Here is a 44,503-nt window from a genome sequence, read left to right on the forward strand (position 1 = left end):
AAGGCTTTCTCAACAATCTGAAGAGAGCTTCATGCTCTCTTTTTCTTCTTTTAAAAATGTTTTAAGCGTGTTAAAATTAGAAAAAATTTTTAAGGGGGTTTATTGATCAAATGTTCAAACAAAAGAAAACAGTAAAAATGATGAAGAGTTTTTTATTTCCCTTGTTGCTTTTGTCCGTCACCGCGTGTGGACAGCAAAGCGCCACTCCGGCTAACAACCAAAGCACGACACCTGCAGCAAGCACGCAGGAAGCTCCTGCTGCCGACAAGCAGCTGACAATTGGGATCTCCCAATTCGTTGAGCATCCAGCGTTGGACGCAGCACGTGAAGGCTTTGTGGCACAGCTCGCGAAAAACGGCTACGAGGATGGCAAGCAAATCAAAATCGATCTGAAATCTGCGCAAGCAAGCATGGATACAGCGATCTCCATCGCACAAAAATTCGAAGCTGACAAAGTAGACCTGGTGCTGGCAATCGCAACACCAACGGCGCAAGCGGCAGCGCAAACAAGCAAAGAAATTCCGATCCTTTTCACAGCGGTTACGGATCCAGTAGAAGCAGGGCTCGTAAAATCCATGGAAAAACCAGAAGGCAACGTAACAGGTACTTCTGACATGAACCCAGTGGAAGAGCAGCTGAAGCTGATCAAGGAAATGAAAGCTGATGCAAAAACAGTAGGAATTATCTACAGCTCCGGAGAAGTAAACTCCAAGGTACAAGTAGACGCAGCCAAAGCGGTTGCAGACAAGCTGGGCTTGACAATCCAAGAAGCTGCTATCACTAGCGCTACAGAAGTGAAGCAGGCTGCTGAGTCTATGGTTGGCAAAGTAGATGCTTACTACATTCCGACAGACAACATGGTCGTTTCCTCCATCGCTGCTGTACTGGGTGTTGCCGAATCTCAAAAAATTCCAGTGATTGCTGGTGAAGAAAACTCCGTGAAGAGCGGAGCGATCGCTACTTACGGTATCGACTACACCAAGCTGGGTGCACAAACGGCTGACATGGCTGTGAAAATCCTGAAAGGCGAAGCAAAGCCAGGCGATATGCCAGTGGAAATGCAAGCCGATATGAAATTGGTATTGAATAAGAAAGCTGCGGAAAAAATGGGAGTGACCATTCCGCAAGCGATGCTCGACCGCGCAGGAGAAGTGGTAGAGTAATACATGCAGTAACGGGAGGACTTCTTCTATGAATCTGGCAATAATGGGAGCAATCGAACAGGGCTTGCTATTCGGAATATTGGCCCTGGGCGTCTATTTAACTTTTCGCATTCTGAACGTACCTGATTTGACCGTAGACGGTAGCTTTGCCTTGGGCGGCGCGATCGCAGCGAAGTTTATCATTGATGGAACCAATCCTTACCTTGCTACTTTGCTGGCTTTTGTAGTCGGCGGTGTGGCAGGTGCCTTTACCGGCGTCCTGCATACGAAAGGGAAGGTAAATGCCCTCTTGGCTGGGATCCTGACCATGATCGCGCTGTATTCGATCAATCTGCGCATCATGGGGAAAGCCAACCTGCCGCTGTTGCGCGAAGACACCTTGTTCACCTATGTGAAGGATCTGAGCGTTCCAAACCTGGCTGTTGGCGGAGTGACGATCCTCACCGGTGTGGCTATCGTGTTCCTGGTAGGAGTGTTGGTTCTGAAGCTGGCAATCGACTGGTTCCTGCATACGGATCTGGGTCTGGATCTGCGAGCAACGGGTGACAATCCGAAAATGATCCGCAGCTTCGGGGTGAACACCGATACGACAACGATCGTCGGTCTGGCGCTCTCTAACGGTCTGGTCGCGGTTTCCGGTGCGTGGGTAGCCCAGTATCAGGGCTTTGCCGACGTCGGAATGGGGATCGGGATGATTGTGATTGGTCTTGCTTCTGTTATTGTCGGGGAAGTCTTGTTTGGAAGTTCCTCGATCTTTAGAGTGACACTCGCTGTCATTTTAGGTTCGATCGTCTATCGTCTCGTGATCGCATTGGCTCTGCAGGCGGGTCTGAATCCGTCCGATATGAAGCTGATTACTGCCTTGATCGTTATCATCGCTTTGACCGTACCGACGATTGCCAAAGCTGTTTGGAAGAAACCGGTACGTGCGATGAAGGGAGGATCTGGCGATGCTTAAAATTTCAGGCGTAAATAAAGTTTTTAACGCGGGCACCGTCAATGAAAAAATTGCCCTGCGCAATGTCAATCTGGATGTGAAACGTGGCGAATTCATTACGGTCATCGGGAGTAACGGGGCCGGGAAATCGACAATGATGAATATGATTTCCGGTGGCATGCTGCCGGATGAAGGTACCATCACCATCGATGGGAAAAATGTAACGAAGCTGGGTGAGCATCAACGTGCCAGCCTAATCGGTCGCGTGTTCCAGGACCCGATGGCAGGGACAGCGCCAAACATGACAATCGAAGAAAACTTGGCGATTGCTCTGGCACGCGGTCAAGGACGTAAGCTTTCTTTCGGGGTGAATAACCACAAGCGGGAGCTGTTCCGCGAGCAGCTGAAGCAGCTGGATCAAGGTCTGGAGAACCGCTTGAAAACAAAGGTAGGCTTTCTGTCCGGCGGTCAACGTCAGGCACTCAGTCTCTTGATGGCGACGTTCACAGAGCCAAAGATCCTTCTCCTCGATGAGCATACGGCGGCGCTCGACCCGAAACGGGCACAGCTGATTGTCGATCTGACGGAGAAGATCGTCGAACGCTATTCACTGACGACGATCATGGTGACACACAATATGGAGCAGGCGCTCAACATGGGGAATCGTTTGCTCATGCTGCATGATGGCGGGATTATTCTCGACATCCCAGATGAGAAAAAACGTACCATGAAGCCGCAAGATCTGCTCCGAGCTTTTGAAACCGCTCGTGGCGGAGAAAGCTTCAACGAAGACCGCTTCTTGCTTACCTAAAAGCCAAACATCCCGATTCCATGAAAGTGTGGATCGGGATGTTTTTTTTATGCTGGAAGCTGTCCAACCGCAGAATCGTCTACGAGTGGACGAGCTTCTTTTCTATTTTGCGAAAGTAGGCATACATCGCGCAGCCGCCGAGGAAGAGAACCATCGCGATGATGAAGAACAGGGTAGGGCCGCCGAAATGAAGCAAGACCAAGCTGCCAAGGTACGGTCCACAGGTGCGGGAAATGTCCCAATGTGTCCCAGTGATCGCAAAGTAGCGGCCTCGCATGGCTGGTGGCGCCATTTTCGAAACGAAGGTTAGCAGCTGCGTGAGACCAACGCTTTCTCCGAGTACCCATACCAGCTGTAGGGCGATGAGGACGGGCAAGGAATCGGTGAACCCATAGCCGAGAGCTACGAGTAGAAAGCAAAGGTAGGAGCCGCCGATTAACAGACGTGTCGGCAAGTGCTGCGTAATTTTGACCAGCCAAAATTCGAGACAGATCAGGAGCACGCCTTTGATTGAAACCAAGGTAGCCAATGTTTGCAAATAATTCGGTATGCTTTGCTTAAAATGAAGCTGCAGATTCGTTTCCATTTGGGCGTAGAACAAGCTGATGGGCACCGACAGCAGCATGATCGCAAAGGCTGGGCGGTACGCGTGCCAAGTGCTTTTCTCATGCGCTGCTGAATGTTCTTCGGACGTAGCGGGAGAAGGCTCTGCATGGGGGACTTTTCTCCACAGGGCTGCCGCATACAGGAACAGTGAAGCAGCAGTAAACAAAAAGGCAAGAGCAGGTTCGTATCGGTAGAGGAGAACACCTGCGAGCGGCCCGAGTACGGCGCCGATGCTGCTTGCAGTGTTGAGTAAGGCAAAGGAGCCAGCCATCTGATCCTCTGGGATGGAATCGGCGAGATGAGCCCGACTGGCTGGAATGAACAAGGAGCGCCCTGCCCCGTTCAAGACGTAGAGCAAGCCAAAGGCGGCCATCGAGTCTGCCCAAGCCATTCCGAGCATAGCTGCTCCTTGTATGAGAAGGGACACGAGCATTACACTCTTTCGGCGGAAGCGGTCTGTCAGCCCACCGGCAAACAGCGTAAGCAGTATTTCGGAAAAAGGCTGCAGCCCAATAATGAGCATGGTCATGGTAATGGACCCGCCAATGTGTTCACTGAGATACAGGACCAAAAATGGAGCAATCATGGCGCTGGACAGAGAAGTCAGTGTTTCTCCAAACAGCCGAACCCATAAGATAGGCGGATAAGTGGCGATCAGGCGTCTGAGGCAAAGAGGAATGTCATTCATGGCGAGTATCCTTTCTTTCTGCTGCGGGAAATGGTTTCGTCCCATTTTACGTTGGTATAATGAGGAGAAAAAGCGTACGATTAGGACGCAAAGTTTTTCATGTTTTTCGGAAAGAATTGGTGGTGATCCTATGCAATTGGTCGAACAATACACACGCTTGTTTGCGGGTTTGTCAAATAAAGAGCTGGGACTGCCGCAGGAAATCGCTTTGGCGGAAGTGGCGGCCATTCTGTTTTGTACACAGCGCAATGCTACGTGGACGTTAAAAAAGATGCAAAATCATGGCTGGCTGCAGTGGCAACCGGGGCGAGGGAGAGGAAAACGCTCCATGCTCACTTGTCATTTGGCTCCACAGGATCTGGTGATGTCGGCAGCCAAGGAGCTCGTTCAAAAAGGCGAGATTCACACTTCTCGACAGCTGATCCAGCAGTATCAAAGGGAGTGGGCAGGATTGGAGGAGGCCTATTCCTTGTGGATGAGCAGTCAGTTTGGGCTTCGCGTTTCCAGGGAAAAGGCAAAGGAAAGGGGACAAGGGGGGCGCATCGATACCTTGCGCTTTTTTGTGGATCGACCGTTTCGCTGTCTCGATCCCATACGGGTCCTGCTGCGTTCACAGACGCATGTGGTCAAACACGTTTTTGATACGTTGGTCCGTTTTGATCCCGTCACGAGAACGGTTGTCGGAGCGCTCGCTTTTTACTGGGAATCGGATGAAAGCGGTGTCGAATGGACTTTTTGTTTGCGCAAAGGGGTTTTGTTTCATCATGGCAGATCGCTCACTGCGGATGATGTGTGCTATTCGTTGGAACGAAGCTCAGGAGCAGAATCGAGACATCGCTGGACGACAGCTTCGATCGAGTCTGTCAAAGCTCTCGACGAGTATACGGTCAAAGTGATCTTGCGGCAGCCCGATCGGTTGTTTTTGCATGCCTTGAGCAAAGAATACGCATCGATTGTGCCGCAGGACTATGCCCTGAAGATGGGAGCGGGCTTTGAGAGCTGGCCGATTGGCACGGGACCTTTTAAAGTCGTGCGCAACGACGACTCCATGCTCGTCCTAGAAGCGTTTCAGCCCTATTTTGCGGGACGCCCGTTTCTCGATCGGGTAGAGCTGTGGTGCGTACCGGAGATGGAGGCTGGATCGGATGCGGATCAGATGCACCTTTTGCGGTCCGTGGCTGGTGCAGGGATCGCCCCGACAAGCAAGGAAGGGGAATGGAGAGGCTTTTCTCGCCATGAGCAAAGCTTTCAATACGTCAGTCTTAATGCCAATAAACCTGGACCGCTGAGCCGGAGGTCTTTTCGTGCAGTACTCGCCGCCATCCTATCTGGAGCCGTGCTTCGAGCGGAGCTGAAAGGGACAAGGCAGCCAGTGGAGGCATGGGGAGATGCCCTTTCCGATTTGCAGGAGGAGACTAGGCTGCCAGACGCTGTGCTGGATGAGCACGGGGCATTCGGGTACACAGGGGAACCGCTTCTGCTCTGCACCTACCCTGATCCGGATCATGTGGAAGACGCATGCTGGATTCAAAACAGATGCGCACAATACGGGATCGCCATTGAAATCGTCTATGTTGACCCGGAGGAGCTGGCACGTTCGGAGAGGATGCGGGAAGCAGACCTGATCGTGGATAGTGCAAATGTGGACGAGCGGTTGGAGCTGTCTCTTTTGGAGTTTCTCTATGCGGACGCTTTGAGCATTCGTCATCATCTAGATGAAGAGGGTCGGGAAGAGGTCGAGCAGCAGGTCAGCCGTATGCGTGCTTTGACATCCGATAGGCAGAGTGCGGACACGATGAGAGCGATCCTGGGAATACTGCTTGGCCGACATACGTTTGTCCCGCTGTATTCCAACCGAATCGAAATGCGGGCACATACGCAACTGTCCGGAATTTGTCTGGATGCGTATGGCTGGGTTGACTTTTCCCGAGTGTTCGTTCAGCCATAGCTGAAAATTTGTCACATTTTAGTGTGAAACCGCTTTCGTTTTTCAACGTATAATTAGACGTAGAGTGATTACCGTTATTAAGAACAAAATCTTATCAGTCAGACAAAACGGTCGAGGGGGAAACGCGTTGTACACGAAGATGGAAAAGGACAAACATATCGTGTTTGCATCCATTCGCTTAATGATCTGCGTAGGTCATGCAGATGGTTATATAGGAAATAAAGAAGTAAGCCGCATTCATGAGCTGGTGAATTCGGAGCACTTCACCCTCAAGGAGAGACAAATCCTGATGGACGACATGGATTATCCGAAACGTCCGGAAGTGATCGCCGAAGATCTGGTGGATTTGCCTTTATCCGAAAAGCTGATGATGATGCGCAAGCTGTATCACATGGCGTTAATTGACCGCAAGCTGTCTCCAAAGGAATCCAAGGAGATCGGGAGGATTGCTTGCTTGATCGGTATCTCGGAAGAAAAGCAGGCACAGGTAGAGGAATGGATCATCGACGGGATCAAATGGCGGGAACGCTGGGATGATATCGTAGCAAATTAGAAAGGGCCCCAAACAAATTGGGGTCCTTTCACCTTTTTTGGTACAATAAGGAGAAGGCTAGCGAAAGAGGAGGACAAATCTATGTTGCGGATCTTGATTACGAACGATGACGGTATTGATGCACTGGGTATCAGACGTCTGACCGAAGCGTTGCTGACACTGGAGGGTGCGGAGATTTACGTCGTTGCACCACAGGAAGAAAAAAGCGGTGTAGGTCATGGGGTTACCTTTCGCAGTGCATTGGAACCGCAAGAGCACGATTTCTACGGTCTTCCTGTAAAAGCTTGGGCTATTAACGGCAATCCCGCCGACTGTGTGAAAGCAGCGTACCACCTATTGTTTGAGGACGATCAAAAACCGGATATTGTTTTTTCCGGCATCAATGTCGGTACGAATCTGGGACGAGACATCTATTATTCAGGGACGTGCAGCGGCGCCCGTGAGGCGGTCATTCTCGGAATACCTGGCATAGCTCTGTCCTACGATAACTGGTTTGATCAGGATAACTATGGTGAAGTGGTGGAAATGATCCAGCCACTGATTCAAGAGTTCAGTGAGAAAGCGAAAAAGGGCGAGCTTCCGCAGCAGGTATTCTGGAATGTGAATATTCCGCACGTGCCGCAAAATGAACTGAAGGGGATCGTGCCGGCTTCCCTGTCGTTGAATCATTATGAAGACAAGTACAATAAGGAAGGTGCCGGCTACTACCTGGTCCGGGAATATCCGGAAGTCATGCCGCTTGCTGAGCCGTACGATTACGACCTGCTCAAACACGGCTACATCGCGATTACGCCAGTGCACATTGACGCTACGGACCGCGACCTGCTCAAACAGCTGGATGAGTGGACTTTCATCAAATCCTGGGGGAAACGCGAGGGATAAAGATGGCAGAGGAGTACGAGCCACAGATTGAGCCAGATGCAAACAGGCTGTCGCCGAGCACTCAGACCATGGGTGAACGGCTGGATCCTGACCGCTTTTCCGATTTGTACAGACTGGCAGGTGACGAAGGGCTTCCCTATTTTGCCCGCCTAAATTCGCAAGGTGTGGTCGAGCTGTACCTTGTCTTCGAATCGGTCGATGCATTTAGCGAGCAGACGCGGGATGCTGTATCGCTGGAATTCAAGACGTACCAGAACAAACTGCTTGCGGTCATCTGGACGCTTCCTGATCCTCTGGAGCCTTTGGGTTTTCCACTCAGCTTTGATATTTTGCAAAGGGAAGAACGCCATATGGCACAGGCGATCCTCAGGCAAGAGGCGACCCCTCTGCATTATCTGGCATACGAGGAAGGGCGCCTGACGCATATTTTTACCGAGTCGATCTCCTTTTCGGCTGAGGAAATCGAGCGTGCGGAGGGAATGATCCGGGCCTTGTTCGAGGGAACGCCAGAAGTGCTGCCTGAAGCTGCCGAGGTGAGGGAGGAAGAGACTCAGACGATGTCTGGGCTTGCTCTCCCCGCCGAAGTGCTTCAAGAAGAGGGCATCGCCTTTGTTCTCGATTACAAAAGTATGCTGGAAGCACACGGCGAAGAGGAAGCGCAGCACTTGTTGATGAGGACGGTTCAGCAGGCAGTGTGGGTCATGCGCAGGCACGCCCGAAGTGAAGTGAGGGACTCGTCCTTCACCGTTTGGGCAGCTGAGCAGGGTGAGCACCTCTCCCTCGTTGTCACGCCCATGCTCACGGATCTTTTTGAAGTCATTCACACGTCAGAGGACGAGTCCAATCCATTTGCCCGTTTTCTCATGACTCTACCTGCCTTTATTCAATGCGAGGACGTGCTCCCCATACGCCTAGGCGCCTTTCCCCTCCTGCGCTATGAAAGAGGCCGTCTCTATCAATTGGAGCTGGATGAAAGTGTACAGGCACGAATGTTCGAACTGTATCAGGAAGCGTTTTCAGGCAGTGCCAATCCTTATCTATAATCATGGCAACATTGTGAAAACGGATTTTCATAGGAATGTTTTCGGCTTCGAGGAAATATGGGTAAATAAGTCAAAATTCAACAAAGGATACGACAAGGAAAACTTCGAAGTAGGTAGGACAGACAATCTGCTGGGGAGAGGTGACAACGATGTACGCTGTTCAACCCGATATACTACAGTACGTTTCCGAATGCGCTCACCGTTTTCAAGAGGAGATTGAACAACTGGCTGAGAGTCATGTACTTACGATCGAAGGCGGGCTGCCGGCCCTGGAGCTGCAGGTCCAGCCCAAATTCCAGGCGTTGTTGGAGTACACGCTGTGGGGCGAGTATGGGGTCGTCGCGATCCACGGTAAGCTGCAGCTGCGAAACGAAGAGCTGACTTCCAAGGATCAATTTTCGATCATGATGAAGTTTTCCCTGTCGCACGATCCAAACATAGATATCGAACACAAGAAACAGCGCATCGAAGAAATTCTCTACGGGGAAGTGGACCTGTTTTGGAACATTCCCCCAGAAGGGCATATCGGGCATGTGGAATTGACGATTCGCTTTTCCTATCAACCGGGTACGGGAAGGCTAGGGGAATATGTACGCTGCGTCTTGGGCATCGTAACAGGTAACATGAAGGCCGCCTGATCACCATAAAATGTAGGACCAAAAAGCTCTCGAACATAGGAGAGCTTTTTTCCTTCTTTAGGGAAGGAAGCGAAAGGCGGGAAGGGAGAAGGATGAGAGTATGCGATTATTTGTTGCACTGGATATACCTGGACATGCTGCAGCGTATATAGCGGATATTCAACAGCGGCTGCAGCAGGAAGTGACTGCTGATCGTTGGCAATCCTTGCACAATCTCCATCTCACCTTGCATTTCTTGGGGGAAGTGCATGAATCACTGCTCCCTGCCATTTGTGAAGACATGGATATCGTCAGCGCCATTATCAATCCGTTTTCGCTGCGGATCGGAGGATTTGGCGCATTCCCTCATGCTGAGCATCCTCGCGTTCTCTGGCTGGGGCTGCGAGGCCAGACGAATCCTTTGAAGCAGCTGCACTTGTTGCTGGGAAAACGCTTTGACCTGCACGAAGGTCTTTCCTATGATCGGAAGCGGTATCGTCCCCATATCACCCTCGCCCGCGGTCCGCATGGTCAGGGAGGCGGGCTGCCCCTGCTGGAGTGGAACGAGCGTTATTTGGCGCTCGAGCCGCCACATTGGCAGGCCAAGCATGTCCATTTGTATCAGTCCGAGCTAAAGCCGGAGGGAGCAGTACATTCGATTATCCACACAAGCACGTTTGATAAAGAACACAGCAAAAAACAAGCGGTGCCTGAATAGACTGGAAGAAGAGACCAGTGGAGATCTTCCAGAAAGCGGTGGAAAACGGATGGGTGAGTTCACGACCGGCATTCTTTATCCACGCAAATACGAACCGAAAGTACTGATAGCCTTGTCCAAGACAGAAAAGCCGTACTTCCATAGAAACGTCAACGGCGACTGGAACGCTTTTTTCCTGCAGGACGAGTGGCTGGAAAGATCGGAAACCCTGCAATTTCTCCTGCAGCTGTCAAAGCATTTTGTGCCGCTGCTATGGTTTCACGACGCAGAAGACAATGGCTGGGGATTTCGGTTGTTCGATGCTGGCTACGAAGTGTCATCGGGGACGATCAGCTACTCGCTGGATGTTGAGATGGCCGAAGAGGAATTTGGTCGACTGTATCCGGAAATCGACCTGCAGGAAGGCATCGGAGAAAGTGACGAAGTGCGGCAAAAGTACGAAGACATCCTGGACCGGGTAGTACGCTCGGAGCTGTATCGGCGAGAAGTAGGCAAAGGAATTACCAGGATTAAGCCACAGTCCTTTCAGCGCATCGTTGGCCCCAAGCAAGTGCAACAGCTTCGTTCGTTGTTCGACTTACAGCTGTTAACGGATGTGGATGAAGATACTGGCGCTTCGTTGTTGTACGATTCAGTCGATCTGTTCAAAGAGATTCTAGGCATCGAAGAGATGGTTTGGGTCAATTACGCTTACCTGGCAAGCGGGGGAAGAGAATAGAAAGAAAAGAAAAGATAAGAGGAGGGCGATGTGGCGACATGCACATTGCCTTCCTCTGTTTTTTTACAGGAAGAGTGTATACGATTCTTAGGCTTGACAGAGCCTTAACCGCGAACGGTATCCCCCTGTTCAATCCGGTCAATGCCTGCAAAACGGATGCGAACGGATCGAGCCAGCAGGAGATCGGAGGAATCCGAAACCTGCATATGTAGATGGGGCTCGCTGGAATTGCCAGAGTTGCCGCATTGCCCGATCAGCTGTCCTTGTAAGACAGAATCGCCCGTCTGAACAGTGACCGAGCCGCATCTGAGATGGGCAAGCAGGCTGTACTCTTTGTTGCCGTGGTCGATCTCCACAAAGTTGCCGGCCGCATACGCTTCATTGACGATGCCAGGCTCGTTGTCCGCTATAGCGTTTGACACCTTGAGGACGGTTCCGGAAGCGGGAGCGAGGATCGGCTGTCCGAAAGCAAAATAGCTTTCATTGTGTTTGGGATCACCGAAGTAGGTTTGCCCGTTTTTCATGACGAGAAAGTCAAACGCATAGCGCTGGCTCGGATAGGCGTAGTGGTAGTTGACCAGTTCGTTTGTGCCGCCCCAATAAATGAACCACTCCCCGGTAAAGGGCAGCCGGTAGGTTCCTTTTGATAAGGCTTCGTCGGTTTCAGGAAAAGAGCTCAGATGGGTGAGGCGTAAACCGAGAATTTCACCGCTTTGACTGATCGCGGTAGATAACCCTTTTTGCCCACTCTCGTCCACCCAGACGATACGAAGCGCGCCGCCCCAGGGGACGATGGAGGCAGGACGTGCTTGATAAGCCTTTACCTCTTGGTGAAATTGGGAAGCAAACGTGCCAAACTCCTCCAGGCTCAATTGCTCTCGAAACGAGACGCTGCAGGCTTCGTAGAGCTGCTGGTACGCCCCCGACAGGAAGGCGGTCGGGATCCAGTCAGCCAGAGCGGCACGATCATGTCGTTCCAAATGAATCACACTCCATTCGGATAAATAGTACGGATGAAGCGAGGTTTCGTTTCTCAAAAACAAAAACCCAGCGTCCGATTAGACTGCACTGGGTTTGATGTGTATTATTTCTTTTTCCACTGTCCGAAAATCTCATCGATATCCAGAAGCATGATCAGCTTGTCGTTCAACCGGGCAATTCCTTGCAAATACTTGCCTTCGACACCGGCGACGAGTGGAGGCGCTGCTTCAATCAGCTTTTGGGGGATATTCATGACCTCGGAGACAGCGTCGACGATGATGCCCACATCGAGCCCTTCCAGCTGGAGATCGACGAAGCGTGTATCGTCTGTTTCTGCGACAGGCTCCAGCCCGAACATGGTGCGGAGATTGATGATTGGCAGGATGCGTCCACGCAAATCGACTACCCCTTCTACGTATGCAGGCGACTTGGGAAAACGCGTCACAGGCAAAGGCTTGATAATTTCCCGCACGAGCGAAATGGAGAGGCCGTAATACTCATTCCCCATCTTGAAAAGGATCGATTGGGCAGTTGCCCCTTCTGTATCCCACTGCGATCCGTGATTTTGCTTCACAAGTTCCATATGACACTTCCTCCCCGAATCTCTTTCCATTCTTTACCCATATTGTAGCATGGACAAACCTGAATAGGGGTGGTTTTTCAATCCGTCCGGCTACCCTACCTATCAAAACAGCGGGAGCCATGGACAAGAAGATAAAGTCATGGACTCCCGCTGTTCGATTATCAATCGATACTACGTCATACCCCACAGCTTTTGCTTCAACGAGCTTGTCTCCCGTATCGCACCAGCACGTGCCAGATCTGCTTCAGGTGTTGCCATGTCTCATTGGGCTCGCCCCAGTCTTTCCAGTCATCCGGGTGATCCGAAAAGTCGGCGGACGCTCTGCCAATCGTCGTGGCATCGAGCAATCCAGAAGATGCGCCGTACCGTTGATCCAATCTTACCGCGAGTGGAGGCATAGCTGGGCCACGGAAATCTGCGGACACGTCGCTCACAGAAAGAACAAAGCCCGGATGCCATACGAGTTCGATGCCGCACTTTTCCGCTAATTGCTGGAGCTTGCTGTCTATGTGCGTGCCCTGGTAGGAAGGATCGGCAAACAACGCTTCGACATCTGTACCAAGATCGATATCCCCGTGGATTTGCGCTTCGATGTAATCGTCCAATGCGCGCCCGATTCGGTGATTCACCTCTTGAAATCCATTTGCCCGTAAAGTTAGCAGCTGTTGGACCACGGCTGGTACATCCATGTTCGGCGAGCCGAGTGCTTCTTTGGTCGTTTCGACGCTGTGCAAAAGAGCTGCAAGGATCGCGTCGAAAGAATCAGCCGTCCCGAAATGCTCCGGTTCGGTATGGCTGTCGCCAAAAGTAAACGTGCAACGCTGCAGCAGATGAGGTCGCAGCTGAATAAAACAGGAGCCAAATCGCGGGGACGCGCCATCCGCATAGTTCATGAGGTTGAGAGCACCGTATTTAGGGCGTTCCTTTTCCTGAACAGTCGATGACTGGTAGGCGCCTCCGAATAATTTCTCTTCCCAGCGATCACGGTCCCCCCCGGGATAGGCAGTACGGCCACCGTTGGTCACGCCGGTTTCAAATTGGCTATGGTAGCTGCCAGTTGCCAAAAGTCCTTCTACCACAGAAATGCCAGCCGGAAGGATTCGATCTGGATGAAAGCTGAGTGTGATACGAGCATGCTGGCGGATGTTGGTCAGCAAATCCTCCACCGTCACAAAGTCTACGCCAGCATTCTGCAGGATGGACGTTGCTTGTTCACGCATTTGCTGTTGCAAAAGCGTGGATTGGTTTTGGACAAACTGCATGGCAAAAGACTGTGCTGCCGTTAACGATTTCTGTGAGCGCAACTGCTGTGACTGATGGGCGAATGGATCCACGTACATCCTCCTGACTCGTCTTCCAAGCGTTTTTATCCATTGTAGTGCATCCCATTTGCCATGAAAATCATTATTTTGGCACATGACAGACAAATGCCCCCCAAATGGAGGGTGCATTTGTCGTAGGGCATTTATTTAATCTTGATCCGATAGGTATAATCATCCGCCATCAGCTTCGTCACCTGTTCTCGGTTAGTCTGAACCGAGTAGGGAAGGCGGATGGAATCCCCGAGAATGAAGTCTTTATAGGTACCTTGCGTCTTTTTCAGGAGCTTGGTCGAGCTCGCCAGTACGGTCTGATCTTTGTTCAACATTTCTACGACGAGAACGGGCTCCCTTGGAAGGTCCTTTTCGATTACATAGACAAAGTCTAGGTTGATGCCTCCCAGAAGCCTGCTGCTATCCAGTGATGTCAGGATGCTATACTTGGGCTCGACTGACACAAATTGAGCGGATTCGTTTAGGATCAAAGGATACTTGGCATTCGTTACAGACAGATGGTAGGTTGCGTTTTTCGCATCCCATTTCACATCGTATCCGAGCGACTGCGCCAAAAGCTGAAGGGATACGTATGGCTGATTGTTATGCATGATCACGGGAGATGAAGTCGTGTCAATCAGTCTGCCTTCTTCCTCGACAGTAATGTTGGGTGCGGGCGCAGGTGCGGTAGAAGTAACAGCGGTGGCTGCAGCAGCAGGGCTAGCCATGGAAACGAGTAGGGCGAGGATTACAGGGATCTTTCCTTTCATGAGGAACCTCCAATATCATTATCAATATTTTCCATATAGAAATTAATGTCTACTTCTATCTGGAAAAACAAGGGAATAAACTCCCGATTTTAGAAGGATGAAACAGAAAGGCAAACAGGCAATCGCCATCTACAAAAGAGTAAAGATGGTAAGAAATGAGACAATTCTTTTCTAAGAAAAAGCCATACTAAAGGAAAGAAGCAAAAAAAGACTGACAAGCCGCGGCGTGTCAGTCTGCTCGTTCTTATCGGGTTTCCTCAGGGTTCCTTCAGCTCGCTGAGCGAAATTCCCTGTTCCAGCGCAAATTCAAAATCATCCACATCATAAAATTGAACGGGTACGATATATTCCAAAATCCGATCCTGATAGTCCGGCTGGTCCGTGATCAGCGGGACTTCAAATCGCATGGACGTGAGCAAAAGCTGTGTCTCGACAGGATCAAAAATTTCTCCCCACATGGCGTTGTCTTCCACTTTGATGATGGTCAGCGTGACACCATTCGGAAAGGTAAAAGGCACCTTGGACCACGGAGCGATCAACCCTTTTTCCAAGCGCTTGCGGTTGAAGGGATCATGGAAGAACTGACTCATCTCCTGCATGATCTTCCGTACGTACTGATCGTCGCCAGAGTAGGGCATGATAGGTTCGGGGCTTTGGATGAACTCGTCCAATTCATAGATTGTCGACGCGGGTATCAGATATTCTACCGGTTGCGATGGGGACATCAGCTCCCCGTAGATAGCCAGCATGATCGCTTCGGTAACGAATTGTTTCGACATTTCGACAACCCTCCTCCTTACAATCATACTGAATTCCCGTACATACAACAACCCCAGACAAGGGGAGAGAGTGCACGGTTTCCCATTTCCTCATCGACCGCAAGAAAGTGAAGTATCGGAGGGATGATCCTTGTTTGATTCCGCATTTGTCTCATCGCTGCTCATCATTATTACCATCAATATTGTGCTGAGTGGAGATAATGCCGTCGTAATTGCGATCGCTTGCCGCAAGCTTGCCCCGCAGCAAAGAAAAAGAGCAATCCTCTGGGGGACTTTCCTGGCTGTGATTGTCCGGGTAATCGCTACTGTGCTGGCGGTTTACCTTCTTAAAATCCCGTTTTTGTACTTGGTGGGTGGGGCTGTCTTGCTATGGATCAGCTACAACCTGCTGCGGGAAGAGGACGAGGACAGTCAGATCGAGTCCAGTGAGGATATGGTGCAGGCGGTCAAGACGATTGTAGTCGCCGATGTGATGATGGGGCTGGACAATGTTCTGGCTATCGCCGGGGCGGCAAATGGCAATCTCGTATTGATCGTGCTCGGGCTCATTATCAGCGTGCCGCTCATGGTGTTTGGAAGCCAGCTGATACTGAAAGCTATGGAGCGGTTTAACTGGCTTGTCTACTTGGGCTCTGCGGTATTAGCCTGGGCAGCAGCCAACATGATTACAAACGAAGAAATCATCGCAGACTGGCTTTCCTCGTACAGTGGCCTGGAAGCTGTTATCAAAATCGTCCTTGTTGCGCTAGTGCTGTTTCTCGGTTACTGGCAGCGAAGCCACCACGACCAGGCACATGCGGAGTAAAAGGAAAAGCTGAGACGCACGAGGTCTCAGCTTATACTGTGTTCTTACATCGTTTGGACGATCGTGACGCTCATCCATTCTTTTTCGTATAGATTGATTTCGTAAGGGGATGCGACATTCGCTCCATCGGGTTCCTGTAAAATGCGGATCGTCGGTCGATTCACCGCCAGCGAATTGACTTGGGACACGACCCCGACTTGCCCGGTATTCAACTTCACCGTAGAGGCGACTGGATAAATGGCGACATGCTGCAAGAACAGCTTTAACAGATCCAAGTCGAAATAGGAGTTGCCTGTCGCAAATAAAAACTCCGTCGCGTCGCTGGGCGAAAAGCTGTTGCGAAAGGGACGAGGGGAAATCAGCGCGTCATATACATCTGCGATGGCAACGATCCGGGCGTACTCATGGATGTTTGTGTCTGTCAGCTGCCGCGGGTATCCGGTACCATCGTAGCGCTCATGATGCTGCAAGGCACAGTGGGCAGACACCACCGAAATATTGTACTGGCCGCGCAAAATGTTGAAGCCTTCCTCCGTATGATACTGAATTCGTTTGCGTTCCTCCGCATTTAGCTCCAGCTTTTGACTCCATAGTTCTTTGGGAACCTGTGTCATGCCAATATCAAAGAGAAGGGCGCCAATCCCCAGATCCATCAGCTGCTGCTGGTTATAGCCTTTTGCCAGTCCTACAACTCCCGCAAGTACAGCTACATTGACTGCGTGATGAAAAAAGTAGCCGTCAAGTACGTGAAGATGGGAGAGATTGACGAGCACATCGCGGCGGCTGCTCAGGTCTGTAATGATTTCTTTGAATACCTTTTGGAAGGTGCTGCCGAAGTCGGGCAAAGAGGTTCGGCGTTTGACCAAGGGCTGGTCCATCAAGCCCGTCATCGTTTTGTAGACCGCATCAACGGCATCTTTTCGGGTTTCATCACGTATCGCTTCATCAGGAATGATATCATCCGTATGTTTATCTTGAATATAAATGGTGTCGATACCCAATTGAACAAGCCGATCGATATAGCGCTGCGTCAGTTCTACTCCAAGTCCCAGCAGAACATTTCCGTTTTCGAGAAACACGCTTTTCGCTACTATATCGCCCGGCTTTACCGAGGAAATATGCAATTTTCTCACAACGATGGTCCCAGTCCTTTTCTTGTTGAAGTGTAAATCGTCCTGATATTCTGGCTATTCCGCTAGTTCCAATATAGCACAAGGAAGGAGAGGAGACTACCGTTTCCCTAGATTCTATTCTGCTGCGCGATCCGATCGGGTAAACCAGCGAAACGGATTCAGTGACCAGCGAGGCTCATGACGAGCGTAGCGCTCTTTGCGGCGTGTCAAGCGTTGCTGCATCAGGTCCATTTCAAAAGTGACACGGCGAATTTCCAAACGCAGCGATTCCTGCATTTCTTCGATGTCCGTAATTTTTTGCAGGATCGTCGATTGCATCGTGTTCAAGGCAGTCAGCTGCGTGAGTTCACGCTGAAACTGGACTAGCGTCTCTTGCACACTGCGCTCCATTTCCTGCATGCCTGCGTCCCGCTTGTTGGAAGCTGCTACAGTAATAGCAGTCTCTTCTACGGAAGACAGCTCGTCCGATAGGAGGAGATCTTCCGGAATCCGACCTTCATCGATCAGCTGTCGCTGGATTTCACGCAGCGAGCTGTTCCCGCTATCTTTTCGTTCCTTTACTTCTTTCAATAAGGCGAAGCCGTTTTCACTGATCAAATAGTGACCCTGCGGATTTTTCAGTCGTTCATGTGCCGGTACGAACAAGTCCAGCCAGTTGCGCAATGTACGAACATGCACGTCAAGGCGATCAGCTACCTCTTTCGAAGCCATCCAAACTTGTACATCCATCCCGAATCACTCCTTTTTTTCCCCCAGATATTCCCGGTGGAGTCATTATAGCACCATTTTTTTCCGGGAAAGAGAGAATCGACAAAGGTTCTAAAAAGTAGTGGGAATTCGTCTGTTTTGGACAGTTCTGCGTTTTTTGTCAAAATGGCGTACATGCTCATAATGACCGGGACAGGCGCGTACAATGAAGGGATGAATCGCCTACCCGCAAAGACGAGGAGAGGACTGCACGATGTCACCTGTCTTCTGGATTATTCTACTATCTGCTGCAGCAGCAAGCAGTATCGGCGGGCTGCTGCTGTGCTTGCGCGCCTGGTCGGAAGAGGCCCTGTTTGCCATGATCAGCGCGGGGGCAGGCCTGCTCTTGGCGATAACGATACTGGATCTGCTTCCGCATGTGCTTGAAGGGGAAAATCACCGGATGATGCCGTTTGTCCTGGTTGGTTTCGGGATGCTCTTTGCGATTGAAATGATCGGGAAGTCGGGAGGAGAGCTCGGCTCCACAGGAATGATTGGCGTGATGTCAGGATTTTTGATGCATGCATTTGTCGAGGGTGTATCGCTCACAGCAAGTATGCGGATGGATACGGAAGTCGGGATGTCTGTTTTGCTCGCGATGCTGCTGCACAAAATCCCGGATGGTGTGACCGTAGCGTCCTTGCTGCTCGCGGCGACCCGCTCTCGCCGAAAAGCATTTTGGGGGGCGACCTCCCTAGGGATTGCCACAATTGTCGGAGCGTGCAGCATGGGGGCCGTGGAGCGTATTTTTCCACCGGACTGGTCTCCGGTAATGCTGGCGATGACAACGGGTATCTTTTTATATGTCTCAGCCAGTCACCTCGTTCCGTACATTCACCATGCGCGAAAAGCACAGCTGGGTGTTTACTTTTTTGGCGCGATTTTGGCGTATATGATGCTGGCAGCGTATTTATCCGGCGGCCATTCGCATGCATAAACGGAGCCTGAACTTGCCAGTCTAAGGAAAGAATGACTGGATGGACTGTGCAAGAAGGGGGCTGGAACAAATGAATGATAAACAGGGCGCGGGAGAGCTGGAGGAATTGATCATGCAGCGGCAGGCCGAGTTCCCGGAAATAGGCACTACCTTGAACCCGTTGGAGGAGCCTTGGTGGGGCTTTGACTTGTACGCAGACAATTCGACAGGGATCTCGTCTGACAGCGAATGATAGTGGAAATCTGTCCCATTTCTCACTCTCGTAACCGTGGACAAGATCGGTTATAATGTGGGATAAGTTGGAAGGGGGCAGATGCGTACTATGAATACATTGTTAGAGGGGAAAAACATCGTAATCATGGGAGTGGCTAACCATCGCAGCATTGCTTGGGGAATCGCCCAATCACTTCACAAGGCTGGTGCCAACCTGATCTTTACTTACCAGGGAGAACGTCTGCGTGAAAACGTGGCCGAGCTGTCTGCCAAGCTGGGCAAGGAGTCGCTGCTGGTCAATTGTGACGTGACAAAGGATGAGGACGTAGAGGCAGCCTTTGGCGTAATTCGCGAACAAGTCGGTGTCATTCATGGACTGGCTCACTGCATCGCCTTTGCCAAAACAGAAGAGCTGGAGGGCGAGTATGTCAATACGTCCCGTGATGGCTACGCGCTTGCACAGGATATCAGTGCCTATTCGCTGGTTGCGGTGGCACGCGCAGCTCGTCCGCTAATGACAGAAGGCGGCAGCATCGTCACCATGACGTATCTGGGAGGAGAGCGTGCAGTTGCGAATTACAACGTGATGGGCGTAGCCAAAGCTGCTCTGGATGCATCTGTTCGTTATTTGGCAAATGATTTGGGCAAGGAAAACATCCGCGTCAACGCGATATCGGCTGGCCCGATCCGTACACTTGCCGCTAAAGGAATCCGTAATTTTAATGCCGTCCTCAAGGAAATTGAAGAAAAAGCTCCTCTTCGGCGCACGATTGATCAATCCGAGGTAGGGGATACGGCGTTGTTTTTGTTCAGTAATCTGTCCCGCGGGATTACGGGAGAGATTCTGCACGTGGATGCAGGCTACAGCATCGTGGCTGGTTAATAACGATACATGCATAACAGGCTCACCTTTCGCGCACACTTTACGTAAATGCGAGGAAGGGAGCCTGTTTTTATGTTTCCATTAATTACAAATATGGAAGAATTTTTAATTTACATGGGTGGCGGCTTTCAGTACCTACCTGCCCATTTCAGCGACGAAGCGGGAGATCCTGGTTTTTCTTCCGAAGCGTTCGCGGGGGATGCCGATGCACAAGCTGTGACGGGCCCGGGTAATCGCGACGTATAGGAGTCTTCGCTCTTCCTCCAGCGCTGCGTTCCCACCTTTTCGCAGCTCGTCCAGCGTGTATTCGTGGGGCAAGGCGCCTTCGACGAGGTCCGGCAAAAAGACATGATCGTACTCCAGCCCTTTTGCCCGGTGAATACTAAGTACATGAACAGCTTCTTCCGGGAGTGGCCGCTGCGTGCGCCACTCTTTTTCCCGTTGAGTCATTTGGTCGATGTAGGTGAGAAAATCAGCGACAGTCGCATGTCGCTTGGAAGCGGCCAGCAATTGCTGCAGCTCGTCTGCCCAGCGATCTTTGCCGTCTTCGCGGTTCTTTGCCCGCTTTTTTAAATAATCGCGAAGCTTGCCATCCTCGTAGATGAGCTCCAGTGCCTGGGCAGCTGAGCCTTCACGGCAGGAGGTCAGGATGTCCATCACGGTTTGCAGATGCTTGCGCTGGTAAGGCTTGAGCTGAGCCTGATTGGGCAGGACGTGAAGAATCGGCACATCCTCCAAAATCGCCTGACTGCGCAGGGCATTCCACATCTCATGAGAAATGTAGAGCGTGGGTAAAACTTCCTTCAGGGCATCCGAATCGTCAGGATTCTGCGCGAGGCGCAAATAGGCAAGTGTCCAGCGCACCGTTTGCCTTTGATAAAAGGAATCCTCTTCTTGAGTGTAGTGAAATGGAATCCCTGCTTCACTCAAACGCTCCAGGATTGGACGCGCGGATTCATTGGTGCGATACAGGATCGCGCATTCACCGAGCAGCGCCCCTTGCTCTTGGCGATGAATGATTTCATCGACGATCCGGGATGCTTGCTCTTCTTCGTCCTCTGGTTCAAATAAATACGCATCACCTTCTTCGTGATGGAAGGAGCGGCATTCCTTTTCCCAGCGTTCCCGGTTGTGGCCAATCAGCGAATAGCCGAGACTGACGATGGACGAGTGCGAGCGGTAATTGACCTCGAGGGTGATCGTTTGCGCTTCGGGAAAATCTTTGGTGAAGCCCAGTATGTACTGCGGATCACTTCCGCGAAAGCCGTAGATGGACTGATCGTCATCGCCAATGACACACAGATTGTTGTGAGGAGCAGCGAGCAGCTTGACCGTCTCGTACTGAATCCGGTTAATATCCTGAAACTCGTCGATCATCACATGGGTAATTCGATCCTGGTAACGCTTCAGCAGCGTAGAATCCTCCCGCAGCATTTCGTAGCAGCCGATCAGCATGTCGTCAAAATCAAACCAGTTATGCTTTCGCTTTGCTTCCTCGTAGAGCGGGTAGAGCTGCTGGGCCTGCTTTTCCGTATCGCTCTCGGGCTCGCGGTAGGCGACATCGTGCGGCAGGAGGTACTCGTTTTTCCAGCGGCTAATCACGCCGAGAGCGTCCAGCGCTTCGTTTTCTTTTAGCGCCAGTAAGTCATCATGTCCCAAAAGCACGCCAGTTTCTCGTAGCAGACGCCATTTTTGCCATTCCTTTTTCAAGAGGCGCTGCTGATCCCAGCGAGCGGGCTGATGATGCAGAAGCATGCGGTAAAAAATGCTGTGGAACGTACCTGCGACAAGCTCGCGGGCTTGGCTTGGCAGCAGCTGCCGTGCGATGCGTTGGCGGATTTCCTCGGCTGCCTTTGTCGTAAAGGTGACCACCAAAATCTGTTTCGGCTCGATTCCTTTATCCTGTATGAGATGAGCTGTACGAGCCGTCATGACTCGAGTCTTGCCACTGCCCGCACCAGCCAAAATGAGCAGAGGACCCTCGGTCGTATGAACGGCTTGTTGCTGTCCGGGGTGCAGGCTTTCGTTACGCTTTTGTTCTGCGAGATGCTGGATGCTCTTTTTTGGCGTCAGCCTTTTCCGAAAGATCGGCGGCTTGGGAGCAGGGGAAGGTACAGTTGCGCTTTTGCCGATACTGCGTTTTTTCGGCATGCGAAAAGAACCGATCATCGGGTCCTCTGTCGTCTCTACTTCTTCCGGCTTGTCCACAACGGCTGTGGCAGCGGCGACCTGCTCCTGCACGAGCAGCCATTCTGGTCCGGACGCTTCTTCCAAAGACAAGCCAGAGCAATCCACATCCTCGGCGTGCGCAAAGTACGGTTCAAACGTAACACCAGCAATCAGACGCAGTGGGAATGCACAGACTGGACAGCGAATTTGATCCTGTCGCGCTGCCATACGCCAAAAGGGGATGCGGTTGTAGGTTTCCGGTTGCAGCAGGATAGGTTTATTGTCGAGAAAGGCATGTTTCATCAAGGACACCTCAGGTTGATAGTAAGAATGAAAGAAGAAGTGCCCCCTGGCCGCAGGGGACACTTGCCAACTTGTTGTGTCATTAGGATTGGGCGTGCAAGAGCACGTTATCTTCGGGATGGGCTGCGGATTCCTCTTCACCAACGTAGGAAATGCCTACACGGGTGATGCGATGGTTTTCCAGCTCGCTGATTGTGAAGCGATAGCCCTGGTACAAAACGGCTTTTCCGTGTCCTACTTCCTCATTCAATTGGCTGTAGAGCCAGCCGGCAATGGTATCAACTTCATCAGACACCACTTCAATCGTAATGTAGTCGTTAAGCTCTGTCAAAAGCGTTTTTCCGGAAACGGACAACTCGTTGTTCGAGCTTTCCTCAATCTCGGGCCGTTCATTGTCATCAAATTCATCTTTAATGTCGCCCACGATTTCTTCCAGAATGTCTTCCATGGTCAAAATGCCAGCTGTGCCCCCGTACTCATCGATGACGATGGCGAGCTGAGAACGCCGCTTCTGCATCAGCCGCAGTACATGGCTGATTTCCATGGACTCCGGCACGGTCAAAAGCGGGCGTAGGAAGTCTTTGAGCTCCGCTTTTCCTGTAGTCAATGCGGAAAGGTAAAAGTCTGAGGTATGGACAAACCCGATCAACCGGTCTTTATCCTCATGGGCAACGGGAAAGCGGGAGTGGCGCGAATCTCTCATGATTTCCAAATTTTCATCGAATGTATTGTCGTCGTACAGACAGATCATATCGATACGAGGAATCATGATTTCCCGGGCAAGTCGTTCCGAAAACTCAAAGACATTATCAACGAGGGCAAGCTCCGTCTGGTCAATATGGCCACTCTTGTGGCTTTGTGTGACAAGCAGGCGAATTTCCTCTTCCGTATGAGCAGACTCGTTCTCGGATGCAGGCTCGATGCCCAGCCGTCGGATGAAGAGATTGGCGGCGCCGTTCAACAGCCAGATCAACGGATAGCTGATCTTGTAAAAAAACATGAGCGGTCCTGCTGTCCACAGAGAGGTTGCTTCTGCTTTTTGAATGGCAAGAGACTTGGGTGCCAGCTCTCCCAAAACGATGTGCAAAAACGTGATGATCGCAAAGGCAATAGCCAGCGAGATCGGGCCTTCCAAATAAAGCGGCAGATGAAAAAATGCCATCATGGGTTCGACATAATGGGCGATCGCAGGCTCACCAACCCAGCCTAATCCGAGCGAAGCCAGCGTAATGCCGAGCTGGCAGGCAGAAAGATAGGCATCCAATTGCTGGGTGACCGTTTGCGCGTAGCGGGCGGATTTGTGATTGCCTTCGCTGACGAGCTGGGCCAATCGGGTTTGGCGGACTTTTACTAACGAGAATTCTGCTGCGACGAAAAAACCGTTCAAGAAAACCAAAAACAGCACGAGCAGCAGATTCAGCGTAAGCTCCCCTATCGGACTCTCCAAGCATGCCTCCTACCTCCCGCGGTGCGAAAGGAGGAGAACTCACCTCCGTCTGATTGAAAATATGGTAATTCCAATGTACGATTGAAAGCTTGCAAACATTCGTATCTTCCTTGTTACAGGATAGTATACCAATAGGTCAGCCGAACAGTCAAAACGTTCCGACTCCGTAGTGTGCATTCCAAAGCGGATGGGACATACCCGTAGATTCTGTGTCATACACATAAACGAGCTCTAGATGAAAGGAGGGGAGGAGCATGTATTGGCTGACCAAAATGATGGCTGTCCTGGCAGGCAGTATTCTGGTTGCAGTAGGCGTAAATCTGTTTTTGGTTCCTCATCGGCTGATGGATGGAGGCATGATCGGAATCGGTTTGCTGGCCACCTACTATATGAAATGGCCGCCGGGACTCGTCATGATTTTCGTCAGTATCCCGGTGTATATCCTCGTATTTTTTTGCGATCGGCGCTTGTTCTTTCACAGCTTCCACGGGATGCTCATCTCCTCCTTCTTCATCGATATTTTGTCTGTGCTGCGAGAGTGGAACCATTGGTCGACAGCCAGCTCATCCATCACGGGCGGCGTTTTGATTGGAATGGGGATTGGGCTAATGCTTGCTTACGAAACGAATACGGGCGGAACGGACCTGCTCGCACAATTCCTCGCCAGGCGATTTCACATGCGCGTCGCTCTGCTGATTTTGTTTATCGATGGATTGATTGTTGCCTGCTCCTTTCAGACGATTGGTGCAGAAAGGACCGTATTTTCTCTGCTTACGATCATCGCAGTGGCTGCGACTACGCACATGTTTAGTGGACTTAGGGGCAAGCGTCCACCATATACCATTTTGGGACCGCTTGTTTCCAAAGCCAGCAGTGAGCGCATCGCGTTCGGTTCGAGCAGAACCCTTCGTACACATGCTCCACAGCCGATCTCCTATAGCTACATGGAGAAGGGGGAAGGGAAGGGGAAATTTATGGAGAAAATAAATAGGAAATCGAAATGAAATGAGGGAAGCTTCTTGTCTGCCCCTATGCCAGAAATGATTACGGAGCGTGTCGGTTTTTTTCCCGGTCACGTCAATATTGGCCTGGTCCTCGGAAACCATGGTGCGATCCTGATCGACTCAGGTCTGGATTCCCAAACAGCTAAGAAAATAAAGAAGGGACTGGACGCGATCGCCCAGCCCTTGTCTGCCGTTATTCAAACGCATGCTCATGCCGATCACTTCGGTGGCAACGCCTACCTGCTCGGATGCTGGCCAGAAGCGAAGGTATACGCACCACCGTTGGAAGAAGCGATTATCCGATACCCAATCCTCGAACCGATCTACCTGAATATGGGGGCTGAACCGCTCGCCGATCTGCGAAACAAGTTTTTGCTTGCCCCAGCTTCGCGGGTGGACCATCTCCTTCCTGTGGAGGGTGATATCGAGATTGACGGTGTGGTGTTTTCCATCCTTTCTCTGCCGGGGCACAGCTGGCAACAAGTGGGCGTTGTATGTGAGGAGATCTGTTTTGCCGCCGACAGCTATTTGGGGGAAGACATATTGGATAAGCACAAACTGCCGTTTCTTGTCGATGCATATGAGACGATTGCCAGTCTGGAAAAGCTGCATGCGTCCAGCTACAAAGGCTACATACCTGGACACGGACCTTACACCACCTCCTCTCATGGTGCGGTAACCAAAAACATCGAGCTCCATCACAAAATCTATCAAGAGATCGAAGAATTGCTGCAGGATGAGAACACGCTGGAAGAGGCATTGGCTCGCCTTTGTGAGCGTTTACACATTTCCATAGAGAACGCCTCTAGCTATGTACTGTTTCGAACGGCGTTCATGGGCTATTTAGTAGGACTGCATAAACAAGGGAGAGTTGTCTATCGGTTTGTCCAAAATAGATGGTTGTGGAGGAAGACAGAGTTGCTTGATCAGGACGGTGCAGATGGGGAAGAGAGGTAGTCAGCGATTTCCGCAAGCTTGTGCTCAGCAGCTTCGCGGACAGCTTTGGGAATGAAAAATACTTCCTCGGAAGCGGAGTTCATGTAAAATTTTGCTTCCAAGTAGGGATGCCCCAGCTTGACAGTCAGCTCGCCTTTACCAGTCGTCGTGTTGGCGAAGTTCGTAGGAATTCGTAAAAAGTACGTACTGCTGCTGGCTGAGTCGTACATGACGACATCATACGTGGGTGTGGCGTCCCCAGCGGAGCGTGAAAAGCCTTGCAGTCGGAGCATCTTGTCGACATAGGAGAGCGGCTGCACGACACCTGTCAGGGTTTTGTTTTTTAACCGCATGGACATCCTCCTCGATTCAACCTGTAAGAAATCGGGTTTGATTACATCCTATGTAGATGCATCGCAATTCAGACTTCTGGAAAAAGAAAAGAAGGAGTGGAATTTCCATGATTACCCATGCAGATTTGCATACCCATACCAAAGCCTCGGATGGTACATGTGATCCGGCTGAAAACGTACGACTTGCCAAGGAGGCGGGACTTGCCGCTGTCGCTATCACAGACCACGATACCGTAGCGGGAGTACCATCCGCACGGAAAGCAGCAGAAGAGCTCGGGATCGAAGTTATTCCCGGTATAGAAGTCAGCTCCGTAGGGCGGGGACAAGACATTCACGTCCTCGGCTACTTTGTCCCTTATGAAGATGAAGCGTTTCAGGAGCGATTGGTTAGCCTGCGGGAAACGCGCCACGAAAGAAATCAGCTGCTCATTGCGCGGCTGCAGGAGCTGGGGATCCCGATTACGCTGGAAAATGTGTACCGACGCAAGCAGGGCACTGATAAAAATATCGGCCGACCCCATATTGCGGAGGAGCTGATCGAGCTGGGAGTGGTAGCGTCAATCGATGAGGCGTTTGCGAAGTACCTGGGGAAAGAAGGGGCAGCCTATGTAAACCCTCCGAGAATCACTCCGCAACAAGCCATTACCTTGATCAAGGATGCAGGGGGTGCAGCGGTTCTGGCGCATCCCGGTCTGTACGATGCAGATGATCTGGTAGAGGAGCTGATTGCCTTTGGTTTGGACGGTATTGAGGTCAATCACCCTGACAATGATCCTGATCAGCGTGCTCGTTACACGGCTTGGGCAAATGAGCATGGCCTTGTGATCACAGGAGGCTCAGACTTCCACGGATGGCGAGGAGAAGAGCCGTTTCATGCGATGCTTGGAACGCATACGGCACCGATGGAAGCCGTTGAAAAGCTGCGGGAGATTGCGGTGGGGAGAAAAGCTCAGAAATAACCGTGCAAATGAAAACAGCAGCAGCCATGGACCAGATCATCAAGTCCAGACTCCTGCTGTTTTTTGAACGAACGATTCCGGGTAAGCCAAGTCCTCGATCTGATTAACCAATCATCAGTGGGCACTCGTGCAATCCGTTACAAAGGGTGGACGAGGTTTCGCCATTTGAGTGGGGATCACGGCCTTGGCAGCTTGGCGAGCCACGGGTCCGGTACCAGATTGCTGTATTCGACAGCGTCGGCACCGACGAAGGCTGCGAGATCGCCCAGATTTTCCGTTATGTCGTGATACAAGTCGGCTGTTGGGAGAACGTCTGGCTCTAAATAAAGTCCCTCAATACAGAGTACGCGACGGCGGCGATCGACCTTGGGTGACACTCGTCCAATCAAGCGGTCGCCATGCAGGATCGGCATAAGGTAGTAGCCGTATTTCCGCTGAGCCTTGGGGACGTACATCTCATTGCGGAAGGTGAACCCCCAGAGCTGTTCGGTGCGCTCCCGGTCGCTTATCAGGTTGTCAAAGGGAGACAGCAGCGTCGTACGCCCCTCCCAGCTTCCTACTCGAATGGCTTCAAGCGCATGGAGGGAGTCGGTGTGGACGAACCATGTATGTTTCGAAGAATCACCATCGATCTCGACGGGAATCACCTTTTGTTCCCTTTGCAGCCGCTCGAGTATAGAACGAAGAGGCACTCGGGATTGAAACCGAAAAAAATACTGCTTTACATCAGCCACCCGCGCGATGCCGAGGGCACGTACCGCGTGCTCCACGGCAACGGCCTTCGCTAAGTCCATCGGCAGCGCCTCGCGATCAGTCTCCTGCGGCAAATGAGCATCGGTGGTTGCCCACAGTCGTTGGCCAGATGCACGACCGGTTACCATCACATCGCCTCCCAACCATAAAAACTGCAGCATACGCTCGACATTTCGGCCAGCAGTCCAGCCGCTCGATTTCCAGGCGACGGTGGAGAGGTCCTCAAAGGCGCTCGTAGGGAGTGCGCCATCTTCCTGTAGGCGTTCAAAGATGTGCTGACGCAGCTTGTCGTTCGCGTTTATCCATTCCGCGGTGCTTTTGGGGGGATAGGCGTTCATATGTGCCCGGTACATCGGATAGTCTTCCGTAAGAACGATGGCTGCACAGTAGACCCAATATTCGAACAAAGAGCGCTGGTGCCATAGTAGGTTGTTGAGCAGTGACGTGGCCCCGGAACCGAGCCTGCTCCAAAGCACGAGTTCGTGGCTCGGTGCCACTACACTGACCGGATCCAACTGCAAATAGCGTAACGACCGTAAGACAGTCATCAATTTCTCCTCGTCTGCAGCCTGCTGAGGAGCTGCCAGATGCTGACTTGCGATAGCCAAACGCCGTGCATCTGTTTTACTGATCACAAGCGGCTGATCGATTCCAAATGGCATAAGATCACACCTCCGAATAAGGGAACGTCGTAGCAGCTCCAATAGAAGCCGCTAAGAAAGCATTAGTAGTCCAGCATTTTTGAGGCGAATTTACATATTTTCTCATAAGATCTTTTCCTATGAAAATATCATTTATGTGGAGAGCCGTAAAGCGGAGACAATTGCAAACGGTTCGTGTTAGCTGTACGTGGCCGCCGTCTACAGCTTTATGGATCGATCGCAGTAACCACCTTCTAGGAGATCAAGCCCCTTTGAGTTGGGCATTGAAAGAGAACCAGCGAAGGAAAAGGAAATCCGGTATCAATTTAAGCAGCATGGGAAGCGGGAAAACAGGCGCGTATCGTGCATTCAAAAAGGCTACCTGATCATGCTTGCAGTAGCCTTTCTGACTGGTGTCGCTGTTCGGTTGTCTTCCTTATTTACGAGCTCTTATGCATTGTGAAGCTTTTTCACCATGGCAATATGCTCGATACCGGCTTCGTCAAAGATATCCCCGTGCGGCTCGTAGCCAAGCTTTTCATAAAAGCGCTGAGCATGTGTTTGCGCATTCAGCTTGAGGGTAGTGTAGTTGTGCTTGAAGGCGACTTCCTCCATCGCTTGCATGATCATACGGCCGAGTCCGGTTCCGCGTTCGGACTTGGTCACGGCAACGCGCTCTACCTTGCCCACGCCTGGCGCATACGGGCGCAGGCGGCTCGCGCCCACAGGAGTTTCCCCTTCGTAGGCGACGAAGTGAACCGTGCCGCTGCTTACTTGATCGTGCTCATCGATTTCCAGGTCTTCGGGCACTTCCTGTTCCACAATAAATACAGCACGACGGACGGAGAGGGCATCTGCCATTTCTTTTTCGGATTGGACTGTTTGGATCTGATACGTCTTGTTCATGGTGGCACGTCCTTTTTACGGCAAAAGATCCCTCCCTGCGAAAGGTACAGGGAGGGTCGTTGGTGTTTTGAGTATATGTCTTACTTTTTCAGCAGGAAGGTCTGGTAAACGCTCCAGATGCCATCCTCCAGCTGATAAATGAGATGGAAGCGATCTACTTCAGATGTCAGGTCGATTTTCGCCATGCTCATTTGTCCTGTCAGGTCGCGGAGTTCATCGTCGGACAGATCACGTCCGATGGTCAGGTGAGGTACGTACGCATATGTTTCCTTTTCATTGACACATTGGTTCGCAATTTTTTGATGAAGAGCGGTGAAAGGCTCCTTGTTTTGCAAGGCCAGGTAGATGACGTTGGTCGTCGGATGAAAAGAAGATACCCGATGGAATTGAGCCGTAAAGCTTTCCGTTGAGGAAGCGACTTGCTCCAGATGGCTGACCAGCTCAGGCAATTGGGCCTCTTCCAGCTCGAAGCCTTCTTTCAAACGGATATATGGAGGGATCAGAGCATACGCCGAATCGTAACGCTTGCGGTAAGAGTTGGCGACCTCTTGCACCTTGCTGGATGGAAATACAACGATACTGTACATCATGAGAACCACTCCTCCTTCACTATCTAGCAAACATCTATTCTCTTGGTATTCTGCTATTTTAACAGAAAATTCTTCATTTGTGTAATGTTATGCGTGAGTCCGTATATTCCGCTGGCGGCAGGAAAGACTGTGTAGTGCAGGGAGGTGCCGTACAGCATGTACATGGCCATGATGATCACATTTATTTTTCTTGTCCTTCTTTTACTCTCTGTGCTGACCTTCACCATCCTAACGGCGATCCGCAAAGTAGAGTTTGAAGAAGCTCTGGTTGCGCCGCTGAAGGACGAAGGCCCACAAGAAGAACAGCCACGGTAAGTTTACCCAAACAAGGCATGCAGCATACGCGGTATGTTGGTTTGCCAGTGGCCCCACGTATGGTCACCCTCAAAGGTCTCAAAGACCAGGGTGGCCATTTTCGTTTGCAAAATTTCTCGCAGCTCTTCGTTGGTAGTGACGAGATTAAGCTGCCCGCGAGAGGAAGTAACCGCTGTCTCCTGGTTGCCGATTTCGAGATAGACGGTCAACGGGACTTCAAACGCCGTTTCTGCTACCCGCCGATTCAGCTCCGCATCCATCGCAATCGATTGGCAGGCAATCTGCCCAAATGTATGAGGATAAGCCAAGGCGGTAAACAGCGAGACGACACCACCCAGTGATTCCCCGATGAGTGTCCGCGCATTGCCCAGCGTATCTGTCGAGTAATGGGTATCCATATAGCTGACGACTTCATCCGCCAGAAAGCGGCGATACGCCAGATGCTCGCTTCCATCCGGATGATACCGAGCCGTCCGTTTTTTCTTATCCACAGGTAAAAAGACTGCAAGCACGTCTGGCAGCTGCTTTTCCCGAATCATGCTATCCAAGAGCGTAGCCATCCTGCCCAAGGCCAAGTAATCATCCCCATCCTGTACGTAGAGCACGGGATAGGAATAGAGTGGAGAGTAGCGTTCCGGGGTATAGACGATCAGCTTTTCCGGCGTTCCCAGATGCCGGCTTTCCAAGATGATTTCCTCAAGAGCCACAAGCCTGTCCCTCCTTCATGGGATGTTCTGGTGATTATTATACAGGAGAGGGGGGACGTGGACGAGAGGGTGTCGCATTTTGTAGAGCAGAGCTTACGGAAGATCGCTTTCTTTTAAATAGCCATCCCAATCCCGCTCAAGCTTCCATACCCCATCCACCTGACTCACCGTGATCTGTCCCTTTTTCACTACTGCCTTATCGGGAAGACCATTTCCGTAAAGAAACTGTAATTCCAGGGTGTAGTGACCGATGTAGGTGCCGTTCGTTTCGTCTTGATAAAACTCGTCCATGCGTACATCTTTCACTCTGATCTCGCATTTTTCCCGGATAACAGCTTCAATGGTCATACCTGCGACCCGATTCTTGAAAAATTTTTCGTATTCCTTTTGATGGAAGAAAGGCTTTACCTTTTCTGAAATGGCTTGAAACGCAAGAAAGTAGGCGTCCCCTTTTTCAGTGGATGACGCAAGCTGTTCGTAGTGCCCGTCCGCCAGCTGGGAGTAGGAAAACTCATACTGGGCTTTTTTCAAGGAAAGGAGCAAGCTTGCCGCTTCCTCTTCCAACGAGGGCTGCGCCTGGCAGCCGGTCAGAATACTGGCGATGAGCAAGACAAGCAGGGGGAGACTTCCTAATTTCAGCTTCACGCAATGACCACCTCCTTGGAAAAGGATACTATTAATTGGGAATATAAGTAAACTTTTATATCGAGTAAAAGTTGCGGTGGACTTTCCATTCTGAGTGAAACATTGTCGCAATTTTGTCACCATATGATACTATGGTAGAAAACGACTTCACTCGATATGCGGAAGGGGTTGTCTCTTATGAAGAAGCAAGTACACAGCATCGAAGTCAGAAACGCCGCCCTCGCACGCCTAACAGAACGAGGCGTAACCGTGGAGGACATCGCAGAGATTGTGTATCTCATGCAGTCGCCTTACCACCCAGACCTGACGATGGAACCATGCATCGAGAGTGTGAAAGCAGTACTGGAAAAAAGGGAAATGCAGCACGCCATTTTGGTGGGCGTTGAATTGGATATCTTAGCAGAAAAAGGCTTGCTTTCCGAACCGCTGCAGTCGATCATCGCATCGGACGAAGGCTTGTTTGGATGCGACGAGACGCTGGCACTGGGCTCCGTCTTCGGATACGGAAGCATTGCCGTGACGACTTTTGGACATCTGGATAAACACAAAGTCGGCGTCATCAAGCGCCTGGATACAAAATCAGCAGAGGGGCGGGTCCATACGTTCCTGGATGATTTGGTGGCAAGTGTGGCAGCGAATGCATCAAGCCGCATGGCGCACCGCATGCGGGATGAGCAAGAGGCAGCCGCTGCGCGGGAAGAGGCATTGGCGCAGCATAATGCGGAGCTGAGGCTCGAGGCAAAGGGTGAGGAAGGGAACGAGCAGGCAGGGTGAGGATTGCTCATTAGGGAAGCAAGGACTTCACGAGAGCGCGAAGCCGAATAGTCAATACAATATTCGGATTCGGAAATGAAAGAACTGGACTGTTTTGTAGCTGTTTGTAAAAGCTGATGAAGTAGTAGTGAGCCATTCTCTGTTCGGGTTACGTGGATCAGGGGGGAAAAGGTGGAGCGGTGACTGCCGTCATGGTTGTGTTTTTTCGCCTATATTCAGTGACCATACAAGCCGAGGAGCAGAGAGTGGCTTTTGTATGTAAGGGAAGGTATTCCTTTTCATGGATACGATGTGGAGTATTGAGAAGGAAATGCCCACCCAACAACATTTTTTTGGTGACCTTTTGGTGGGAGTGAAAAAATTTACTAGAAATTATGTTTTTCCTCTTGAAATTCATTTAGGCATGCTGTATAGTAATAAATGTGATCGACGTCCGGTGCGATTGGGGCCCTTAGCTCAGTTGGTCAGAGCGGTCGGCTCATAACCGATTGGTCGTAGGTTCGAGTCCTACAGGGCCCACCATTAAACGAGTACATAGATGTTTAAGATCACATACATATCCCATGATCCGGTAGCTCAGTTGGGAGAGCACCATCTTGACAGGGTGGGGGTCGCTGGTTCGAACCCAGTCCGGATCACCATAAGATGAACGTTGAAACCCCTTGGTAGACAAGGGGTTTTTGTTTTTCTTGTATTAAGCTATGGGTATCCATTTGGTGCGAATATCTTGTGTTGGCGCGAATTTGGTGCGAATGATGTTTTTACTTTGCCTCCTGGCTTTGAAAGAATACCTTACCAAAAGCATCTGCTGTATCTTTCTGTATGTTAGGTAAAACATGAGCGTAGCGGTCGATCATTTTAATATCAGCCCAGCCCATTCGCTCAGCAACAATTTTAGGATTTACATTTGCTTTAAGAAGCATAGTTGCATGAGTATGACGAAGATCATGAAATCTGATTTTCTTCACGTCTGCATTTTCAATTAATCGATAAAAGGTACGCATGAGATTTCTTGGGGTTAGGGGAGTACCTACTGTGGTTGAAATTACGAGGCCGTGATCTTTGAATAATTCTGGACCAGCCTCCAATTTCTCTATTTTATTTCTCTTAGCGAGTTTTCGTAGCTCCCTGATAGTTTCCGTATCAATCGCAACGGTTCGATTACCCGAATCGGTTTTGGCACCAACCTGCATTTCTTTACCATCATGACTTAAAGTTTGAGTGATAGAGATAACTCCTGTATCCAAGTTTACATCTTTCCATCGTAAACCCAGGATTTCCCCTTGACGCATGCCCGTAGTTAATGCAAGTAAGAACGCGACATAGTAACGATCCTTTTCTGCGACCTTTAGAAACGTGTGAGCTTCATCTACTTCCCAAACCTCCATTTCTTTTTTTCTTGCCTTCGGCCTATCCAAAACAGAAGCGACGTTTTTGGCAACCATTTCCCAGCCTACCGCTTTATTCAATGAGTCATTAATAATCGTGTGCACTTTTTGTATGTTCTCATCTGATAGACGACCAGTTTCAAACAGAGTATTATACAGGTCCTGAATTTGGCGTGGAGTGAGCTTTGATAATTCTATATGTCCAAGTACAGGCAGGATGTGGTTGTTAACTAGTCCTGAATATGTTTCAAGAGTCCTGCGCTGTACTTTTGTCTGTTTGTCTTTAAGCCAGTCGGCCATAAAAGATGCATACAACATTTTTGATGGCTCTACATAGGTACCTTTATTTAGTTCATTCTGCATTTCTGTCATTGCAGCCTCAGCTTCTTTTTTTGTTTTAAAGCCTCGTCTTTTCTTCTTCTTATATTTTCCCCCATCAGAATAGTTGATTTCAAAATACCATGGATTCTTTTTCGCGTTGTCATCTTTATAGACTGGCATCTTTATTAACCTCTTTCCATTCCATGATTTTTGACGGTTGTACTGCGAAATAAGAGCACAATTTATCTATAACCTCCATGGAAACATATTCGTCTTTTCCTAGCTTGGCTAGGGTAGTCGTCGAGATTCCAGGTGAAGTGAGGAGGTCGGTTTTTTTCTTGTCGTTTTCTACGAGGAGGTGCCACAAGGGCTTGTAGGAAAAAGGCATATTTTGTCTCCTTTTGCATAAGTAATATTTATAATCTAGCAAATTACATTTGATAAAGCAAATGCAACTAATAGGGAAGTCACGAAGTGTGGGGATGTTGTGTGGTTTCTTTTTGAAGAAATTGGGGATTGAATGTGAGATGTGGCACTTTTCCCGGTGTATAGTTATAGCATAGAAAATGAATCAAGAGCCGCCTTCGGGTGGCTTTTGTGTTTTCTGTCCAACCTAATTCGAGATGTGGACGATGATGGCGTTACAGTGGCGCCTAGTCCGAGTGATTCTGTGCCGTCTTTACGGCAGAATCGCATTGAGGGCCAGCACACCGGGGAAGCGATCCAAGGGCATGCGTAGAGGGTTAGAGGTGCCTACCAAAAACGAATACTCCACACCTGGTTGCTGCTTGGACCGACGCACACTTGCAGCAGCTCATACCCGACTACCTGGGCCAGCCGCGACCGTAGCGGCCAAAGGAGTGGATCACGGCGGCTGCCTCACGCCGAAGTAAGTGGGGTTAGTAATATAGACAAGTTTCCTTCCTTGGGTCAAAATGGAAAAAGGAAGGAGGTGTTTTTAAAAAGTGGTACCATCTATTTTGCAATTGGTTGGAGCAATATTATTGGGAATCATGGTAGCTATTCGGGAAAAAAACGAATACAGAAAATTGGTGGCCATTGTAACTCCTATTCCTGGGAAGGTGCCTGCTAGATTGAGGAATCTTTATCAGGAAACGTGGACATTTAGGATAGGTCTGGTATTTGTTGTTTTAGGGTATGGAGTACAGATATGCAATATTGATAGTGACTACTTAGCGACTCTGCCTATTACTTATAAGATGATCGCTGCTTCAGTATTGGTAGTGATACTCTGTTACATTGGAATATATTTCGCTAAGTTAATAGCCTTGCGCCAATTTAAAAGGGCAAAGCCGTATGATCCAAACGAGGACCCTGAAGAAGGCGAAATTATGATTAAATAATTTTGAAGAGGCACCCAAGTGGTGCTTTTTCTTTTGTAAAAAGCGACTGTACTCCACGTAGGGTACGGACAGAAGCGCAAACCATTGATACATAAGGCTTTTACAACGATCGTACTCCACGTAGAGGACAGTCGTGACCGTACTCCACGTAGGGTACAGATCCGTACTCCACGTAGAGTACAGTAGTGTACTCCACGTAGAGTACAGTCAAACTTTTTCCTTCATTAGAGCGCGAAGCCTAAAGAAAATCTTTAAAGAAAATATTAAAGAAATATACTCGCGACACTGTCACTCGTATTTAGAGTGGCATTTTTTATTTCAGAGAGAAGAGAGGGATAAGCATCCATGAGCAATCTAGTTGAGCAGATTAAAAGCCACCTTGAAGAAATCGATCTGAGCATCAAAGAGGTATCGAACACAGGTAATGGTATCGAAGATGAAAAGATGTTCTGCACGTTGATGCAAGCTAAGTCAACGGCACTATTGGCGCTGGTACAAGCAGAGGCGAATGTGTTACAGAAGCCTACGATTACTGAGCAGTTATTCGGACCTAATGTAAGATTGGGGCGTGAATAGCATGCGCAAGACCATTTTATTCGTATTGCTACTGCTGCTGATCCTATCGGGGTGTGGAACAAGTAGAGAGTTTCTTGTCGTGAAGTACAACGATCAAGGCAAGGCGATTACTAGCTATCACGTCAAAGGATTCCAGCCTACCAAGAATGAGGATGGCGTATCGTTCTTTATGACTCATGGACGCGATCAACAGTTCATTCAAATGAGTGGCAACGTTGACGTCATCGAGGTAACAGGAACTGATGTACAGGCAGCAAAGGATAGGCTGGGCATTGGTGATTAGGAATATCAAAAAGGAGGATATAGCATGAGTACCTTCACGTATATAACTACCTTGCTGTGTGCAGTCGTAGCTGCTTACCATTGTTGGACTGGCCATAGATGGTACAAGAAAGGCGACGTGCAAAAGGCCATCTACTATGTTCTCGTGGGGATATATTTCCTAGTGGTTGCGACTAGGTAACAAGGATATAGATAAGGCTGTTAAACAACCAGCACCGTGTCTAATGGCTATGACGATGTTAATTAATCACGATTTAGACAACATCTAGAGCGAGGGTATATACGAGTACCACCGAACCAATCAACGCCTATACCACTGATCAACGGGTCCTTCTGGGGACCTAAAAGCCTGCGGGTGCGCGTGAGCCCGAAATTGCGCTAGATTTTTTTGAAAAAAATTACTTTCGCTTTTGCTTAACCCGATCACCTGAGATGACATTTTTTAATTTTGACTTCATCTGATGACCCGAAAATCGGTACCACTAAAATACACGCTTAAAACGAAAGTGAGGTGGGATAATTGGCGAGGCCAAAGGCGAAACCAGAGAATCTACAAGATAAAGAAATACTGACATCCGAATTGGCGGCAATTGTAGGGAAGACTCCCCAATGGATACGCCAATTAACGAGAGAAAAAGTACTGAAACAGGTAAGCAGAGGTAAGTACAGTCTGGGAGAAGCAATTCAGGCGTACTGTGAGCATGTTTCCGGCGGAAAAGAAGAAGAGCAGAGGCCGCGTCTGATCGATTTTAAAACTCAGCATGAGAAGACCAAGGCTGAGAAAGCTGAGTTGGAGCTGGAGCAAATGAAAGGAAACCTCCACGCAGCTGCGGACGTTGAGCGGTTGCTGTCTGATCTTATCCTGACAACAAAGTCAAGGCTGCTTGGGGTTCCGAGCCGAATTGCAACAGAGTGTGAAAACGAATCGGCCGAGGTTGTAGAGGCGATCGTTCAGCGTGAGATTGAAACCGCGCTGTCTGCTCTGGCGAAGTATACCCCAGATAAGATTGGGGGCGAAATAGATCATGGTAGTCCAGAAGACGGTTGACCTATTTGTCCGGGCAAATAAGCAATGGGAGCCGAAAAGGCGGCTTACCGTCTCCGAATGGGCTGACATGAATCGTGTTTTGACCACAGAAAGTAGCGCAGAGGCAGGCCCATGGCGGACCGATCGGGCGCCTTACCAGCGTGAAATCATGGACTCAATAGAGAAGTGGGAAGAAGTCGCAATCATGGCGTCCGCCCAAGTGGGAAAAACGGAATTCCTCCTGAATGTGACAGGATCGTACATCGATCAAGAGCCATGCCCGATTATGCACGTTTTGCCCAATGAGGATTTGATCCAGGCGTACTCGAAAAAAAGACTTACACCTATGATCAATAGCAGCGATGTGCTACGTAATAAAATCGGCGTTGCAAAGTCCCGTGACAGCGGTAATACGATTGAAGAGAAGTCATTCCCTGGGGGGTACGTAACAATCGTGGGGGCGAATGCTCCTGCCGGACTGTCATCCAGACCTGTACAAATTGTCCTGTGTGACGAAGTGGACAGGTTCCCCATATCGTCAGGTAAAGAGGGCGATCCCATCTCTCTTGCCATTGCCCGTACCAAAACATTCCGCCACAAGCGCAGGCATCTTTTTGTTTCAACACCGGTTGAAAAAGAAACCTCTCGGATTTATCAACTGTATGAGGACAGCACAATGGAGCAGTGGTGTTTACCGTGTCCCCACTGCGGGGAGCTGCAACCACTACGGTTTAAGAACGGGATCGTCTACGAGCACTATGTTTCAGAGAGCGGAGAAATTGTCGTCACAAAAGCCGATCACCGTTGCGCATACTGTGGCATGCTTGGCTCAGAGAAGGAATGGAAACGTGGCGAGGGAAAGTGGATAGCCCGTAAACAACATTCGAGCCGACGTGGTTTTCATATCAATCAGCTTTCCAGCCCGTGGTCAGATTGGCGCGAGGTTGCGAAGGCTTTTTTGGTTGCAAAAAGAGAGGGTATCGACAAACTGAAAGTTTTTGTGAACACAGTATTGGGCGAACCTTGGGAAACCAAGGAGAAAGGTGTGAACGAAAAGACTCTGGCGGCTCGTCGAGAAAGATATGCCTACGAAGTACCAGCCGAAGTGAAGGTAATCACAGCGGCAGTGGATACCCAAGACGACCGCTTTGAGATTGAAGTCAGGGGCTGGGGTGCTGGAAAAGAGTCATGGGGGATCGAATATCACCGTATTTACGGTAATTTGGATAAGCCAGAAATCTGGAAGCAACTTGACGAGTTTCTTTGTCGTTCATGGCTTGGTGAAAACGGAAGAGAGTACCGAATTATCGGCGCTTGTATTGACTCGGGTGGGCACTTCACGAAAGAGGTTTATGAGTTCACACGAGCGCGTAATTACAGGCACATTTACGCCATCAAAGGGCAAGGTATCAGCCCGAAAACAGCCAAACAAGTTCCATTCATCTACAAAAAATCCAAAACTCAACTCGAAGGAGCTGTACTCTGGATGCTTGGCGTAGATGACGGCAAGGTTAAAGTGTTCGACAGTCTCAATGTTCAGGAGCCAGGACCACTTTACTGCCACTTTCCAGGCGAGGACAAGGGTTACACCGAAGAGTATTTCCTTGGCCTAACTGCTGAAGCTCCTGTTTATCAGACTATTGGGGGAAGGAAGTACAAGACATGGAAGAAAATCCGTGATCGAAATGAGCCTTTTGACCTTGCCGTATACAACAGGGCAGTGATCGAAATCCTGCGCCCGAATCTATCGCTACCAATTGAGCGCCAGCCGAATGGTCCGAAGGTTATGCCTGGTGGAACTGTGGTAGGTAAGAAACGCCGAAAACAAGGCGTTTCGAGCAGCATCTAGCTCATCATTTGAAGGGAGGTGAAAGGATAATGCCGAGAATGACGCTTGAAGAAGCGAGGGCCATGTACAAACTGTGGTCGGATGCGGAAAGAGCACTTGCAACTTCGCAGTCCTATACGTTTGCTGGTCGATCGTTGACCAGAGCGGATATGAGTACAGTGCTGGAGCGGAAAAAATACTATGGGCGCATTTGCGACGAACTCGAGACAGGTCGTCGACGTTCAAAAGTGCGCAGCATTACTCCGTTTGACCTATGAACAAACTAGATCGTGCTATCGGGATGGTATTTCCGGCATGGGCAGAGCGTAGAGCAGCTGCACGAACAGAGGCAGCCAGGCATGAAGCAGTTCAAAACCTGCTTTCTGGTTATGGAAAAGGTTACGGCAGGCACGGTGCCAGTCAAACAAAGAAATCCATGGTCATGTGGCAAACGGATGTAGGTGATGCCGATGTGGATATCCACGATAATCTTGAACGCTTGCGTGCGCGGGCGCGAGATTTGCACATGGGCTCAGACATCGTAGCTGCTGCGCACAAAGGACTGCGCACAAATATAGTTGGTACCGGACTTAGGCTGAAGCCTGCATTTGACTCAAAGTATCTCAAACTTAGCAAGAAGGATGAAGAGAGGCTGCGAGACAGTATCTACAGGGAGTGGTCGATGTGGGCTGAAACAACCAGATGTGATGCCGCGGGACTCAATGATTTCTATGAGTTGCAGTCGCTCGCATTTTTGTCAACGCTCATGAGTGGTGATGTTTTTGCCTTAATGCCCATGCTGCCACGCAAACATTCAGTTTATGACTTACGAATCAATCTCATTGAAGCAGATCGCTGCCACACGCCGGAGGCTATGGCACTTCTTAACTCTGAACGAATTCAGTCCGGGGTAGAGGTTGATGCTGATGGAATGGTGGTAGCCTATCATTTTTCCAACAGGCACCCCGGAAGCGACCGAGTAGCTGTATCACCGCATGAATGGGTGAGGGTTGAGAAGTACGGAGAACTCACCGGACGACTTAATGTCATCCACTTATTTGAGGCTGAGAGACCGGGGCAGCGCCGGGGGATACCTATTATTTCTCCAATCATTGAATCCCTCAAGCAACTTGACCAATATACCGAAGCTGAGTTGATGGCAGCTGTTATCGCGGCCATGTACACCGTTTTTGTCAAATCGCCTGCCGAAGATGACGACTACATGCACGGGATGGAGGAACCTGAAACTGACAACCAGTACCAGGAACCAATTCCAGGAACGGGTGGTAGCAACGTCAAGATGGGGCGCGGGGCAATTGTCTACCTTGACCCAGGAGAGGAAGTCCAGTTTGCGAATCCAACACGACCAAATCCTGACTATGTGGGATTCGTAAATGCACTGCTCCGGCAGATTGCTGCGGCGCTGGAACTACCCTTTGAGATTTTGACCAAACAGTTCACGTCTTCGTACTCCGCAAGTCGTGGAGCTCTGCTAGAAGCGTGGAAGATGTACAAAATGCGTAGGTCTTGGCTTGCTAAGTCGTTTTGCCAGCCGATCTACGAAGAGTGGTTTGTTGAGGCAGTCACGAAAGGACGCATTGACGCGCCGGGTATCTTTGATGATCCGGCTATTTTTCATGCTTACACGCGTGCGGAATGGCATGGACCAAGCCAAGGTTTGCTCGACCCAACGAAAGAAGTTGACGCTGCAGTTACACGCATCGAAAACAACTTCTCGACGGCCGAACGCGAAACTGCCGAGTTGACAGGTGGATCGTGGGAACAAAACATTGAGCAGCGAGCATATGAAAAAACACGCCTGGCAGATTTAGGTCTTTCCAGTAATACCAGCGTGACACCACAACAACGGGATAACGGAAATTTGGAAGATGATTCAGAAGATGATTCGGAAGGAGGTGAAAAAGAAAATGCCAAAAAAAATTAAGCTGAACGGCCCAGTCATCGGGGATGGAAGCACTTGGCTATATGACTGGTTAAATATGCCCTATATCAGTGCTTCAAAGATATCAAAAGAATTGGATGAAGCGCGCGGTGATGATGTCGAGCTTTATATCAATTCGGGCGGAGGTTCGGTATTCGCTGGATCTGAGGGTTATACCATCCTGAAGGAGTACCCTGGAAAGGTAACGGCTAAAATCACAGGTGTAGCAGCGAGCGCTGCCTCATTCCTAGCAATGTCTGCTGATGAGATTATGATGTCGCCGACTGCACAAATGATGATTCACAATGCTGCAACGTGGACGGATGGGGACAAGAATACTCATTCCAGCAACACGAATATGCTGCACGGTACGGACGTTGCAATCACCAATGCATACCGGTTGAAGACAGGGAGAAGCATGGATGAATTGCTTGACCTGATGAATAAAACAACATGGATGAACGCACAGCAGGCGGTCGAGTTGGGGTTTGCTGACGGTATTCTGTTCGATGAGGAAAACTCTCTTGTCTCCGTATCGAACAGTATTAGTGGAGAAATTCCGCCGCAAGTTGTTGATAAACTCCGTGATGTTCTGATCGGGTCGATGATCAAAGGCAAAATGACAACAAAGACCATGGCCGGAAGCGGAAGCAATGCCATTCCCTTTGAAGGGATGGACTTGTCAGCTATCTTGCAGCAAGGTGGGATTTTAAACTCACTTGAGCTGGACAACATCCCGACTGACCAAAGTAATACAAAGGAGGAACCAGAAATCATGGATTTTAAAGAATTGAAAGAAAAACACCCTAACCTGGTCAACGAAATTATGACACAGGCTATTACTGCTGAACGAAGCCGAATCTCTGCGCTAAATGAATTGGCCGATGCTCCTGGAGCTGCACCGTTTATCAAAGATGCTATCGAAAACGGAGAGACCGCTGGCGATGTGGCAATGAAAATTATCAAGGCTTCTGCTGAACGCGTAAAGCAAGAAGGTGAAAACAGACAAACAGACGCTGAGAATAGCAAAGTGACAGAAGTTGTCTCTCAGCCACCAGCAAATCAGGAAACGAATGAGGCCGCAGAAGAAGCTGCTGCAATTGAGAACATGGTTCAGTACGCAACAGAACTGATCAATAAAAAAGGAGGTCGCCAATAATGCCAACATACGAAAGTGTTAAATTTGATGATTTGTTCGCTGGTGGAGTTAAGCCACCAACAGCAATTGCTGTCGTTGTCAAAGCCGGTTCCGGGGTAATTACTCGAGGTATGGTACTTGGAAAGACCACTGAATTAGGTGAGTCCGATCTTTACGCAGGTACACCTGTGATGGTTCCTGTGGATTCTACCAAAACAGACGGTTCAGAGGAGCCATATGCAATCTTGGCTGACGTCGAAGTAGACGCTACGTCCAAAGATGTTCGCGCTGTGGCTTACACTGATGGAGAATTCAACCGTGCGGCGCTCAAATTTGGCGGAGCTGATACCATTGCGACGCATGAAACAGCGCTGCGTAAGATCGGCATTATTACAAAACGAGTTGTAAAATAAGGAGGACCTACACAATGGCAAGAGATATTTACTCGTTCCCCTACTTGTTCCGCGTGGTTGAGGCATTCCCAAAACCAAGCACGTACATTCTTGATCAATTCTTTACAGATGGAGAAATTTTCGAAAAAGAAGAGATCGAAATCCAGACCAAAAAAGGACACAAACCTATTGCTCCCTATGTAAACGAGTTGTTGCCGGGCAAAGTTATTTTGCGGACTGGATTTACCGCTAAGCAATACAAACCAGCGCTGGTAAAACCGATGCGAATCATTACAACGAATGACGTGAAGGTACGACAAGCTGGTGAGAGCCTGTACAACCCTGAAAGTCCAGACGTCCGAGCACAAAAGCTACTGACGAAAGACTTGGTTGAGCTCAATGACTCAATCGTACAGCGTATGGTAGAAATGGGTTCAAGCCTGATGTTTACTGGAAAGGTTGTTCAAATCGGTGAAGGCGTCAGTCAAGAATTGGACTATGACTTTGAAAACACCTATACCTTGTCTGGTACCGACCTTTTTTCTAACGATGCAGCGGACATTCTGGACACACTCGCAAATATCAAGCGGGATGTTATGCAAAAAAGCGGACGAACGCCACGTAAAATCCTCACTACTTACGAAGTGGGCAAGAGAATCATGTCCCACCCTAAAGTGTTGGAGCTTGCAAAGATCAACAACAGCGCTGTTATTATGGCTGGAAATCTCAATCAAGAACTGTTGCCGGACGGCGTGACATATCACGGATACCTGCAGCAAGTTGATTTGCATATTTACAGCCTGATTGCTAGCTATACAAACGACAATGGAATTGAAACCGATGTTGTTCCTGTGGGAACTTTGGCGATGCTACCTGATGGAAAGCCATTTGAGTTTGCATACGGTGCCAATCTGATCATGGGTGACAACGGGGCCTTCCAGTATGTCAAGGCCCGCATCACGCCGCAGTCTTGGACTACAAAAGAGCCAGCTGCACGCTATCTGCAAATGCTCTCAAGGCCGTTCCCGATTCCTGCAGATGTGAACGGGTGGGCTGTAGCAAAGGTGCTATAAAAGGAGGCATACAGTAATGGCATTCATCGTTACAAAGGGTACAGTACGCCATAACGGCAAGGATTACAAAGTGGGCGAAGAATTGCCCACTCTTAAAAAAGAAGAGGCTGAACGACTGGTTGGACTCGAAGTGATCGAAGCGATGGAAAAAACACCACGAAGCAAAGACAAAACTCCGTCTGAGTAGAGGGGATAAATATGAATTTCAAGGATCAGCTAGCGATTGACGCGGCTGTTTTTTTTAACCCCAATGAGTTCGGTGAGACACATCTCATCGAAGGCAGGCAGATGGTCATTGTTATCGACAACCATGAATTGACTGAGCGTAAAGCGAATACGGCTAACCCGGACGATGGAATCCATGACGCAGAAATCCTGTTCTACGCCAAACGTGATGATTTCCCTCAGCGACCTGACGTGGATAGCTGGCTTGTCATGGATGGGAAACAGTACCGGGTTGCCGTCGTCCAGGAAGACGATGTTTCCTATACCATTGCATTGCGAGCGAATGGCTCATGATAACGTTGGATGCTAGCAAGCTGCAGGAAGTAGAACAGAGGCTTGGTGAGTACCGAAAAAAAGCACCAGTCGTCCTCTATCGTGCAATTAATCGAGCTGCAGATAACTTGAAATCGAACGCGGCCAAAGAGGTACGTAATTCGTACATCATTAAGGCAAGCGAAGTAAAGAGTACATTCAGCATCAGCAGAGCAACCAGTAAACGGATAGCGGCTTCTGTTACGTCTCGTGGCAATGCTTTGGGGCTAGAAAAGTTTAAAGTAAGCCCCAAGCAACCGAGACCAGGAAGGCCTCCAAAAAGTCTCAAAGTTCAAGTCAGAAAA

Annotated in this window: 51 protein-coding genes, 2 tRNA genes and 1 pseudogene; 36 read left to right on the forward strand and 18 right to left on the reverse strand. The window is 49.9% G+C overall.

What is annotated here, in order from left to right; genetic code table 11:
* The first annotated feature begins 110 nt into the window (after positions 1–110).
* Genes EDM55_RS28035 through EDM55_RS28045 form a run of 3 tightly spaced genes read left to right on the forward strand, consistent with a single transcriptional unit; the run spans position 111 to position 2,911 of the window.
* On the forward strand, positions 111–1,163 hold the full coding sequence (locus tag EDM55_RS28035) for an ABC transporter substrate-binding protein (RefSeq protein ID WP_092267572.1): 1,053 nt from the start codon (positions 111–113) through the stop codon (positions 1,161–1,163).
* 28 nt (positions 1,164–1,191) lie between these two features.
* Positions 1,192–2,121 (forward strand): ABC transporter permease, encoded by a 930-nt coding sequence (locus tag EDM55_RS28040; RefSeq protein WP_092267573.1) that lies wholly within the window; start codon positions 1,192–1,194, stop codon positions 2,119–2,121.
* Positions 2,114–2,911, forward strand: coding sequence for an ABC transporter ATP-binding protein (locus tag EDM55_RS28045; protein WP_092267574.1), 798 nt, complete (start codon positions 2,114–2,116; stop codon positions 2,909–2,911). Before EDM55_RS28040 ends, EDM55_RS28045 begins: the two co-directional genes overlap by 8 nt.
* A gap of 79 nt (positions 2,912–2,990) precedes the next feature.
* Here EDM55_RS28045 and EDM55_RS28050 read toward each other — a convergent pair whose 3' ends face one another.
* Positions 2,991–4,205 (reverse strand): MDR family MFS transporter, encoded by a 1,215-nt coding sequence (locus EDM55_RS28050; RefSeq protein WP_092267575.1) that lies wholly within the window; start codon positions 4,203–4,205, stop codon positions 2,991–2,993.
* A gap of 130 nt (positions 4,206–4,335) precedes the next feature.
* Here EDM55_RS28050 and EDM55_RS28055 point away from each other — a divergent pair, with 130 nt between their 5' ends.
* The 7 genes from EDM55_RS28055 (at position 4,336) to EDM55_RS28085 (ending at position 10,684) form a co-directional block, all read left to right on the forward strand.
* Complete coding sequence (locus EDM55_RS28055) at positions 4,336–6,153, forward strand: SgrR family transcriptional regulator (protein WP_092267903.1); 1,818 nt, start codon at positions 4,336–4,338, stop codon at positions 6,151–6,153.
* Positions 6,154–6,292: 139 nt separating this feature from the next.
* Positions 6,293–6,706 carry a tellurite resistance TerB family protein gene (locus tag EDM55_RS28060; protein ID WP_092267904.1) on the forward strand — a complete coding sequence of 138 codons (414 nt, stop codon included), beginning with the start codon at positions 6,293–6,295 and terminating at the stop codon, positions 6,704–6,706.
* Positions 6,707–6,787: 81 nt separating this feature from the next.
* Positions 6,788–7,588, forward strand: coding sequence for a 5'/3'-nucleotidase SurE (gene surE, locus EDM55_RS28065; RefSeq protein WP_092267576.1), 801 nt, complete (start codon positions 6,788–6,790; stop codon positions 7,586–7,588).
* Positions 7,589–7,590: 2 nt separating this feature from the next.
* Complete coding sequence (locus tag EDM55_RS28070; protein WP_092267577.1) at positions 7,591–8,631, forward strand: hypothetical protein; 1,041 nt, start codon at positions 7,591–7,593, stop codon at positions 8,629–8,631.
* Positions 8,632–8,780: 149 nt separating this feature from the next.
* Positions 8,781–9,269: a hypothetical protein gene (locus EDM55_RS28075; protein WP_092267578.1), complete on the forward strand. Its 489-nt coding sequence runs from the start codon at positions 8,781–8,783 to the stop codon at positions 9,267–9,269.
* A 100-nt stretch (positions 9,270–9,369) separates the two neighbouring features.
* Entirely contained in the window at positions 9,370–9,966 is a 597-nt protein-coding gene (thpR, locus tag EDM55_RS28080) for an RNA 2',3'-cyclic phosphodiesterase (RefSeq protein WP_092267579.1), read from the forward strand.
* Positions 9,967–10,015: 49 nt separating this feature from the next.
* Positions 10,016–10,684, forward strand: a complete 669-nt coding sequence (locus tag EDM55_RS28085; RefSeq protein WP_092267580.1) for a hypothetical protein — start codon at positions 10,016–10,018, stop codon at positions 10,682–10,684.
* 104 nt (positions 10,685–10,788) lie between these two features.
* On the opposite strand, the gene EDM55_RS28090 is transcribed toward EDM55_RS28085, so the two are convergent.
* From EDM55_RS28090 to EDM55_RS28110, 5 genes are all read right to left on the reverse strand, one after another.
* Positions 10,789–11,664: a M23 family metallopeptidase gene (locus EDM55_RS28090; RefSeq protein ID WP_122961931.1), complete on the reverse strand. Its 876-nt coding sequence runs from the start codon at positions 11,662–11,664 to the stop codon at positions 10,789–10,791.
* Positions 11,665–11,768: 104 nt separating this feature from the next.
* Entirely contained in the window at positions 11,769–12,248 is a 480-nt protein-coding gene (locus EDM55_RS28095; RefSeq protein ID WP_122961932.1) for a chemotaxis protein CheW, read from the reverse strand.
* A gap of 197 nt (positions 12,249–12,445) precedes the next feature.
* Positions 12,446–13,588: a DUF3626 domain-containing protein gene (locus EDM55_RS28100; protein ID WP_122961933.1), complete on the reverse strand. Its 1,143-nt coding sequence runs from the start codon at positions 13,586–13,588 to the stop codon at positions 12,446–12,448.
* 125 nt (positions 13,589–13,713) lie between these two features.
* On the reverse strand, positions 13,714–14,331 hold the full coding sequence (locus EDM55_RS28105) for a stalk domain-containing protein (protein WP_122961934.1): 618 nt from the start codon (positions 14,329–14,331) through the stop codon (positions 13,714–13,716).
* A gap of 257 nt (positions 14,332–14,588) precedes the next feature.
* On the reverse strand, positions 14,589–15,110 hold the full coding sequence (locus EDM55_RS28110; protein WP_092267585.1) for an ADP-heptose synthase: 522 nt from the start codon (positions 15,108–15,110) through the stop codon (positions 14,589–14,591).
* A gap of 130 nt (positions 15,111–15,240) precedes the next feature.
* On the opposite strand from EDM55_RS28110, the gene EDM55_RS28115 reads away from it, so the two are divergent.
* Positions 15,241–15,915, forward strand: a complete 675-nt coding sequence (locus EDM55_RS28115) for a TerC family protein (RefSeq protein ID WP_122961935.1) — start codon at positions 15,241–15,243, stop codon at positions 15,913–15,915.
* Positions 15,916–15,959: 44 nt separating this feature from the next.
* On the opposite strand, the gene EDM55_RS28120 is transcribed toward EDM55_RS28115, so the two are convergent.
* Positions 15,960–17,048 (reverse strand): HD-GYP domain-containing protein, encoded by a 1,089-nt coding sequence (locus EDM55_RS28120; RefSeq protein ID WP_122961936.1) that lies wholly within the window; start codon positions 17,046–17,048, stop codon positions 15,960–15,962.
* A 114-nt stretch (positions 17,049–17,162) separates the two neighbouring features.
* Positions 17,163–17,777 carry a MerR family transcriptional regulator gene (locus EDM55_RS28125; RefSeq protein WP_122961937.1) on the reverse strand — a complete coding sequence of 205 codons (615 nt, stop codon included), beginning with the start codon at positions 17,775–17,777 and terminating at the stop codon, positions 17,163–17,165.
* Positions 17,778–18,009: 232 nt separating this feature from the next.
* Here EDM55_RS28125 and EDM55_RS28130 point away from each other — a divergent pair, with 232 nt between their 5' ends.
* The 3 genes from EDM55_RS28130 (at position 18,010) to fabI (ending at position 19,828) form a co-directional block, all read left to right on the forward strand.
* Positions 18,010–18,732, forward strand: coding sequence for a ZIP family metal transporter (locus EDM55_RS28130; protein ID WP_122925286.1), 723 nt, complete (start codon positions 18,010–18,012; stop codon positions 18,730–18,732).
* A 70-nt stretch (positions 18,733–18,802) separates the two neighbouring features.
* Positions 18,803–18,964 (forward strand): hypothetical protein, encoded by a 162-nt coding sequence (locus EDM55_RS30525; RefSeq protein WP_170184506.1) that lies wholly within the window; start codon positions 18,803–18,805, stop codon positions 18,962–18,964.
* A gap of 90 nt (positions 18,965–19,054) precedes the next feature.
* Complete coding sequence (fabI, locus tag EDM55_RS28135) at positions 19,055–19,828, forward strand: enoyl-ACP reductase FabI (protein ID WP_092267590.1); 774 nt, start codon at positions 19,055–19,057, stop codon at positions 19,826–19,828.
* A 135-nt stretch (positions 19,829–19,963) separates the two neighbouring features.
* Here the strand turns inward: fabI and EDM55_RS28140 are convergent, their stop codons facing one another.
* The gene (locus EDM55_RS28140) at positions 19,964–22,300 is read right to left on the reverse strand and encodes a UvrD-helicase domain-containing protein (protein WP_122961957.1); all 2,337 of its coding nucleotides are present in this window, start codon (positions 22,298–22,300) and stop codon (positions 19,964–19,966) included.
* Between the two features lie 82 nt (positions 22,301–22,382).
* Positions 22,383–23,747 carry a hemolysin family protein gene (locus tag EDM55_RS28145; protein WP_122961938.1) on the reverse strand — a complete coding sequence of 455 codons (1,365 nt, stop codon included), beginning with the start codon at positions 23,745–23,747 and terminating at the stop codon, positions 22,383–22,385.
* Between the two features lie 254 nt (positions 23,748–24,001).
* Between EDM55_RS28145 and EDM55_RS28150 the strand changes: the two genes are divergently transcribed.
* Together EDM55_RS28150 and EDM55_RS28155 are read left to right on the forward strand one after the other, a co-directional pair.
* Positions 24,002–24,751, forward strand: coding sequence for a YitT family protein (locus tag EDM55_RS28150; RefSeq protein WP_122961939.1), 750 nt, complete (start codon positions 24,002–24,004; stop codon positions 24,749–24,751).
* A gap of 36 nt (positions 24,752–24,787) precedes the next feature.
* Positions 24,788–25,708: an MBL fold metallo-hydrolase gene (locus EDM55_RS28155; protein ID WP_122961958.1), complete on the forward strand. Its 921-nt coding sequence runs from the start codon at positions 24,788–24,790 to the stop codon at positions 25,706–25,708.
* Here EDM55_RS28155 and EDM55_RS28160 read toward each other — a convergent pair.
* Complete coding sequence (locus EDM55_RS28160) at positions 25,678–26,040, reverse strand: hypothetical protein (RefSeq protein ID WP_092267593.1); 363 nt, start codon at positions 26,038–26,040, stop codon at positions 25,678–25,680. The genes EDM55_RS28155 and EDM55_RS28160 overlap by 31 nt on opposite strands.
* A 107-nt stretch (positions 26,041–26,147) precedes the next feature.
* On the opposite strand from EDM55_RS28160, the gene EDM55_RS28165 reads away from it, so the two are divergent.
* Positions 26,148–26,999 carry a PHP domain-containing protein gene (locus EDM55_RS28165; RefSeq protein WP_122961940.1) on the forward strand — a complete coding sequence of 284 codons (852 nt, stop codon included), beginning with the start codon at positions 26,148–26,150 and terminating at the stop codon, positions 26,997–26,999.
* Positions 27,000–27,175: 176 nt separating this feature from the next.
* Here EDM55_RS28165 and EDM55_RS28170 read toward each other — a convergent pair whose 3' ends face one another.
* The 3 genes from EDM55_RS28170 to EDM55_RS28185 all read right to left on the reverse strand — a co-directional run bounded on the left by EDM55_RS28170 (position 27,176) and on the right by EDM55_RS28185 (position 29,889).
* Positions 27,176–28,414, reverse strand: coding sequence for a winged helix-turn-helix domain-containing protein (locus EDM55_RS28170; protein ID WP_122961941.1), 1,239 nt, complete (start codon positions 28,412–28,414; stop codon positions 27,176–27,178).
* Positions 28,415–28,843: 429 nt separating this feature from the next.
* Positions 28,844–29,299, reverse strand: coding sequence for a GNAT family N-acetyltransferase (locus EDM55_RS28180; protein WP_122961943.1), 456 nt, complete (start codon positions 29,297–29,299; stop codon positions 28,844–28,846).
* 80 nt (positions 29,300–29,379) lie between these two features.
* The gene (locus tag EDM55_RS28185; protein ID WP_092267598.1) at positions 29,380–29,889 is read right to left on the reverse strand and encodes a YjcG family protein; all 510 of its coding nucleotides are present in this window, start codon (positions 29,887–29,889) and stop codon (positions 29,380–29,382) included.
* Between the two features lie 156 nt (positions 29,890–30,045).
* Between EDM55_RS28185 and EDM55_RS30530 the strand changes: the two genes are divergently transcribed.
* A complete protein-coding gene (locus EDM55_RS30530; RefSeq protein WP_170184505.1) occupies positions 30,046–30,204 on the forward strand; it encodes a hypothetical protein in 159 nt (52 codons plus the stop codon).
* Between the two features lie 2 nt (positions 30,205–30,206).
* Here the strand turns inward: EDM55_RS30530 and EDM55_RS28190 are convergent, their stop codons facing one another.
* Positions 30,207–30,911: an alpha/beta hydrolase gene (locus EDM55_RS28190; protein WP_092267599.1), complete on the reverse strand. Its 705-nt coding sequence runs from the start codon at positions 30,909–30,911 to the stop codon at positions 30,207–30,209.
* A gap of 93 nt (positions 30,912–31,004) precedes the next feature.
* The gene (locus EDM55_RS28195; protein ID WP_092267600.1) at positions 31,005–31,556 is read right to left on the reverse strand and encodes a hypothetical protein; all 552 of its coding nucleotides are present in this window, start codon (positions 31,554–31,556) and stop codon (positions 31,005–31,007) included.
* Between the two features lie 177 nt (positions 31,557–31,733).
* Here EDM55_RS28195 and EDM55_RS28200 point away from each other — a divergent pair, with 177 nt between their 5' ends.
* From EDM55_RS28200 to EDM55_RS28210, 3 genes are all read left to right on the forward strand, one after another.
* The gene (locus EDM55_RS28200) at positions 31,734–32,330 is read left to right on the forward strand and encodes a phosphatidylglycerophosphatase A family protein (RefSeq protein WP_092267601.1); all 597 of its coding nucleotides are present in this window, start codon (positions 31,734–31,736) and stop codon (positions 32,328–32,330) included.
* Positions 32,331–32,775: 445 nt separating this feature from the next.
* Positions 32,776–32,852: transfer RNA gene (locus tag EDM55_RS28205), tRNA-Ile, on the forward strand.
* 43 nt (positions 32,853–32,895) lie between these two features.
* Positions 32,896–32,971 (forward strand) — tRNA-Val (locus EDM55_RS28210).
* A 120-nt stretch (positions 32,972–33,091) separates the two neighbouring features.
* Here EDM55_RS28210 and EDM55_RS28215 read toward each other — a convergent pair.
* Complete coding sequence (locus tag EDM55_RS28215; protein ID WP_122961944.1) at positions 33,092–34,219, reverse strand: tyrosine-type recombinase/integrase; 1,128 nt, start codon at positions 34,217–34,219, stop codon at positions 33,092–33,094.
* Positions 34,206–34,427: a helix-turn-helix domain-containing protein gene (locus tag EDM55_RS28220; RefSeq protein WP_122961945.1), complete on the reverse strand. Its 222-nt coding sequence runs from the start codon at positions 34,425–34,427 to the stop codon at positions 34,206–34,208. Before EDM55_RS28220 ends, EDM55_RS28215 begins: the two co-directional genes overlap by 14 nt.
* A gap of 343 nt (positions 34,428–34,770) precedes the next feature.
* Here EDM55_RS28220 and EDM55_RS30535 point away from each other — a divergent pair, with 343 nt between their 5' ends.
* The 15 genes and pseudogenes from EDM55_RS30535 to EDM55_RS30680 all read left to right on the forward strand — a co-directional run.
* Positions 34,771–34,932, forward strand: a complete 162-nt coding sequence (locus EDM55_RS30535; RefSeq protein WP_183191755.1) for a hypothetical protein — start codon at positions 34,771–34,773, stop codon at positions 34,930–34,932.
* Positions 34,933–35,004: 72 nt separating this feature from the next.
* The gene (locus tag EDM55_RS28225; protein ID WP_122961946.1) at positions 35,005–35,403 is read left to right on the forward strand and encodes a hypothetical protein; all 399 of its coding nucleotides are present in this window, start codon (positions 35,005–35,007) and stop codon (positions 35,401–35,403) included.
* A 345-nt stretch (positions 35,404–35,748) separates the two neighbouring features.
* On the forward strand, positions 35,749–35,979 hold the full coding sequence (locus tag EDM55_RS28230; RefSeq protein ID WP_122961947.1) for a hypothetical protein: 231 nt from the start codon (positions 35,749–35,751) through the stop codon (positions 35,977–35,979).
* Between the two features lies 1 nt (position 35,980).
* Entirely contained in the window at positions 35,981–36,262 is a 282-nt protein-coding gene (locus tag EDM55_RS28235; protein WP_122961948.1) for a hypothetical protein, read from the forward strand.
* A gap of 24 nt (positions 36,263–36,286) precedes the next feature.
* Positions 36,287–36,442: a hypothetical protein gene (locus tag EDM55_RS30540; RefSeq protein ID WP_170184566.1), complete on the forward strand. Its 156-nt coding sequence runs from the start codon at positions 36,287–36,289 to the stop codon at positions 36,440–36,442.
* A 339-nt stretch (positions 36,443–36,781) separates the two neighbouring features.
* On the forward strand, positions 36,782–37,309 hold the full coding sequence (locus EDM55_RS28240; RefSeq protein ID WP_122961949.1) for a hypothetical protein: 528 nt from the start codon (positions 36,782–36,784) through the stop codon (positions 37,307–37,309).
* Positions 37,287–39,137 (forward strand): phage terminase large subunit family protein, encoded by a 1,851-nt coding sequence (locus EDM55_RS28245; RefSeq protein WP_122961950.1) that lies wholly within the window; start codon positions 37,287–37,289, stop codon positions 39,135–39,137. Before EDM55_RS28240 ends, EDM55_RS28245 begins: the two co-directional genes overlap by 23 nt.
* A 29-nt stretch (positions 39,138–39,166) precedes the next feature.
* A complete protein-coding gene (locus tag EDM55_RS28250; RefSeq protein WP_122961951.1) occupies positions 39,167–39,394 on the forward strand; it encodes a DUF6148 family protein in 228 nt (75 codons plus the stop codon).
* Positions 39,391–41,061, forward strand: coding sequence for a phage portal protein (locus tag EDM55_RS28255; RefSeq protein ID WP_122961952.1), 1,671 nt, complete (start codon positions 39,391–39,393; stop codon positions 41,059–41,061). The genes EDM55_RS28250 and EDM55_RS28255 overlap by 4 nt, the downstream gene beginning before the upstream one ends.
* The gene (locus EDM55_RS28260; protein ID WP_183191757.1) at positions 41,045–42,217 is read left to right on the forward strand and encodes a head maturation protease, ClpP-related; all 1,173 of its coding nucleotides are present in this window, start codon (positions 41,045–41,047) and stop codon (positions 42,215–42,217) included. The genes EDM55_RS28255 and EDM55_RS28260 overlap by 17 nt, the downstream gene beginning before the upstream one ends.
* A complete protein-coding gene (locus EDM55_RS28265; protein WP_122961954.1) occupies positions 42,217–42,609 on the forward strand; it encodes a head decoration protein in 393 nt (130 codons plus the stop codon). Before EDM55_RS28260 ends, EDM55_RS28265 begins: the two co-directional genes overlap by 1 nt.
* A 14-nt stretch (positions 42,610–42,623) precedes the next feature.
* Positions 42,624–43,661: a major capsid protein gene (locus EDM55_RS28270; RefSeq protein ID WP_122961955.1), complete on the forward strand. Its 1,038-nt coding sequence runs from the start codon at positions 42,624–42,626 to the stop codon at positions 43,659–43,661.
* Positions 43,662–43,677: 16 nt separating this feature from the next.
* The gene (locus EDM55_RS30545) at positions 43,678–43,848 is read left to right on the forward strand and encodes a DUF7210 family protein (protein WP_183191760.1); all 171 of its coding nucleotides are present in this window, start codon (positions 43,678–43,680) and stop codon (positions 43,846–43,848) included.
* 11 nt (positions 43,849–43,859) lie between these two features.
* The gene (locus tag EDM55_RS28275) at positions 43,860–44,180 is read left to right on the forward strand and encodes a hypothetical protein (RefSeq protein ID WP_122961956.1); all 321 of its coding nucleotides are present in this window, start codon (positions 43,860–43,862) and stop codon (positions 44,178–44,180) included.
* A pseudogene (locus EDM55_RS30680) lies at positions 44,177–44,503 on the forward strand (phage tail protein); the annotation flags it as partial. The gene EDM55_RS28275 and the pseudogene EDM55_RS30680, both read left to right, overlap by 4 nt.

It is taken from the genome of Brevibacillus centrosporus (assembly GCF_003710815.1).
In the GTDB taxonomy this organism is placed as follows: domain Bacteria; phylum Bacillota; class Bacilli; order Brevibacillales; family Brevibacillaceae; genus Brevibacillus; species Brevibacillus centrosporus.

What these genes read in the sequence shown, in the direction of transcription:
- EDM55_RS28035 (WP_092267572.1), top strand. Translation starts at nt 111, where the DNA reads ATGTTCAAACAAAAGAAAACAGTAAAAATGATGAAGAGTTTTTTATTT.
- EDM55_RS28040 (WP_092267573.1), top strand. Translation starts at nt 1,192, where the DNA reads ATGAATCTGGCAATAATGGGAGCAATCGAACAGGGCTTGCTATTCGGA.
- EDM55_RS28045 (WP_092267574.1), top strand. Translation starts at nt 2,114, where the DNA reads ATGCTTAAAATTTCAGGCGTAAATAAAGTTTTTAACGCGGGCACCGTC.
- EDM55_RS28050 (WP_092267575.1), bottom strand. Translation starts at nt 4,205, where the DNA reads ATGAATGACATTCCTCTTTGCCTCAGACGCCTGATCGCCACTTATCCG.
- EDM55_RS28055 (WP_092267903.1), top strand. Translation starts at nt 4,336, where the DNA reads ATGCAATTGGTCGAACAATACACACGCTTGTTTGCGGGTTTGTCAAAT.
- EDM55_RS28060 (WP_092267904.1), top strand. Translation starts at nt 6,293, where the DNA reads ATGGAAAAGGACAAACATATCGTGTTTGCATCCATTCGCTTAATGATC.
- surE (WP_092267576.1), top strand. Translation starts at nt 6,788, where the DNA reads ATGTTGCGGATCTTGATTACGAACGATGACGGTATTGATGCACTGGGT.
- EDM55_RS28070 (WP_092267577.1), top strand. Translation starts at nt 7,591, where the DNA reads ATGGCAGAGGAGTACGAGCCACAGATTGAGCCAGATGCAAACAGGCTG.
- EDM55_RS28075 (WP_092267578.1), top strand. Translation starts at nt 8,781, where the DNA reads ATGTACGCTGTTCAACCCGATATACTACAGTACGTTTCCGAATGCGCT.
- thpR (WP_092267579.1), top strand. Translation starts at nt 9,370, where the DNA reads ATGCGATTATTTGTTGCACTGGATATACCTGGACATGCTGCAGCGTAT.
- EDM55_RS28085 (WP_092267580.1), top strand. Translation starts at nt 10,016, where the DNA reads ATGGGTGAGTTCACGACCGGCATTCTTTATCCACGCAAATACGAACCG.
- EDM55_RS28095 (WP_122961932.1), bottom strand. Translation starts at nt 12,248, where the DNA reads ATGGAACTTGTGAAGCAAAATCACGGATCGCAGTGGGATACAGAAGGG.
- EDM55_RS28100 (WP_122961933.1), bottom strand. Translation starts at nt 13,588, where the DNA reads ATGTACGTGGATCCATTCGCCCATCAGTCACAGCAGTTGCGCTCACAG.
- EDM55_RS28105 (WP_122961934.1), bottom strand. Translation starts at nt 14,331, where the DNA reads ATGAAAGGAAAGATCCCTGTAATCCTCGCCCTACTCGTTTCCATGGCT.
- EDM55_RS28110 (WP_092267585.1), bottom strand. Translation starts at nt 15,110, where the DNA reads ATGTCGAAACAATTCGTTACCGAAGCGATCATGCTGGCTATCTACGGG.
- EDM55_RS28125 (WP_122961937.1), bottom strand. Translation starts at nt 17,777, where the DNA reads ATGGATGTACAAGTTTGGATGGCTTCGAAAGAGGTAGCTGATCGCCTT.
- EDM55_RS28130 (WP_122925286.1), top strand. Translation starts at nt 18,010, where the DNA reads ATGTCACCTGTCTTCTGGATTATTCTACTATCTGCTGCAGCAGCAAGC.
- EDM55_RS30525 (WP_170184506.1), top strand. Translation starts at nt 18,803, where the DNA reads ATGAATGATAAACAGGGCGCGGGAGAGCTGGAGGAATTGATCATGCAG.
- fabI (WP_092267590.1), top strand. Translation starts at nt 19,055, where the DNA reads ATGAATACATTGTTAGAGGGGAAAAACATCGTAATCATGGGAGTGGCT.
- EDM55_RS28140 (WP_122961957.1), bottom strand. Translation starts at nt 22,300, where the DNA reads ATGAAACATGCCTTTCTCGACAATAAACCTATCCTGCTGCAACCGGAA.
- EDM55_RS28150 (WP_122961939.1), top strand. Translation starts at nt 24,002, where the DNA reads ATGTATTGGCTGACCAAAATGATGGCTGTCCTGGCAGGCAGTATTCTG.
- EDM55_RS28155 (WP_122961958.1), top strand. Translation starts at nt 24,788, where the DNA reads ATGATTACGGAGCGTGTCGGTTTTTTTCCCGGTCACGTCAATATTGGC.
- EDM55_RS28160 (WP_092267593.1), bottom strand. Translation starts at nt 26,040, where the DNA reads ATGCGGTTAAAAAACAAAACCCTGACAGGTGTCGTGCAGCCGCTCTCC.
- EDM55_RS28165 (WP_122961940.1), top strand. Translation starts at nt 26,148, where the DNA reads ATGATTACCCATGCAGATTTGCATACCCATACCAAAGCCTCGGATGGT.
- EDM55_RS28170 (WP_122961941.1), bottom strand. Translation starts at nt 28,414, where the DNA reads ATGCCATTTGGAATCGATCAGCCGCTTGTGATCAGTAAAACAGATGCA.
- EDM55_RS28180 (WP_122961943.1), bottom strand. Translation starts at nt 29,299, where the DNA reads ATGAACAAGACGTATCAGATCCAAACAGTCCAATCCGAAAAAGAAATG.
- EDM55_RS28185 (WP_092267598.1), bottom strand. Translation starts at nt 29,889, where the DNA reads ATGATGTACAGTATCGTTGTATTTCCATCCAGCAAGGTGCAAGAGGTC.
- EDM55_RS30530 (WP_170184505.1), top strand. Translation starts at nt 30,046, where the DNA reads ATGTACATGGCCATGATGATCACATTTATTTTTCTTGTCCTTCTTTTA.
- EDM55_RS28200 (WP_092267601.1), top strand. Translation starts at nt 31,734, where the DNA reads ATGAAGAAGCAAGTACACAGCATCGAAGTCAGAAACGCCGCCCTCGCA.
- EDM55_RS28215 (WP_122961944.1), bottom strand. Translation starts at nt 34,219, where the DNA reads ATGCCAGTCTATAAAGATGACAACGCGAAAAAGAATCCATGGTATTTT.
- EDM55_RS28220 (WP_122961945.1), bottom strand. Translation starts at nt 34,427, where the DNA reads ATGCCTTTTTCCTACAAGCCCTTGTGGCACCTCCTCGTAGAAAACGAC.
- EDM55_RS30535 (WP_183191755.1), top strand. Translation starts at nt 34,771, where the DNA reads ATGCGTAGAGGGTTAGAGGTGCCTACCAAAAACGAATACTCCACACCT.
- EDM55_RS28230 (WP_122961947.1), top strand. Translation starts at nt 35,749, where the DNA reads ATGAGCAATCTAGTTGAGCAGATTAAAAGCCACCTTGAAGAAATCGAT.
- EDM55_RS28235 (WP_122961948.1), top strand. Translation starts at nt 35,981, where the DNA reads ATGCGCAAGACCATTTTATTCGTATTGCTACTGCTGCTGATCCTATCG.
- EDM55_RS30540 (WP_170184566.1), top strand. Translation starts at nt 36,287, where the DNA reads ATGAGTACCTTCACGTATATAACTACCTTGCTGTGTGCAGTCGTAGCT.
- EDM55_RS28245 (WP_122961950.1), top strand. Translation starts at nt 37,287, where the DNA reads ATGGTAGTCCAGAAGACGGTTGACCTATTTGTCCGGGCAAATAAGCAA.
- EDM55_RS28250 (WP_122961951.1), top strand. Translation starts at nt 39,167, where the DNA reads ATGCCGAGAATGACGCTTGAAGAAGCGAGGGCCATGTACAAACTGTGG.
- EDM55_RS28255 (WP_122961952.1), top strand. Translation starts at nt 39,391, where the DNA reads ATGAACAAACTAGATCGTGCTATCGGGATGGTATTTCCGGCATGGGCA.
- EDM55_RS28260 (WP_183191757.1), top strand. Translation starts at nt 41,045, where the DNA reads ATGCCAAAAAAAATTAAGCTGAACGGCCCAGTCATCGGGGATGGAAGC.
- EDM55_RS28265 (WP_122961954.1), top strand. Translation starts at nt 42,217, where the DNA reads ATGCCAACATACGAAAGTGTTAAATTTGATGATTTGTTCGCTGGTGGA.
- EDM55_RS28270 (WP_122961955.1), top strand. Translation starts at nt 42,624, where the DNA reads ATGGCAAGAGATATTTACTCGTTCCCCTACTTGTTCCGCGTGGTTGAG.
- EDM55_RS30545 (WP_183191760.1), top strand. Translation starts at nt 43,678, where the DNA reads ATGGCATTCATCGTTACAAAGGGTACAGTACGCCATAACGGCAAGGAT.
- EDM55_RS28275 (WP_122961956.1), top strand. Translation starts at nt 43,860, where the DNA reads ATGAATTTCAAGGATCAGCTAGCGATTGACGCGGCTGTTTTTTTTAAC.